Genomic DNA, 44,239 nt, shown 5'->3' on the forward strand with positions numbered 1-44,239 from the left:
ATTGGGAAGCAGGGATTTTCTCTGTTTCCCTTTTTTGTCTTAGGAATAGTTCCTATATTTGCCAATGATAATTATACACTAACGTATCAAAAAGGTATCACAACACATACTAAGAGCCGGAAAGTCCGCTGTTTATGCGGCTTCCCGGCTCTCTGTTTACTATTCAAACTCAATCGTCGCCGGCGGCTTCCCCGTGCAGTCATACAGCACACGGTTCACATGCTGGACCTCGTTTACGATCCGGTTGGAGACCCTGCCAATCACCTCCCAGGGCAGCTCTGCTGCCTCGGCGGTCATAAAGTCAATGGTGTTCACAGCCCGCAGCGCGATGGCGTAATCATACGTTCTCTCGTCGCCCATGACACCCACGGAGCGCATGTTGGTCAGTGCGGCAAAGTACTGGCCGATGCTCCGGTCCAGACCGGCCCTGGCAATCTCTTCCCGGTAAATGGCGTCTGCCTCCTGGACCATCTTCACCTTCTCCGGCGTTACCTCTCCGATGATACGGATCCCAAGTCCCGGGCCCGGGAACGGCTGACGGTACACCAGCTTTTCCGGGATCCCCAGCTCCAGGCCGGCCTTTCTCACCTCGTCCTTGAACAGATCGCGGAGGGGCTCGATGATCTCCTTGAAATCCACGTAATCCGGCAGTCCTCCCACGTTGTGGTGGGACTTGATCACAGCGGATTCACCGCCCAGGCCGCTTTCCACCACATCCGGATAAATGGTTCCCTGCACCAGGAAATCCACAGCTCCGATCTTCTTCGCCTCTTCCTCAAACACGCGGATAAACTCCTCGCCGATGATCTTTCTCTTTTTCTCCGGCTCTTCCACACCGGCCAGCTTATCGTAGAAGCGCTGCTGGGCATTTACACGGATGAAGTTCAGATCATAGGGGCCGTTGGGGCCAAATACCTCTTCCACCTCATCGCCCTCATTTTTTCGCAGCAGGCCATGGTCAACGAACACGCAGGTCAGCTGATCGCCCACGGCCTTGGCCAGCATAACGGCCGCAACGGAGGAGTCCACACCGCCGGATAATGCGCAGAGCACCTTTCCGTTTCCGACCTTCTCGCGGATCGCCCGGATGCTGTTCTCCACAAACGCGTCCATCTTCCAGGTTCCGGAGCAGCCGCAGACCTCATAAAGGAAATTGTGCAGCATCTTCGTGCCTTCCTGGGTATGAAGGACCTCCGGATGATACTGGATCGCATACAGCTTCTTCTCCGCACACTCGGCAGCCGCCACCGGACAATCGGCCGTATGGGCCACGATCCGGAAACCGGGAGCCGCCTTTTCAATATAATCGTTATGGCTCATCCAGCAGATGGTCTTTTCGGACACATCTCCATACAGCTTGCTGGTCTTGTCCACCGTCACTTCGATCTTTCCATACTCACGGACCGGAGCCTTACATACATGGCCGCCCAGCACATGCATCATCAGCTGTGCCCCGTAGCACAGGCCCAGCACCGGGATCCCCAGCTCAAATAATTCTTTGCTGCAGGATGCGGCTCCTTCCTCATAGCAGCTGTCGGGGCCTCCCGTGAGGATGATCCCCATGGGATTCATGGCCTTGATCTGTTCCAGATCTGTTTTATAAGAATAAATTTCACAGTATACGCTGCACTCGCGGACACGGCGGGCCACAAGCTGGTTATACTGGCCGCCGAAATCAATAACAATAATTTTTTCCTGATTCATCGAGAGCCTCCTGTCAACCTTTGTTGAAAAGCTGTACCTGCCGAAAAGCATGATTTCAGCAGGTACAAAAATTTTGTAATCATTATAATTGAAAGGTTTTGTCTTTGCAAGAAAAAAACTGTAAGTCCGGAAAAAACAGCAGAAACACCAGTGATCCGTTTAAAAATCCCCGATTATCCGGCAGATTTTCCGTCTGGGAATAGATCTGTTTCCAGTCTTTCCAAGCTGTCCCGGTGCGCCCTTTAACAGCTATGCCTCATAGGTTCCCTTCTTTAATAATACGCCGTCCTGCATCATCAGGCTGCCGCGGGCAATGACCGTATTCATGGAGAGATCGCCGTTGAGCACCAGCACGTCTGCGTCGCTTCCCACATGGACGGCTCCCTTTTTGGGATATACCTCCAGAGCCTTCGCCACATTTCTGGTTCCCAGGGACAGAGCCTCCTCCAGGGACATATTTTCATTCTGGACCTGATATACCACCTGACGGTACATGGTATCCACACTGGAAACACCCATTTCCGTAAGATTTCCGGCTGCGTCATAGTTGGACCAGCTTCCCTGTCCGTCGGAGCTGATGGTCACCTTGTCCATGGGAACCCCGGCCTCCTTTGCCGCCCGCAGGGATGCCGCCAGCTCTTTGATCTTTTCCTCAAACTGTCCGCAGGTGAAGTCGATGGTTCCGCCCATCTTTGCCAGCTTGAATGCGTCCTCCTGGAGCTTCTTTGCTCTTCCCACATGGGTGGGCTGGAACGTCTTTACAGGGATCGAGGTGCGCTCCAGGGCTTCAAAGACCGGACTTAAGGCCCTGTCGTCGCCGCCCATATGGAGGCATACAAAACCGGCTTTTCCGCTTAACATGCCGGCTGTCCGCACATCGCTTCCCAGGCGGATCAGCTCGTCCACGGTGATGTTCGGGGCACGGTGGTCAGAGACTGCCAGCTTAAGGCCGATGATCTCGTCTACGAACATGATATCCCTGCTGATGCTTCCTGTGATGGTCGGACCCGGATGCCCGTATGCTCCGCAGCAGCAGTAGGCAGAAATTCCCTCTTCCTTTAATGCTTTGGCCTTAGCTACCAGATTTTCAGTGCTCCGGCTGATGCCGTCGGTTCCCAGAAGTCCCACCACTGTGGTCACGCCGCCCCTGATCAGATCAGAAAGCTGCACCTGAGGAGCCTGTGTGTGGAAGCTTCCCTCACCGCCGCCGCCTGTAATATGGACATGGCGGTCAATGAATCCAGGCGCCACGATCCGTCCCGTTCCGTCGATCACCTGGCAGCCCTCATATTCCGGAAGATCCTCCCCGATCCGCTCGATCTTTTCACCGGCGATGAGCACGTCCTTTTTCCCAAGATACTCCGGTGCATACACCTCTGCCCCTTTGATTAATAGCATATCTGCTCCTCCTTGTTTTTATACCCCTCCGGGCGATTTAAGCGCATGGTCTCATAAAAATACAGAGATCAGAATGCGCCATGATACGATGGATTTCTTTCTCCATTGTATCATACTTCCTCCCGCTTTTCCAAATATTTCTTCACGTACCTTCCCGTATAGGAAACCGGGCTTTCTGCCACCTGCTCCGGCGTTCCCTTTGCGATCACCGTACCGCCCCGGTCGCCGCCCTCTGGCCCCATATCGATGATATAGTCGGCGGTCTTGATCACGTCCAGGTTGTGCTCGATGACCACCACCGTGTTTCCGCCCTCAGACAAACGGCGCAGGATCTCCACCAGCTTGTGAACATCCGCAAAATGAAGTCCCGTGGTGGGCTCGTCCAGGACATAAATGGTCTTTCCCGTTCCTCTTCTGGAAAGCTCCGTGGCCAGCTTGATCCTCTGGGCCTCGCCGCCAGAAAGCTCTGTGGACGGCTGCCCCAGTCTGATATAGGAAAGCCCCACATCGTTTAAGGTAGCGATCTTTCTGGAAATGGACGGCACGTTTTCAAAGAACTTCAATGCCTCCTCCACGGTCATGTTCAGTACATCGTAGATGCTCTTTCCCTTATATTTTACCTCCAGCGTCTCCCGGTTGTACCGTTTTCCGCCGCAGACCTCGCATGGAACGTAAACGTCCGGCAGGAAATGCATTTCGATCTTTATGATCCCGTCGCCGCTGCAGGCCTCACACCGGCCGCCCTTTACGTTAAAGCTGAACCGGCCCTTGCTGTATCCTTTGGCCTTGGCGTCGGGCGTCGCCGCAAACAGGTCCCGGATCAGATCGAACACGCCCGTATACGTTGCCGGGTTGGACCTGGGCGTCCGGCCGATGGGCGACTGGTCGATGGCGATGATCTTATCCAGCTGGTCCACGCCGTCGATTCCGTCATGGGCTCCGGCAATGGTCCTGGCCCGGTTCAGCTTCTTTGCCAGGGACTTATACAATATCTCATTGACCAGAGAGCTCTTTCCCGAGCCGGACACGCCTGTCACACAGGTCATCACTCCCAGGGGGATATCCACATCCACATTTTTCAGGTTATTCTCCCTGGCGCCCCGCACCTTCAGCCAGCCTGTGGGCTGCCGCCGCTCTGACGGCACCGGAATGGACCTCCGGCCGCTTAAGTATGCGCCTGTGATGGAATCCTCACACTTCATGATCTCCTCAGCCGTCCCGACGGCCACCACTTTTCCACCATGCTCTCCCGCTCCGGGACCGATATCCACAATACAGTCCGCAGCCATCATAGTATCCTCATCATGTTCCACCACGATCACGCTGTTTCCCAGGTCCCGCAGATGGGTCAGGGTCTTTAAGAGCTTGTCATTGTCCCTCTGGTGGAGGCCGATGCTGGGCTCGTCCAAGATATAGGCCACACCCACCAGACCAGAGCCGATCTGGGTAGCCAGACGGATCCTCTGGGCCTCGCCGCCGGAAAGGGTCCCCGTGGCCCGGGACAGGGAAAGGTAATCCAGTCCCACGTCGATGAGGAACATGATCCTGGCCCGGATCTCCTTCAGGATCTGTTCTCCGATCATCTTCTGCATCTCCGAAAGCTCCAGGCCGTCGATGAACTCCTTAAACTTCACGATGGACATATCTGTGGCGTCGAAGATATTTTTTCCGCCCACGGTCACCGCCAAGGATTCCTTTTTAAGCCTCTTTCCATGGCAGGCATTACAGGGGGTGATCCTCATGAAGGTCTCATATTCCGCCTTGCTGGCCTGAGAAAAGGTTTCCCGGTATCTGCGGTTCACATTTTCAATAAGTCCCTCAAAGGCCACGTCGTAAACACCGGTGCCGCGCTGCCCCGTATAATGGACCGCCACCTTTTTCCCCTGTGTCCCGTAAATCAGGATATCGTGGATCTCTTTAGGATAATCCTCAAAGGGAGTATCCAGGTCAAAATGGTACTCTTTGGCCAGGGCGTCCAGGATCGCCCTGGAAAAGCTTCCCTCCTTGGCGCAGGACTGCCAGCCCAGGACTGCAATGGCCCCCTCCTTGATGCTTAAGGACTTATCCGGGATCATCAGATCCTCGTCAAATTCCATTTTGTATCCCAGTCCAAAGCACTCCGGACAGGCCCCGAAGGGATTATTGAAGGAAAAGCTCCTGGGCTCCACCTCCTCGATGCTGATCCCGCAGTCGGGGCAGGAAAAGCTCTGGCTGAAATTCACCGGCTCTCCGTCAAAAACATCCAGGATCATCAGGCCTCCAGACAGCTTCATCACTGTTTCGATGGAATCGGCCAGACGTTTTTCGATCCCCTCCTTCACCACCAGACGGTCCACCACGATTTCGATGTTATGCTTGATGTTCTTCTCCAGCTGGATCTCCTCCGTCAGCTCATGAAGGTTGCCATCAATGCGGACACGGACATAGCCGCTTTTCTTCGCCTGCTCCAGGACCTTTTCGTGCCGTCCCTTCCTTCCCCGCACCATGGGAGCCAGAAGCTGGATCCGTGTGCGCTCCGGCAGCTCCATGATCTGGTCCACCATCTGGTCCACGGTCTGCTTTTTGATCTCCCGTCCGCATTTGGGACAGTGGGGGATACCGATTCTGGCATATAAAAGACGCATATAATCGTAGATCTCCGTCACTGTTCCCACCGTGGAACGCGGGTTTCTGTTGGTGGATTTCTGGTCGATGGAGATCGCCGGGGAAAGTCCCTCGATGCTCTCCACATCGGGCTTCTCCATCTGCCCCAGGAACTGGCGGGCATAGGACGAAAGGGATTCCATATACCGTCTCTGCCCCTCGGCGTAGATCGTATCAAAGGCCAGGGAGGATTTTCCCGAGCCGGAAAGGCCGGTTAAGACCACCAGCTCATTCCGCGGGATATCCACGGAAATATTCTTCAGGTTGTGCTCGTTGGCACCGCGGATCTTAATATATTGCTTTGGCATTGCCATTCTCCTATAAATCCGGGCATCTGGGATTTTGCAGGAAGGCAGAAGCCAGATGCGCCATGGTATAATGTCTGTTTTACAGACATTATACCGCACCCTTCGGCTGCGATACCCCTCCGGGAGATTTGAGCGCCTGGATTTTCGCGGTGAACGCGAAAACCAGATGCGCCATGGTATAATGTCTGTTTTACAGACATTATACCATGATTCTCTCCCGGATTCAAACATTTGTTCGCTGTTTCCAAAAAGAAAAGGTCCCGTTTCCGGGACCCTTTCTCTTCAAGAGGAAATGATCGTTAATCAGTGATTTCAATCTTGTATGTGCCGTCACTCTGTTTTGTGATCCTGTATTTCACGCCGTCGGCGTCGGTCACGGTACCGCTGGTCTTTACCTTACCCTGCTCGTTTACTACGTAATCCTTGCCGTCAACGCTTACCTTTTCGTACTTCATTCCTTCTTCTGCCCGGATCAGAACGCCTTCCTCATAAAGAGCTCCGTCCTTGACGCCGGTGTAGCCGTCGCCGCGGTTTCCAAGAGAACCTGTGGTCGTGAAGTAGAATACCTCGTTGTCATGGTCATCGTCGTTTACAACTACGCGGCCTGTCATCATTTCGCCGTTATCGGGGTTAAAGTAGAACTTTCTGCCGTCTTCCACTTCTACCATTCCGGTCACCATACGGCCCTGGGTATCGAAGCAGTAGGTCTCGCCTTTGATCTTCGCCATACCGTAGTGTCCGCCAATGACTGTGGTCTTATACTCGGTGGAGTATGCGCGGCCGTCACGGAAGTAATACCAGCTTTCCTCTGCATCGTCCGGAGAAGCCAGGTACTGCCAGCCGTCCGCCTGCTGTCCGCCGCTTCTGTAATACCGTAAGTGGGCGGTATCCGAGCTGGACAGATCGTCGCGGCCTGTGGAGGTATAGTCTGACGGGTTTACCCATCCGGTCAGCATCCGTCCCTCATGATCAAAGATATAAGCGGTGCCGCCGATGCTCTTTTCTGTCTCCCGCACCATCTTGCCGTTGGTGCCGAAATAGAACCAGTACTCACCCCAGTCATCGTTGGGATCCGGAAGCTGCTTCCAGCCGGCTGCCATTGCGCCGGAGCTGCCCAGATAATAGATATCTCCGTCCAGATCCTGCCAGCCGGTGGCCATTACAGAATTGTTGAAATAGTACCATACGTCATGGATCTGCTTCCAGCCGTTCTCATAAGCCTTTCCGTTGGCTCCGAAGTATCTCCAGCCGCCTTCATGATCCCAGTTGTCGCTCAGCTCTCTCCATTCGTTGAGCACCATTTCGCCGCTGCTGTTCACATAGTAGGTGTCGTCGATCAGGCTGTTGGTCCGCATCACGCCGTTGGAATCCATATAGTACCATTTTTCGTTGACCTTCACCCAGTCGTCCTGGACCATTTTTCCTGTGGAATCATTGTAGTAATACCAGTTTCCATTTTTCTGGGACCAGCCTGCAAAGGAAGTCATTGCCATTCCGGCTGTGAACGCCGCTGCAAGTGTCAGAACCATTAAACCTTTTCTCATATCATTTCCTCCTTTATAAAAAATCTGTCAAAATTATTCTTTCTCATCTGTTGTATGGAGTATATCATATTTCTGTATTTTTTTCATCACTTTTTCTTCACATTTTCATTACAATTCTATGAAGCATTTATGGCAAAAAAGTGGCAGAGGGACGGGGCCTGGGGATATCGGGAGCAGGGGGAGGAAGCGGGGAGGGAGGGGGCAGGATCTATTGGTGGATTGTGTGGTATTTTAGACCCAGGGCGCTTTTTCTTAGGCAGATCCTTCTTGTGTCTCCGATGGCTGTGTTGTTGTATACGCTTCTGGATGTCTTGAATTTTGTTTGTTCTCCGTGCCAGTTTCCATATAGATAGTAGTCGGTGGTGCTGCCGCTGGTGCTTATGTCTTTGTCTGTAACGGATATGGCTTCATGGGCCGATTTGTCGAAGGTCAGCAGGAAGTTCAGGGGGAATGTGGCCGTGAATGAGATAACAAGGACAGCCAGAATAACTGATAGCTTCCGGGACAGTCTCTGGGGTACCTTTGCGCCTGCTGATCTGATGATGTATGGAATGGACAGCAAAGCTGTTAGGTAAATGGTTATCCTGAGCAGGCTTCCCAGATCGTAATCAAAGCTTTTTGAGACGCTCAGGCATAAAAGCATTGCGATTACAGGGCCCAGGACCGGCATCTGGAGCGCGTTCTGCTCTCCTTTTTTTGTGGTGGTTTCTATATAGATGTATGGGTAATACCAGAGGTAGATCCCGTAGGCGGCCAGAAGTACAAAAAGAAAGATAGCGACCATGAGCTTACCGCCTGCCAGGAAGGCCGCTGCATTCAGAAATATCAGGATCCAGCCTGCTGCTTTTAAAAATTTCTTTGCGCCGGCAATGTGAAAGGGCTCGTTTCCTTCTGACAGGATCTCCATCGTTTTTGTTTCGTCTGCAATGGATCTGTAATGGTTTTTCTCCATGACATTTAATGTATTTATGTATTGGGATACGTTTTCTCCCTTTTCTGTCATTTCGCCAAGATCTACGCTGGGAATGTCGTTTTCCAGGAGCGCTTCAAACAATATTTCCAGATCGGCCAGCGCATAGTCCAGCGTGACGAGCCGGTTATACTGCCGGTCCACAAGGACCATCTGTGTCCGGCTGCCCAGAGGGACCAGGAGCAGGCATCGGATATCGCTGTATTTTACCTGTTTCGGCTGTTTGAATAAATGGAAAAAGATCAATCGGTCCTCTTCCACGAGGATCCTTTCTTTTTTATAGGCCAGAAGGAGCAGGATCCCCAGCGCCGCAAATGGTAAAAAGCAGATGGAAGCCATGATGTTTCCTGTTATGGCAAGGAAAAGGCTGACCAGTGAAAATATGGCTGTGGTGATGATGCCGATGACTTTTACAAATATGCCGCTTCTTATAACTTTCTTTTCCATTTGATCCTCCCTGGTCTGTATGTTTGATCATTTTTGTATGCTTTTTTCTGCCTAAAACAGCAGGTGGTATAATGTCGTTTCATGGACATTATACCATGGAACCATCATACAGTCATTGTTTTCTGACGTCAGGCTCCACAGAGTTTTTTTGTCACAGGCCGCTCTTTCCTATGGCATAAAAGGGACCGGGAGCTTTTTGGGGGGAGCTTCCGGTCCATAAGAAGGGGTATGTAAATGTAAGGAATCTGTCAATTATCTCCGTATAAGCGGTTGACGGCGCTGAAGATGCCGCGCAGGGAGGCGCGGGTGATGTTGGAGCTGATGCCGACGCCGTAGGTGACGCGCTTCCGGTCCTGGTCCATCATGTGGATGTAGGAGGCCGCCTGGGCTCCGGAACCGGAGGTCAGGGCGTGCTCGCTGTAATCCAGGACCTTGATGTTGATGCCCAGCTCTTCCTCCAGGCCGCGCTGGACGGCGTCGATGGGACCGTTTCCAACGCCCTCAAACTGTTTTTCCACTCCATGGTCGGTATAGGTGACCACGGCCACGGTGGTGAAATCTCCGGCAGACTCGAAATCTGTGATCTTGCACTTTTTGAAGTGGTACGGTTCCTTCCGGTCCAGATAGTTTTTCTGGAATTCCTCCATGATCTGCTCGGGAGCCACCTCTCCCTGCCGCTCGGCGATCTTCTGGATCATGTCGGCAAATTCCTTATGCATGCCGCGGGGCAGCTTGAAGCCGAAGAAGGTATCCATGACAAAGGCCACGCCGCCCTTTCCGGACTGACTGTTGATACGGACGATGGGCTCGTACTCCCGGCCGATATCCGACGGGTCGATGGGGAGATACGGCACCTGCCATACCTTGCTCTGACGCTCTAAAAGTGCATGCATGCCCTTGTTGATGGCGTCCTGGTGGGAACCGGAGAAGGCGGTGAACACCAGCTTTCCGGCATAGGGGTGACGGGGATCGATGTGCATTTTCGTACACCGCTCATACACCTCTGCGATCCGCTTTACATCGGAGATCTCCAGCTCCGGATCGATGCCCTGGGAGAACATATTGTAAGCCAGGGTCAGTATATCCACATTTCCGGTCCGCTCCCCGTTTCCGAACAGGGTGCCCTCCACCCGGTCCGCACCAGCCAGGAGCGCCAGCTCTGTGGCCGCCACTCCGGTCCCCCGGTCGTTATGGGGATGAACGCTTAAGATAATGCTTTCCCGGTTTTCCAGATGCCTGTTCATCCATTCGATCTGGTCTGCATACACGTTGGGAGTCGTCATCTCCACCGTGGATGGCAGATTCATGATCATCTTATGCTCCGGCGTCGGTCCCCAGGCTCTCTGGACCGCGTTGCAGATATCCAGGGCGAAGTCCAGCTCCGTGCCTGTAAAGCTCTCCGGTGAATACTCCAGTACCACCTCTCCGTCATGGTCCTTCATATAGTTCTTTACCATGGCGACGCCGTCTGTGGCGATCTTTTTGATCTCCTCCCGGTCCATGTGGAATACCACATCCCGCTGTAAAGTGGATGTGGAATTGTAAATGTGGACCACAGCCTTTTTGATCCCCTGAATGGCCTCGAAGGTGCGCTTCACCAGGTGCTCCCGGCACTGGGTCAGCACCTGGACCATCACGTCGTCGGGGATCAGGTTCCGGTCCACCAGCTGTCTTAAAAAGTCAAATTCGATCTGGGAGGCGGCAGGAAAGCCGATCTCGATCTCCTTAAATCCCATTTCCACCAGGAGATTGAACATTTCGATCTTTTCCTCCACCACCATGGGCTCCACCAGGGCCTGGTTTCCGTCCCTTAAGTCCACACTGCACCATGCAGGCGCCTTCTGTATCTCTTTTCCAGGCCATTCCCGCTCCGGGTAATGGACCACCGGTACTCTCTGATATCGTTCAACATTTTTCATGATCTGCTTCCTCCATTTAAGTCCTGTACTGGCGTTTTTACTTTCTGAACCATTTTAAGGCCGGAGTCGGTAAATCACGCTGTATTTCTCTACGATAAACTGTGTTACGCTCTTAGGTCTAACCCCATATCCATCAGTCCTCTGCTCAGATTTTATGTAAAACACATTATAGCATCTGATTTCTGTTATATCAACAAAAGCTCCCATATCTTTTGATTATGGGAGCTATGCCGGGACTATTTATGAAGGCCGCCGTTCTATGAAACTGCGTGGCCTTTTTTTCTGAGAGCACCGATCACCTGGTCCACGTACTTCTCGCAGATCTCTGTGGATTCGGCCTCCACCATGACACGGATCAGAGGCTCAGTTCCGCTCTGTCTCAGGAGCAGTCTTCCGTCGCTGCCCAGAGCCTTCTCCACATCAGCCGCCGCCTGCTTCACGTCCTCGTCGCCCAGGGCCGCCGCCTTGTCGGCCACCCGCACATTCTTAAGGACCTGGGGCAGGATGGTCACCTCGGAAGCCAGTCTGGACAGAGCCTCCTTCTTTTCCAGCATCACCTCCATGATCTTTAAGGAGGTCAGGATCCCGTCGCCGGTGGTGGCGTATTTGCTGAAAATAATATGGCCGGACTGCTCGCCGCCCAGGCAGTTTCCGGTCTGGGACATATTTTCATACACGTATTTGTCGCCCACAGCCGTTTTGTCGTAGCCGATGCCCTCCCGGTCCAGAGCTTTATAGAGGCCCAGGTTGGACATGACTGTGGTGACGATCTTATTATTCCTTAAATTTCCCTGCTCCTTCATATATTTTCCGCAGATATAAAGGATCCGGTCGCCGTCCACCACTTCTCCGTTTTCATCCACCGCCAGGCAGCGGTCTGCGTCGCCGTCGTAGGCAAAGCCCACGTCCAGATGGTTTTCCTTCACAAAGGCCTGAAGTCTGCCGATGTGGGTGGAGCCGCAGTCCGTATTGATATTTAAGCCGTCGGGTTCGTTATTGATCACAAAGGTATCGGCTCCCAGGGCATCGAACACGCTCTTTGCCACAGAGGAGGCGCTTCCGTTGGCGCAGTCCAGCCCCACCTTCTTCCCCTTGAAGGAACGGGTGGCAATGGAGATCAGATATCCGATGTAGCGGTTCCTTCCGGCTGCGAAATCCTGGGTGCGGCCGATCTGGTCCCTCTTTGCCATGGGAAGCTCTCCCATCTCCCCATCCAGGTATTTTTCGATCTCCAGGATCACCGACTCCTCCATTTTCTCTCCGCTGCCGTTCATGACCTTGATGCCGTTGTCATAATAGGGATTGTGGCTGGCAGAGATCATGATCCCGCAGTCAAAGTCCTCGGTCCGGATCACATGGGACACGCTGGGCGTGGTGGTCACATGCAGCAGATATGCATCTGCGCCGGAAGCCGTAAGGCCGGAAACCAGGGCGTACTCGAACATATAGCTGGACCGTCTCGTATCCTTTCCGATCACGATGCGGCACCGCTCTCCCTTGGCCTTCTGCCCGTAATACCAGCCCAGGAAACGGCCCACTTTATAGGCGTGCTCCACCGTCAGATCCACGTTGGCCTCTCCCCGGAAGCCGTCTGTTCCAAAATATTTTCCCATTTTTCTCATCCTCCTGAAAAAGGTTTCCCCCCGCCTTCCTGATCCCTGTATTATTCTATGACTCAGCTCCCGCAGATGGAAGCCGCCAGGACCTCAGCGGGCAGATCTCTGCCGCAGGTCCTGTCCATATTTTTATCCTACCAGGTGATCTCTTTGAGATAACGGCCCACTGCGTCCTTCCAGTCCGGAAGCCGCTCAAAGCCGTTTTCTGTGAGCTTCTCCTTGCTGATCCGGCTGTTCATGGGCCGCTTCGCCTTGGAGGCCGGGTACCCGCTGGTGGGAACCGGCGTCACCTTTACCTCATCCATCCCCGCCTGGCGGAAGATCTCGCAGGCAAATTCATACCAGGAGCATAAGCCCTCGTTGGTGGCATGATACCGGCCGTATTTCTCGGTCTGGATCATATCCACCAGGAGCCTGGCCAGATCATAGGTATAGGTGGGAGAGCCGATCTGGTCGTCCACCACCGTGGCCGCGCCCCGTTCCTTTCCGATGCGGAGCATGGTCTTAATGAAGTTCTTTCCGTTGACGCCGAACACCCAGGCAATGCGGACGATGAAGAATTTCTTCACCAGCTCCTCCACCGCCAGCTCTCCCTCATATTTGGTCTGGCCGTATACGTTTAAGGGATGGCGCTCGTCATCCGGCTCCCAGGGGCGGGTCCCCTGGCCGTCGAACACATAATCCGTACTGATGTACATCATCTTGATATCCAGGTCGCGGCAGACCTCTGCAATGTTCCTGGTGCCGTCTGCGTTGACCTTTCTGCATACATCCACATTATCCTCGGCCGCATCCACAGCCGTATAAGCGGCGCAGTGGATCACAGCGTCCACCTTCGCTTCTGTGATCACTCTCCGGCAGGCCCCGGCATCGGTGATGTCCATCTCCTCCAGGTCCACGCCCACGGGCTCCAGGCCGCGTTTTACCATTTCATTTACCACGTCATGGCCCAGCTGGCCCTTGACGCCTGTTACTAAGATCCTCATTATTTCTCACCCAGCCTCTTTCCATACATGTTATCGAAATAATTGCTGTACTCGCCGCTTAAGATGTGCTTCCACCAGTCCTCGTTGTCCAGATACCACTGGATGGTCTGCTGGATGCCGGTATCGAAATTGTATTTGGGCTTCCAGCCAAGCTCGGTCTCCAGCTTTGTGGGATCGATGGCATACCGGCGGTCATGGCCCGGACGGTCCGTTACAAATCTGATCAGGCTCTCCGGCTTATGAAGGGCCTTTAAGATGGTCTTTACAACCTCTAAGTTGGTGCGCTCGTTGTGGCCGCCCACATTATATACTTCTCCCACCCGGCCGTTGTGTATGATCAGATCAATAGCCTCGCAGTGGTCGGAAACATGGAGCCAGTCTCTCACATTCTCGCCTGTTCCGTATACCGGAAGGGACTCGTCGGCCAGGGCGCGGCTGATCATCAACGGAATCAGCTTCTCCGGGAAATGGTAGGGGCCGTAGTTGTTGGAGCAGCGGGAAATGGTCACCGGCAGCCCAAAGGTCCTGTGGTATGCCATGACGAACAGGTCGGCGCTGGCCTTACTGGAGGAATAGGGGCTGGAGGTGTGGAGCGGAGTCTCCTCGGTAAAGAAGAGATCCGGACGGTCCAAAGGCAGGTCTCCGTATACCTCATCGGTGGATACCTGGTGATACCGCTTGATCCCGTATTCCTTACATGCGTCTAAAAGCGTGGTGGTCCCCATCACGTTGGTGCGGACAAAGCTCTCTGGATCCACCACAGAGCGGTCCACATGGCTCTCGGCCGCAAAGTTTACGACCATATCGGGCTTTTCCTTTTCAAACAGATCGAATACGAATTTCCGGTCCGCAATGTCGCCCTTTACAAATTTATAGTTGGGCTTTCCCTCCACGGGCTTTAAGGTCTCCAGATTGCCTGCGTAGGTGAGCAGATCCAGATTGACGATGTCATACTCCGGATATTTGTTTACCATATGATGGATGAAGTTGCCGCCGATGAAACCGGCGCCGCCTGTTACGATGATCTTCATTTTTGTTTCTCCTTATTCGCTTTCTTCAAACTCCCCGGCGTTCTGGCCGGAAGATACTCCATTCCCCGGACAGGGCCGTTTTACCGGTCTGCGGGCATGGGCATTTTATCTGTCCGCATGGCCCGGCAGCTTGTCGATATACTTGCCGTCCACCACGTCCTTCAGATACTGGCCGTACTGGTTCTTCTTTAAGATCTCATAGGCCTCCATGACCTCGTCCTTGGTGATCCAGCCGTTGGTATAGGCGATCTCCTCCAGACAGGCGATCTTTCTGTGCTCATGGGTCTCCACAGTTTTTACAAAGTTGGTGGCCTCCACCAGGGATTCATGGGTTCCCGTATCCAGCCATGTGAAGCCCTGGCCTAAAAGCGTCACATCCAGCTCTCCGCTCTCCAGATAGATCCGGTTTAAGTCCGTGATCTCCAGCTCGCCTCTTGCAGAGGGCTTTAAGTTCTTCGCATACTCCACCACCCGGTTGTCGTAGAAATACAGGCCGGTGACGCAGTAGTTGGACTTGGGCTTTTCCGGTTTTTCTTCAATGGAAACAGCCTTTCCGTCCTTATCGAATTCCACGATGCCGAACCGCTCCGGATCGTCCACATAATACCCGAATACAGTGGCTCCCTTTTCCCTGGCAGCCGCCTCCCTGAGGCGCTTCTTTAAGCCCTGGCCGTGGAAGATATTGTCTCCCAGGACCATGGCCACAGAATCGTTTCCGATGAAATCTGCGCCGATGATAAAGGCCTGGGCCAGTCCGTCGGGGCTGGGCTGCACCGCATAGCTGAGGGTGATGCCGAACTGATGGCCGTCGCCTAAAAGAGCTTCAAACCTGGGCGTATCATCGGGAGTGGAGATGATCAGGATATCCCGGATCCCTGCGTTCATCAGAACGGAAAGGGGATAATAGATCATTGGTTTATCATAGATGGGTAAAAGCTGTTTGGAAGTCACCTTCGTCAGTGGATAAAGACGTGTGCCGCTGCCGCCGGCAAGAATGATACCTTTCATACCTGTTCTCCTTCATTTTCTGCTGTTTTAGTCCGTTTTTCCGGAAAAAAGCGTCCGCCGCGGAGGCTGAAATTTTCCTACGGCTGAAAAAAGGACGCACCTTCCCCGTATATATGGCGTCATTATAGCATAAAACCCGTATGATTGAAAGGCCGGATGTTACAAACCTATTGGTTTATCTTTAAGATTTCTTTAAATCCTTCTGATTTTCCGGGGATTCAGATGTTCATAGAAAAAAAGGCCCGGTTCAGTTCCAGGGCCTCCTCCATGGTATTTTTCCATCCGTAACACTTTAGATCCGTCTTCCACCCCTTAGGGGTCCACAGCACCTCCACGCCTTCCTCCCGCAGAAGAAGGCACTGGAGATCCATGGACGCAAAATGAGCGGCCCCGCTTAGGATCCCGGCAGCGTTCACCACCCGATGGGCCGGCACGTTCTCTCCTGCCAGCCCTTTTTTCAAAGCGTATCCCACCTGTCTGGAGTTCCCCGGCTTCCCGCAGAGCAGGGCGATCTGGCCGTAGGTGGCCACCCTCCCTCTGGGGATCCGGCTGCATACCAGATCGATGCGGCGATAAATATCCATATCCATTTTTAATTCTCGTTCATTTTGGCTAGCTTGGCCGCCTGGTCTGCGGCGATCAGGCTGTCGATCAGTTCCTGGAGATCGCCGTCCATGATGGAGTCGATCTTATAAAGGGTCAGCTTGATCCGGTGCTCTGTCACACGTCCCTGGGGGAAGTTGTAGGTGCGGATCTTTTCGGACCGGTCGCCTGTGCCGATCTGGCTGCGGCGTGCCTCGGCCTCCTCATTCTGGCGGCGCTCCAGCTCCATGTCATACAGCTTGGAACGCAGCAGGCGGAACGCCTTATCCTTGTTCTGAAGCTGGGATTTCTCTGTCTGGCTGTAGATCACGATCCCCGTGGGAATATGGGTCAGACGCACCGCAGAGTCCGTGGTGTTTACGCACTGGCCGCCGTTTCCGGAGGCACGCATCACGTCGATGCGGATATCCTTTTCGTCGATGACCACGTCAAACTCCTCGGCCTCCGGCATGATCGCCACAGTGGCCGTAGACGTATGGATCCGGCCGCCGGACTCAGTCTCCGGCACACGCTGTACCCGGTGTACGCCGCTTTCGTATTTCAGCTTGGAATATGCGCCCTGGCCTGTGATCATGAATTCCACTTCCTTCATGCCGCCGATGCCGCTCTCGCTGACGTTGATCAGCTCCACCTTCCAGCGCTGGCGCTCTGCGTAATGGACATACATCCGGTACAGCTCGGAAGCAAACAGGGCTGCCTCGTCTCCGCCTGCGCCTGCGCGGATCTCCACGATCACGTTCTTATCATCGTTGGGGTCCTTAGGAAGCAGAAGGATCTTAAGCTGCTGCTCCAGCTCCTCGATCCTTTTTTTCGCGTCGGAAAGCTCTTCCTTGGCCATCTCCCGCATTTCCTCGTCGCTCTCTTCCTCCAGAAGGGCCAGGCTGTCCTCCACATCCTGCTTTGCCTGCTTATATTCCTTATATGTCTCCACCAGCGGCGTCAGATCCGACTGTTCCTTCATCAGCTTCCGGAATCTTTTCTGATCCTCTGCCACGGACGGATTGTTTAACTCAAACATCAGCTCTTCGTAATGCTTAACAATGTCTTCCAAACGGTCGAACATAGGAAACCTCCTTCTTTATTTCCGGATCTGCCCCGGCCACGTTCCGCGCACTACCCGGTCCATGCCCGCCAGATCCTTTATCACCTTTGTATCCTGAAATCCATGGGACTCTAAAAGCGTCTTCACCGCCGCCCCCTGGTCATGACCCGTCTCAAAATAAACGGAACCGCCCTGGTTTAAGAAATCCCCGCACTGCTCCGCCAGGATCCTGTAAAAATAAAGGCCGTCCTCTTTCCCGTCTAAGGCTCCCAGAGGCTCATGGTCACGCACCTCCGGCTCCAGTCCCCGGATCACCTCACTGGGGATATAGGGCGGATTGGAAACGATCACATCGAACATGTCCCTTCCCGGCTCAAAGGCAGCGAACATATCGCTCTGGCGAAACTCCACCGGATACGTTCCGGCGTTTTTTTCTGCCACCTCCAGGGCCTCGGGAGAAATGTCTGCCGCTGCCACCCGGGCGTATCCGCCCAGGGCCTTTAAGCTGACGGCGATGCAGCCGGAGCCGGTGCACATATCCAGCACGGAAATATTTCTGTTTTTCTGCTCATTTAACACAGTTTCCACCAGCGTCTCTGTATCCTGCCTGGGGATCAGCACATGGGCATTGACAAAAAACTCCATGCCCATGAACTCCTGGGTGCCCAGGATATGCTGGAGGGGCACCCGGCCAGATCGGCGCTCCAGGCCGTCCTCATAGGCCTTAAGTGCCTCATCCCCCGGCGATGCCTCCTCCTTTGCATCCAGGAAATACCTGGCCCGGCTCATGGAAAATGCCTGTTCAAACAGATACCAGGCATCCAGCTCATACTCCTGGATCCCGGCCTTCTTTAAACGCTCCTGGCCCTGCTTTAACAGTTCCCCCCAGGTCATGCCGGTTTCTCCTGATCTTCAAAATACCCGGCCGGATACGTTTCCGGAAAGTTCTCCTCCAGGTATTTCTTCCAGTCGAACACTTCCTCCACAGCGGCGATGGCCACCTGGATCATGGAATCGTCCGGTTCCTTGGTGGTCAGCCCCTGCATCCACATGCCGGGGCGGCTTATGATGTCCATGATCTTTGAATTGCTGGTGCCTGCCAGCCGCAGCACCTCATAGGACACGCCCGCGATCACCGGGATCAGTACGATCCGGCTGACGATCCGGAGCCATATGGTGTCCACCCGGACCACCATAAAGAACAGGATGCTGATGACCATAACGATCAGAAGAAAGCTGGTGCCGCAGCGCTTGTGCTCCTTGGAGCTCTTCCGGACGTTTTCCACATTTAATACCAGCCCGTTCTCCAGGCAGTTAATGCATTTGTGCTCGGAGCCATGGTACATGAACGTGCGGCGAATGTCGTCCATCCTGGAAATGATCTTAATATAAGCGATAAAGATCCCAATGCGGATCGCTCCCTCTAAAACGGCCATGGCCGTTTCTGACGGGATGAACCGTCGGAAAAAGCCGGCGATCAGAAGCGGGAGCACCATAAAGATCCCAATGGCCATGAACACGGAAAAGATCATCACCGCCGTCATGACGACACTTTCCATTTTTTCTCCGAATTTATCGATCAGGAAGCTTTCAAATCTTCCCGGAGCCTCGTCCTCTTCATCGTCCTCAAAAAAGCTGGCCGACCAGGTGAGAGTCTTCATCCCCAGGATCATTGAATCCGCAAAGCTGAAAATCCCGCGTACAAACGGAAGGGAAAAGAATTTCACTTTTTCCGCCATACTCACATATGTGTCTTTCTGGATCACGATCTCCCCGTCAGGCTTTCTGACGGCGGTGGCATAGGTATCCTTGTTTTTCATCATGATCCCCTCTAAGACTGCCTGTCCCCCGATACCGGAATATTTCAATTTTAAACCTCCATGTCTGTAAGATCCCGCAGACGCGCGTCTCCGGCCCGTCTGCCTCCGGGGCCTGCCGGGAGCGTTCCCACTCCGCCTGGCCTCCGGGTAAACAAAAAGGGCTGAGTTTTCAGAAATATCCAAAAGCTCAACCCTGCTTTATCAAACCTTATTTGTCTGCTTTCACACCATACTTACGGTTGAACATCTCGATACGTCCGCGAGCGGAAGCAGCCTTCTGCTGACCGGTATAGAATGAATGGCATTTGGAACAGATTTCTACGTGAATGTCTTTCTTGGTAGAACCAGTTACAAATTCATTACCGCAGTTGCAAACGACCTTGGCCTGATAGTAATTTGGGTGGATTCCCTCTTTCATGATTTTCACCTCTTTATTTTTTGGTACATGACTGACAGTCACGTTTATTTATATACCTGTTCCCTTAGAACAGCTAAATAAGTATAGCATAGTTTATTTTTGAGTGCAAGTGTTTTTTCGCTGAAAATCGGGCGTTGATTTTCAGTGTTTTATTGCGGCATGATACTAAAAACTGATATAATGCAAATGAGAGGGGGCAAAGCATGAATAAAAAATTATCCGGGGTATTTACTGTTATTTTAATGATAAATGTATTAACCTTTAATATTTACGCCATGGAACATCTGATAGACAGGAATGACCGTGAATATTCAGAAATCTTGTCTCTGAACGATGAAATATTGGATTCCCTGAATCATGGCCTGGTCCATTCAGAAACAGGGAAAGATATTTCTGAAGATGAGCTCAAAATGGAACAGGCATTTAAAGTGTATGCTGATATAGAATTAAATCACGCAGAAAAGGTAAAGTCGTCGCTTCAGGAAGCAAAATATAAATGGCAGGTTCCTGTATATACAGATATCCATACAATCCTGGTTGATATTACAAAAGTAACTTCTATTTCTGAAGATGTTCCAAAAGATGTGAGGATAGAATTAGAAAAAAATTCAAATCAATGGCATGTTGGCGCAATCCATATCTTTGATGGCCAGACTGTAAACTATGCGGAAACCGTTAAAGATGCACTGGAGCATGCGGGATATGATCCCAGAAACTATACATATGAAATCGTTTCAGGTATCCCAGGAATAAGATATCCCACAGCGATCGTATTTAACAGCGAAGAAAAAGCTGAGTTTATAATACCTGCTGAACCGTCAGCAGCCCGTGCTTTTGAGGGTAACTGGCCCACTGCAGCTCAGAATACGGATCTGCTTTCTGCTTCAAATGAAGAGAATGACAGCAGTATGCCATTATATAATTACAGCGACGTTGCACGGGCATCCAGAAAAGCTGGCCTGTTTGGCCATGGCGGTATCGGAATCACGTATCCGAGTGGTACTTTTAATTGGAAGACAGGCGCTGCGGCCGTTGGTATTTTTACCGTTCTGGTCATCTGTTTATATTCATTTGTCAGATCTCGCAAGCCCGGGGACTGATGGAGTTGGAGACAGCTGCCTGCCGCTGCTGTCTCCAGCTAAGAGAGAAATTGAAACCGGATCCTGGCCGACGGCTCCCTACCCCTCCATCACATGAAGGTTCCGAAGCTCTCCGTCCCGGATGCGCTCCGTCAGCTCCATGGCATGGGGCTCCAGATAATCCCAGTCCCCGCCGGTCAAGCCCTGGCGCTTCAGCTCCTGTACCACAGCCCGGCAGACCATTTCGATCCTCTCCTCTGTCCGGACCGGGCCGCCAGCCAGCCGCTTCTTTGCTGGTCCGCAGGATCCCTCTGTGTCCTCTGCTTCCTTCTCCACGGATCCACGGACGCCATTTCTGTCCCCTGGTTCCGTATTCCCTGGCTCATAAACGCCAGCCGCATCCCCCGGCACGGCTGCTCCCCCTGTCAGCAGCCGCTCCAGCTCCCCAGCAGCCTCACGGAGCACCGGCAGCTCCCTGGCGGCCCGGAACGACCATTTGTAATACGGCATGTACCTTCGGTTCAGAAGAAAGATCATGGAAAGCCCCGCCGAAACAAATTCGTGGAGGGCCATGGCGGCGGCTCCGTATTCCCCCCGCCTCAGACACCGGGAATAATTATATTGCCCCGACTGGGCCATAAGGACGGCCCTGGCCGCCATTTTCTTCAGGCGCACGTCCTCCGGGTATCCGGCCTCCAGCTCCCGGCGCACGGCAGAAAACTCCCCGCATCCGTCGTAAAACACCCTTCCATTGACGGCGCAGGACAGGCTGTGCTCCGGCGTATACAGCCATTCCATCAGGGATTCCGGCGCTCCCGGCCTTCCTGTGAACCGGCGGTAAAATTCTCCGGTGAGCAAAACGCCCCGGCGTCCGCCGCCAAGGAGGCTCTGCTTTTCCCGCCTCACTCCCAGATACTCCCCCGGCAGCTTCCCATAAGCCCGGGACAGCTTAAATTCCAGCTCATGCTCCAGCCGGTCCGGGATCCAAAGACAGAAGCCGGCCTCAAAATCATGGTCCCGGGATATGGCATCATCAAAACCAAAGCAGTCGGAGCCCTCTCCGGCCACTCCCGCGGCGATCATATCCATATACTGGGGAAACTGCTCCTGGAGCATGGGCAGGCCGTATTCGCCAAAAAACCGTTCTGAAAGCTCCAGGCCCCTGATAACGTTTCCCCTGTCCTGTCCTTCCTCTATCGGCTCCATATCTGCCGCTCTTCCACTGCTCTTTCCATCTGTCATCTCCCCGGCTCCTCTCCGGCTTCCCGATAGATCCGGTCCGCCGCCTCGGTAAGTTCCTTCTTTATTCTGAAATATCCGAAATGTCCGAATGTTTCCGCGCATTTCCGGCAATTAAACGCGTAATATCCGTCTCTGGGAACCTCTCCGGAGCGAAAGATCTCCACTGCCTTTTCCAGACATCCGTCGATCTCCTCCTCCCGTCCCGCCTTCTCATACAGCACCGCCAGGTTCACCCAGGTGACCGCGATCTCCAGGAGGCTTCCCGGCCGCAGCGCCTCCATGATATCCATGGCTTTCTTATAATATGCCTCCGCCTTTCTATACTCTCCCAGGTCCTCCCAGGCCAGGGCCATGTTGTTGAACAGGCCTCCGAACCGGTAGTCTCCCGGCGGCAGGCTCCCGCCATAGGCCCTAAAGGCCTGGTCGTAATACGGCATGGCCTCTGCTGCCTTTCCAAAAGCCTTCATGGTAGTGGCGGCATTGAGACAGGTGGTGCCGCCGGTGACGGTCTGGGAAAGCCCATGATCTCCCACCAGGGCCAGCCCCTTTTCCACCGCCGCAAGGCCCTTTTCCCTCTCTCTGGAATTGCGGTAAAAGCCCATCATTTCATTCAATATAGTGATCTGGGATGTCCAGTCCCCGGCTTCCTCATACCGGGCCAGCCAGTCCTCCAGATATATGGCCGCCTCCCGTTTGGCATCCCGGTCCAGGAGCCGGTCAAAGCCCTGGATCACCTCCCGGACCGAGGGACCTCCGTCCGCGCTCCCTGTATGCACCGCCTCTGCGGCTGCTATATGTGGTCGGAAGCAGCACTCTGGCTCCTCCCAGTCTTCTTTTTCCAGTATCATCTGTCATTTCCTCTCTGTTTCATTTTTCAGGAAGCCTTCGTCCAGGCTCCGCCCTCCGGAAAAGATCCGCCACACGGCTGGCGCATACCGGACCAGGATCCGGGCCGCCGCGTAAGAGGATGCCACCACCGCCGCCGGAAGCAGGAGGAACCAGACCACAGCTAAGACCGCCATGGCCGTTCCATCCAGCACGCGTCCCAGCACCAGGGCTCCGGCCTTATTAAAAACACGCACCAGGATAAAATGGATCCCGTATAAAAACAGGCTCTGGCGCATCCACGGCCTGGTCTTTCCCATCCGTCCGCTGTCAAACAGAAGCCATATGGATATGGGAAGGAAAAAACGGAACATGACGATCCACAAAACATCTGCCCCAGGCTTCCCCATCCTCCAGAAACAGATCGCTGCCATAAGGACATTTCCGATCCCCGCCAGGATCCGCCCCTTTCCATAAGAAGCCTCTGTCAATTCCCGGCCATGGACGGCCATAAAGATCCCAAAGGAGTAATATAAGAGGGCATCCGTGTTGGGATGCATGGTATCCAGATGAAAATGGACGGCCGCCATGACAGCTGCCAGAAAGACCAGCCCCCGGGTCCGGTTCTTTATGATCCAGTAAAGGACCGGGGACAGCAGGATCAGGAACATCAGCTGATACAGATACCAGAATACCGGCGCGTACTGGTAATGAAGAACAGCCGCCAGAAGCTCCTCCCCGTTAAATGGCACCGGCGGTTTTCCAATGAGCCGGTAAACAGCCGGAATGCGGGTTGCCAGCACATAGCCCAGATAATAAAAAAGATTCCAGGCCAGATAGGGGACCGCCACGCTGCGGACCCGGCTCTTCCATTTTGCCGGAAGCTTCTCCCAGGAAAAGCTGCGGAAAAAAAGGTACGCCGACAGCATAAAAAATCCCGGCACTGCCGTCAACCCCAGGGCCGCGGACAAGAAATCCTGGATCCTGTGGACCGTCAGCCAGATCCCCTCTGTGACCGGGGCGCCGCCGGAAAACAGCTCCGCATTATAGGAGTGGGCCCAGATCACCAGGATACTGAGCAGAAACATCACCCAGGAAACGTGCTCCCGGAACGCCTTTTCCTCCATGGTCTTTCCCATTTGCATCCATCCCTCCGTATTTTCCCAGGGCCGGAAAAGCAGACTCTCCAGCCCCTCTCTTCCTCTTATTTTGCGGAATCTCAGCCGGATTGTCAAGGCAGTTTTCCTCCCTCTGTTTGTCAACCAAATTTATTACATAGTTTACATTTCTCTGTTTTTATGATATTGTAAACCATATAAAATTTTTAGTTTACTTTAGGAGGCACCCATGACTGAACCTATGACCATGATCCAGGAACTGAAAACACGGATCTTAAACGGCGGCATGATCTCCCGGGAGGAAGCCCTGGCCCTTTATGAGGCTCCCCTGGAGGAGCTCTGCTCCGCCGCCCGCCAGATCCAGCTCCATTTCTGCCAGAACCGCTTCGACCTCTGTACCATCATCAACGGGAAGAGCGGCCGCTGCCCGGAAAATTGCCGGTTCTGCGCCCAATCCGCCTATTCTTCTTCCAGCGCAGAGGAATATCCTCTGCTGGATGCTGATACCATTGTCCAGGAAGCTGGAAGGAATCACAGACAGGGTGTTCCCCGCTTTTCTATCGTGACCTCCGGCAGGCAGTTAAACGATAGGGAAGTGGACCGGATGTGCCTGGCCATCCAGAGGATCCGGAAAGAAACCGGCTGTCTGGTCTGCGCCTCCTTCGGTCTCCTGGACCAGTCTCAGTATGAAAAGCTGAAGGAAGCAGGTGTCACCCGGATCCACAACAATCTGGAGACCTCCCGGAGCAATTTCCCCAATGTGTGCACCACCCACACCTTTGACCAGAAGCTGGCCGCCATAAAAGCCGCCCAGGCCGCCGGGCTTACAGTGTGCAGCGGCGGGATCGTGGGCATGGGCGAGACCCCAGAGGACCAGGTGGACATGGCGCTTTCGCTGCGGGAGCTGGGGATCCGCTCGGTTCCCGTCAACATGCTGAACCCCATTCCCGGGACGCCCTTGGGACACCTGGCCCCGCTGACCGGAGACCAGATGCGCCGGATCGTGGCCGTATTCCGCTTCCTTCTTCCAGATGCCTTCATCCGCCTGGCTGGAGGACGTGGCCTCCTTCCCGACAAAGGGCGGAGCTGTTTCCTTTCCGGCGCCAATGCCGCCATCTCCGGCGATATGCTGACCACCTCCGGCATCTCCACGGCTGCGGATCTTCAGATGTTAAACGAACTGGGCTGCGTCCTTTAGGATCTCCAGCTGTTCAAATCCAAGATTTCCGCCCGAGATCACAAAACAGACCTTATCCTCTTTTCCCACCGGGATCCGGCCCTCTAAAACGGCGCCGATCCCGATGCAGGCCGACGGCTCCGCCAGGACCTTCCCTTCCATCAGAAGCAGTTTCATCCCCTTCAGCATAAACGGATCATCCACCGCTGCAAAGCCGTCCACATACGCCTTCACCACCGGGAAGTTTTTAAGGCCCGGCCGCTGGGACACCAGGGCATCAGCCAGGGACTTCTTCATGGGCACCAGCACCGGTTCCCCGGCCTTCAGGCTCTCCGTATACCGCGGAAGGGCCGACGGCTCCGCCCCGTATACCTTTGTATGATCCGACACGGATTTCACCGCCGCAGAAACGCCGCCGATGAGTCCGCCGCCGCTGGCCGGGACAATGACGGCAGAAAGCTCCGGGCACTGTTCCATCAGTTCCAGGCCCAGAGTCCCCTGGCCTGCCATCACATCGTAATCGTCATAGGGCGGGATCATGGTGCTGCCCCTCTCCATACAGATCTGCTCCGCCACCTCAAACCGCTCCGGTGCTTCGCAGAGCACCACCTCAGCCCCCAGCTCCATGATGGCTTTTTTCTTGGCCTCCGGAGCCGTCCGCGGCATTACGATCACTGCCCTGGCCCCCTTCATTCTGGCACCATAAGCGATGGCCCGTCCGTGGTTCCCCGAAGATGCCGCCACGATCCCCCGAGAAAGCTCCTCATCTGTCAGCGTCAGGATCCGGTTCATGGCCCCCCGGAACTTAAATGCCCCAGTCTTCTGCATACACTCTGCCTTGACATATACCTGGCAGCCCAGGTATGCATCCAGTGCCTTAAGCCTCAGAAGCGGAGTCTCATCCACAAACGGAGCGATCCGTTCCCTGGCCTCCTGGATCTGTTTTCCCGTAAATTCCATTGCCTTCTCCTCCTTTTCTTCACCGCCGTTCATTCTCAGAGCGGCCATTGTCCAGTTCCCTTTTCGCGGAGATCCGGCAGAACACTGCTCCCTCTGCCGGTCCCGGAACATCCTTTTTCTAATTATATAGCTATTATCATAGGGGTCCTGCCATTTTGTCAACCTGGCTGTGAGATTTTTTACAGTATCCGGCAGCAGTTCCTTCTGTTCCTCTGATTTTTCTATTTGACAAAACACTTTCTTATGCTAAAATGAAACACGAAATTTCATGATTTTCTCAAAAATTATATTTAGGAGGTTTCGTATGGAAAACCACACGATCATCCAGGTGGAGGACAAGGTCCCCTTCCGGCTTCTGATCCCCTTAAGCATCCAGCACATGTTCGCCATGTTCGGCGCGTCAGTGCTGGTCCCCTTCCTGTTCGGGATCAACCCGGCCGTCGTTCTTTTCATGAACGGCCTGGGCACTCTGCTTTTCATTCTGGTCACCAAGGGAAAGGCTCCGGCCTATCTGGGCTCCAGCTTCGCCTTTCTGGCTCCTGCCGGCATCGTCATTGCCAACTGGGGCTATGAATACGCCCTGGGCGGCTTCGTGGCCGTGGGGTTTGCCGGCTGTATCCTGGCGTTCATCATTTATAAAGTGGGGTATAAATGGATCGACATCGTCCTTCCTCCCGCCGCCATGGGCCCTGTGGTGGCTCTCATCGGTCTGGAGCTCTCCGGCAGCGCCGCCAGCAACGCCGGCCTTCTGGATGAAGTCATCGATCCCCGGAATGCCATCGTATTTTTCGTGACCCTGGGCTTTGCCGTATTCGGCTCCGTCCTGTTCCACGGCTTCCTCTCTGTGATCCCGATCCTGATCGCCGTGATCGCCGGATACGTGGCTGCGGCCATTACCGGGATCCTGGACTTTTCCGCTGTCATGACCGCTCCGATCTTTGCCCTGCCAAACTTTTCTGCTCCAAAGTTTGATCTCCAGGCCATCCTGATCATCCTTCCGGTGATCCTGGTCATCACCTCCGAGCACATCGGACACCAGGTGGTCACCAGCAAGATCGTAAACCGCGATCTCCTAAAGGAACCGGGACTCCACCGCAGTCTGTTCGGAGATAATTTCTCCACCATGCTGTCTGGTCTCATCGGCTCCGTTCCCACCACCACCTATGGGGAGAACATCGGCGTTATGGCCGTCACCAAGGTATACAGCGTCCAGGTCATCGCCGGCGCGGCCGTATTTTCCATCATCTGCTCCTTCATCGGAAAGCTGTCGGCCCTAATCCAGACCATCCCCGGCCCGGTCATCGGCGGGATCTCCTTCCTGCTTTATGGAATGATCGGCACCTCCGGCCTGCGGATCCTGGTGGATTCCCAGGTGGACTACGGCAAAAACCGGAACCAGGCCCTGACTGCCGTGATCTTCGTTACCGGCCTCTCCGGCATTAAGGTGAACTTTGGAAACGTCCAGCTCACCGGTATGGTGCTGGCCTGCGTCACCGGAATGATCCTTAGCCTGGTATTTTACGTGTTTGATAAGCTGAAGCTGACCAACGATCAGTAAACCGGAAGCTGTTCCTGCCGACATTGAAATTCCATCTGGGCCCGGCCCGTTTGGGCAGGATCCAGGACTTTTTTCTCCAGTACCCAAAATTTCACCAATTTTTGGGCACTGGGGATTTTTTTTGCATCTGGTACCCAAATTTTCCTGTTTTAGGGGATTTTTGCTCAAAAAATCCCGGACACTTTTTATACATAGTCCAGTTCATTCCTTCCCGTACTGCCAAATGCCAGATGATCCAGCAGGTATGACTGCATTTCCTCGCCGGAGCGGCTCCAGAAGCGTGAGCTGGAAAATCCCCTGCTGGCACACAGCGCCTCTACGCCGCCGGGACCAGATGGACCTGGATGCCTCCCTGTGCCTCCATCTCCAATTCTGCCTCTTCCTGCTTCTCATAGGGATTCCCGGCAGACAGCACTGCCGTTCTCAGCCGTTCTGTTACTGTTTCATAGGTACTCCCGTTCTTCATCTCATACACAAATACAAACGTGTCCGAGGAATACCCATGGTCCCGGCCGAACAGGGCCGCCGCGTACCGCCCATCCTCAGAGATCTCCGGCTTCCGCTCCAGGACTGCATCCCCAAAAGCCAGTGTCACCGTCCCCGGGTACGCATCCCGCAGCATATGGGCCTTGATCCGGATCTCATAAGCGCCTTCCCCCGACTGGACACAGGATACCTCTGTCACGTCAAACCAGCCTGTGCCGTCTCCATATTCCATCTGCACCGGAAGTTCATCTGAAAGCTCTGCGGAAACCGGCTCCATTTCCCGGAGAACGTATACCGGCGGCCGCTTCACATAAATGACCTCCGGCGCTCTCTCACCGGCATACTGGAACCAGTACCTGTATGTCCCGGTCTGCGCTCCCGGTTCCTGGTATCCCAGACAGATCAACGACTCTTTAAATTCCGGATCTCTGGCCGCCTCCAGATACGAGGGCGGAAGAAATTCCTTTGTTTCTGAAAACGCAGCATCCACTGAAAATCTTCCTACGGATACCTCCGGCTCTCCTTTTCCCTCCCCGGCTATCAGGAGCACCCGGAGCAGGTACACGACTAACGCGGCTGTCAAAAACCTGGTCCAGAAAGTTTCATGGTGATATTCTTTTTTCATTCAGATCCACTCCTTCCTGACTGAATTGCTTTCTTTTTCGCTTTTTCTTTATCTATCTATAATATATTTTATTTCGATTTTCTTGTAAATATATGTCTTGCTTTTTATTTAGCGGAGCATTTTTTATATCATAGGGCGAACTTTCCTGGTGATATAAAAAACGGAGATGCAGATTTCTCCGCATCTCCATTCTTCCATCCCATTCTCATGTTCTGGTTTCCAAAGGATCTCCTTTACCTGATCCATGCGCCATCTGCGCCCACTGTATATCCATCCGTAGTTGTTGTCCCAGCTGCCATGGATCCCAACGGACCGCCGCTTACGGTATTGAAGAAATACCACTTGCCGCCGATCTCATGCCATCCGGTATACATATAGCCCTGGGTTCCATCGGAATACGGATGCAGATAATACCAATGTCCGCCTTCGTTCAGCCACCCTGTCTCCATATAGCCGTCGGCGTTGAAATAGTACCAGCTGGAAACGCCGTTCCATACTAGCTCCGCCCATCTGGAAGCCGGCCACGTTCCATCATTATAACGGAACCACCAGCCAGTGTCATTCTTCACCCACTCGCCAGTCTTATTCGCTGCCTTGTCCTCCAGATACCACCGGCCGCGGCCATAGGAGGAACCAGAACTGCCGCCAGAGGATGTTTTTTCCTTTTCGTTGGTAAACGTCAGCTTAAACTCGCTTAAATGCCAGGTGCTGATCGTGATGAACTTATATCCATTTTCGTTCTCGATCGTATACTGGCCGATGCTTTCTCCTTCATGCTCCACATTGGCATACTGGTCCTCCACCAAAGACGGTACCGGAAGCCGGAACCTAAAGGAAAGCCGTCTCGCCAGCTTATCGGAAGAAAGATCCAGTTCTTCCTGGGTTCCAGAGATCACCTGGCCATTCTCGTCCAGAAGGACTTTGCTGGCGTTCACCTCGAATACCATGGTCTTGGGAAGCACCTTTACGCCTGTCACATTTCCGGCCGCATCCTTTTCCACGATCGTTTCATAGGATATGCTCTTGGGTGTCTGTGACAGAGAGATCCGGGCATGCTCGCCCTCTTCCAGCAGACCATTGCCCTTTACTGCCGCAGCCAGGTCATGAACTGCATTCTTATTGCCCACAACCGCCTGGTTTTTATCCAGATCCATCACAGACTGGTCAGCCTCCTCCACCTTCTGTGCAAACTGTTCTTCGGAAACAACACCAGAAACCTCTTCAGGAAGCTTCGGTGTCTCCACGGTCAGTTCGCTCATATCAACACTGGCGCCTCCGTCCTCTGCGCTGGCTTCCTCAGAAGCGTCAAAGACGATGACCGGATACGAGGCCAGGACCGTTCCGCTGGGAAGGGCCACGCGGACTACTGTATTTCCGCTATCTGCCGCAGACAGCCGGATCTTAGCCGCTGCTTCATCCATTTCTGCCTTTACGACCGCTCCGTCTTCCTCTTTCACTTCCACAGAGCCGCCATGTTTTAATACGTTCCTTACAAAAACTGGAAGATCAATATTAGCTTCCTTCTTATCCTTCGTATCCAGATAAACCGTTTCCGTTTCCACCTGGGGAATTGTTACAGCAATCTTTCTGGATAGTGTTGTTTCTTTTGTTTCTCCATTGGCCGCCGGATAGGAAAGAACGGCATAGATCTGGCCTTCTGCGTCCGCTGCCGGTACATCGATGGCCGCATACTCGTCCACATTTCCGGTGGGTACCATAGTCTCTGCATCAAAATCCGTATGTACAATAATTCCCAAAACTTCCGGATCCTTTCCAGTATAGTTGGAAACCTTTGTCTCTGCCTGGAAGGTCTGGCCAAGAGTCACCGTTTCCGGCACTGCCAGAGAAACCTCCGGCGCTTCTACGGTAAAGGACGTGCTGCCCTCTGCGCGGTTGTCAGAAGCCTCGTCCTCAAACCGGACCGATGCTGTGGCATTTCCTGCTCCCACAGCTTTTGCCGTCATTTTCCTCGGCTCAGAGGTCTCGATCTCAGCCACAGAGCCGTCGTCAATCGTCCATGTGTATGCTGCGTCGCTGGCTGTGGCGGTAACCATTCCAGACGTTTTCGCCGCCTTCTTTGCCGAAGCGGTAAAGGAAATGATATCGCCGATCTTTGCCGTCTCAGGAGCTGCAGTCACAAGGAAATCTCCGCCAACACTCACATGGACCGTATCTGATACGGTATATTCTTTTCCATTGATGGTTTCCGTATAGGAAGCGGTCACAGCCGCCGCACCAATGTCATTGCCAGTCAGAACCGCCCGGGTCCCGTCCTCACTGGAGGCTTCCACCGAAACCACAGATTCATTATCACTCTCCCACTGGATGGCATTGGACGGAGAAGCCATGGGAACCAGGAGTTTTACTTCTGCCCCGACCTCCTTCTCCCCATTCACTTCCAGCTTTACATTTTCCGTATCCGCTGTTACAGAAGCCGGTGCGGAGGTTACCGTCACGCCGGGAACCGGTTCCGCAAGAAGATCCGGAACAACGCCTTTATACTGAACGCCGGTCCTATTCGCCGTATAGTACGGATATTTTCCATCTTCGCTGGGCGTACCCTTCGATGCTGCCGTGATACGGATGACCGTATCCAGATTTCCGTCTTCCTTAAATCCGTAAGAAGCAAGGATGTCTTTCTGGTTTTCTGTTGAACCAGCAAACCGGCTGTAAAATTCTTTTACATGCTCCTGGATCGACTGGAATCCGCCGAAAACAGCGCGATACTTAAAGTTTTCTCCCAGATAGAGATCCGCATCTTTTACGATTCCGTAGTTGATATCGCCAAATCCCCATTGGGAAATTCCCTCCGCTTCCGTCTGGTTATACTGGGAGCCAGCAGAAATCACGCCCTTGACCTCGCCCTCAATGAAATTCATATCCAGGCTTTCGATCAGAGTACGCTGGCATCCGGCCACCTCTCCAATGGTCACGCCCGGGCCGTTTACATTCAGCGTTCCCTTGGCAAGAGTGCCGTTCGTTGCGCCAGGCATAACCGATTCCCTTACGGTCGCATTACCTTCAATATTGATGGTCAGATCATCTATGGATGTATAGCCAAAGCACCCGAAAACATTTCCAACAACAGCATTATTTTTAACGGTGACTGTTCCCGTTCCGATATGCTGTTCACTGGCCTTGGAGAACGCGCCGTTTCCGCTGGATATCGAACGGTTGGCATAAATGATATCTACACTGCCGCCCTCCACGGTGATCCGGGCATCCTCCACATCATACTTTTTTCCCGCTGCTTTCTCTCCGCTGGAAGATCCGATCAAATATGTGACAGCTCCGCTTTTCATCGTAATCTGGGTGGACGGCAGATTTCCTTCTATCCCGCCTCCGACAATGGCAGTATACTTGTCCTTATCCCTTCCTTCCACCTTGACCCAGGTATCATCATAGGCCGGATGGCTGTCCAGATGGACATAGGTGCTGCCTTCGTACTCTTCTACGGTCACTGGATTTCCATTGGCATAGTACGAGGTTATCGCAGCGTTGTCATAGGTATGGGGCACCACCGTGATTCCGGTTTCCACACGGCTCTCACCCTGGATTCCCAAGGGTTCCGCCAGCGCCGGGAAGGCCGTCATGCCCATTACCATAGAAACCGCCAGCATCGCCGACACGATCCGCTTGCACTTTCTCATATTGCATTCCTCCTTATATATTTGGGGAGCAAGAACCAGGGGAGTACGGCACTGAAGGACATAAATCTGTTTATGTCAAGAGCCATACAGCACATATGGATTTTACAGTATAAACGGCACTTATTTCAGCAGATTCGCCTGCCGCGCCCTTGAAAAAGCTATGAAAAATGGCTATAATACTTACAGGATGCAAGAAAACTCAAGAGAATCTGGTGCCTGATATAAACAGATTTATCGGATGTTTGATTTTGCATCTGCCTCCACAACGCAATCTCCCCGTCCAATGCACAAAAAAGCCTGGAAAAACGGCCTTTGTTTCCAATTTGCCGTCTCTCCAGGCTATTTTTACAATCTGCTCATCCGCTTCCCGCCAGCGGCGCATTTCGTCTTACAAAAAGATTAATGCGCCCTGGCCAGGATAGGAGAACGTATTCTTAGTGCTCCTCCACCAGCGAGAGCCGCACCAGCGCACGCCTAAGCGCCGCCTCGGCCCTGGCGATATCCGTCTCCGGACTGTGCTCCGCAAGCCGCCTCTCGGCACGGATCCTGGCCTCGTTGGCCCTGGCTCCGTCGATCTCCTCCGGCCATTCACAGACCTCCGCTAAGATGGTCATCTTCTCCGGAAGGATCTGAAGAAAGCCGGAAAGGAGCGCCGCCTTTTTCACCTGGCCGTCCTGATGGATCTTTAAAACGCCCGGCGCCGCCGCTGTGGTCAGCGGGATATGCTGGGGGTAAACTCCCAGCTCGCCGTCTGCGGTATTCAGCTCCACCATGGACACATCCCCGTGGAAGAACTCCTTATCAGGCGTGATCACCTGAAGCTTCATCGTTTCCGCCATGTTCCCACCCCCTATTTCACGCGGGCAAGAACGTCATCCATATTTCCTGCGTTCAGGAACAGGTTCTCCGGAATATCGTCATGCTTTCCTTCCAGGATCTCCTTAAAGCCCTGGATAGTCTCGGAAAGCGGCACATAACGGCCCTCCAGGCCGGTAAACTGTCCAGCAACGAAGAACGGCTGGGACAGGAATCTCTGGATCTTTCTCGCTCTGGATACGGTCAGCTTATCCTCCTCGGAAAGCTCGTCCATACCCAGCATGGCGATGATATCCTGGAGCTCCTTATATCTCTGGAGCACCTCCTGTACACCCCGGGCCACCCGGTAATGCTCCTCGCCCACGATACGCGGGTCCAGGATACGGGAGGTGGACTCTAAGGGATCCACCGCCGGATAAATACCCAGCTCCACGATGGAACGGCTTAAAACAGTCGTTGCATCCAGGTGGGTGAAGGTATTGGCCGGAGCCGGGTCCGTTAAGTCGTCGGCCGGAACGTAAACCGCCTGTACGGAGGTGATGGAGCCGCTCTTTGTGGAAGTGATCCGCTCCTGGAGCGCGCCCATCTCCGTCTGTAAGGTCGGCTGGTATCCAACGGCTGACGGCATACGGCCCAACAGCGCGGACACCTCGGAGCCTGCCTGGCTGAAACGGAAGATATTGTCAATGAATAAAAGTACGTCCTTTCCGCCTTCATCACGGAAATACTCCGCCATGGTAAGGCCTGTAAGGCCCACACGCATACGCGCTCCCGGCGGCTCGTTCATCTGTCCGAATACCATGGTGGTCTTATTGATAACGCCGGACTCCTGCATCTCATAATACAGGTCATTTCCTTCACGGGTACGCTCGCCTACTCCGGTAAATACAGAATAGCCGCCGTGCTCCGTGGCGATGTTCCGGATCAGCTCCTGGATCAGAACCGTCTTTCCAACGCCTGCACCGCCGAACAGACCGATCTTTCCGCCCTTCTGGTAGGGGCATAACAGATCCACGACCTTGATGCCGGTCTCTAAGATCTCCGTCTCCGTGGACTGGTCCTCAAAGCTGGGGGCCTTTCTGTGGATCGGAAGCTTCTTTTCTGTCTTCGGCTTCTCTTTATTGTCGATGGGCTCGCCCAGTACGTTGAAAATACGTCCCAGCGTATTCTCTCCCACAGGGACCATGATCGGTCCTCCGGTGGCCACGGCTTCCATACCGCGGACAAGGCCGTCTGTGGGACCCAGAGCGATACATCTTACCGTATCGTCACCAAGATGCTGGGCAACCTCCACCACAAGAGTGCCCCCGTCCTTCCTGGTGATCTCAATGGCGTCATTGATCTCAGGAAGTCCGCCCTGGGGAAACTTAATATCCAGAACGGCACTGATGACCTGAGTGATCTTACCAATGCTTTTCTCTGCCATCCTCTTTCTCCTTGTTTTGATTTTAATTTTACCCTTCGATCGCATTCGCTCCGGCGATGATCTCCGTCAGCTCCTGGGTAATGGAGCCCTGTCTTGCACGGTTATACTGCAGAGACAGCTTTTCGATCATCTCCTCGGCATTGTTGGTGGCCGAATCCATGGCCGTCATACGGGCCCCGTTCTCACTGGCCACCGCCTCTAAAAATGCGCCGTAGATCAGGCTGCTGACGTATTTGGGAATGATCGCGTCCAGCACCTCCGTCTCGTCGGGCTCATAGTTCATAAGAAGGAGATCCGGCTTTAGGCCCTTTCCCCCTGCATCGCCCTTGAGCTCCGCCGCCTCCGTATCCACTGGAAGGAGCTTCATGAACCGCGGGATCTGGCTCACCGTATTCTTAAACGACGTATAAGCCAGATAGATCTCGCCGATCTCCTGTTTTTCAAAAAGAGACAGCAGCTCTCTTGTGATCTCCATGGCATCGGAATACAGGGGCTCATTGATCACATCCGAATGATCCGCCGCGATCTCATAGCCCTTTCTGGCCAGCGCGTCACGTCCCTTCCGCCCCACAGCAAAGATCCTCACATCCTCCGGCTTAAGGCCGCTGCCGGTCACCAGGCGCACCACGTTGGCATTGTAGCCGCCTGCCAATCCCCGGTTGGAGGTGATGACCACCACCGCCTTTTTGGGGGATGTTCCCGGTTTTAAGTATCTGTGGCTGATCCCCTGGGATTTTAAGAGCATTTCCTGGATCGTGCTGTACATCATATTGAAATACAGCCTGGAATTCTCCGCCCGGGTCCTGGACTTCTGGAGCTTGACGGTGGCGACAAGTTTCATGGCTTTGGTGATCTGCTCCGTACTCTCGATACTGGATTTCCTGCGTTTAATGTCTCTCATGGTTGCCATGCTCTGTCACCTGCCTTATCTTGCTGCCTTGCACTCTTCAATGGCCTTTTTAAGAAGCTCTTCGGTCTCCGGCTTCATTTCCTTTGTTTCCCGGATGCTCTTCGGGATCTCCGGATATTTGGTATCGATATACTGGAACAGCTCCTTTTCGAACGCCAGCACCTGGCTGGTGGGAATGTCCAGAAGATATTTCTTCGTGGCTGCATAGATGATGATGACCTGGTATTCCACCGGCATGGGCTGGTACTGGGGCTGCTTTAATACTTCACGGATCCTCTCGCCCTGGGCAAGCTGCTCCTTGGTGCTGGCGTCCAGCTCAGATCCGAACTGGGCAAAGGAAGCTAACTCCCTGTACTGGGCCAGCTCCACACGGATGGGAGCCGCGATCTTTTTAATGGCCTTGATCTGGGCCGCGCCGCCTACACGGGACACGGAAAGACCGGCGTTGATGGCCGGACGGAAACCGGAGTTGAACATCTCCGTTTCCAGATAGATCTGGCCGTCGGTGATGGAGATCACGTTGGTGGGGATATAGGCGGAAACGTCGCCCGCCTGGGTCTCGATAATGGGAAGGGCCGTTAAAGAGCCGCCTCCCAGGTCGTCGGACAGCCTGGACGCTCTCTCTAAAAGCCTGGAATGCAGGTAGAAAACGTCGCCCGGATACGCCTCACGTCCCGGCGGTCTCTTTAAAAGCAGGGACAGGGTACGGTAAGCGGCCGCATGCTTACTGAGGTCGTCGTAGACCACCAGCACGTCCTCTCCGTTCTCCATCCACTCCTCGCCGATGGCACAGCCCGCATAAGGAGCGATATACTGTAAGGGAGCCAGGTCCGAGGCTGTGGAAACCACCAGGGTGGTGTAGTCCATGGCGCCGAATTCCTCCAGGGTCTTTACGATGGAAGCCACTGTGGAGGCCTTCTGGCCGATGGCCACATAGATACAGCGGACGCCGGTGCCCTTCTGATTGATGATGGTATCGATGGCGATGGCCGTCTTACCGGTCTGACGGTCGCCGATGATCAGCTCTCGCTGGCCCCGGCCGATGGGGATCATGGCATCGATGGCCTTGATTCCGGTCTGCAGCGGGGTATCCACGGACTTTCTCTCAATTACGCCGTGGGCAACACGCTCGATCTTACGGAACCGGTCCGTATGGATCGGGCCCTTGCCGTCGATGGGCTGTCCCAGGGCATTCACAACACGTCCGGACATGGCATCGCCCACCGGAACCTCCACCACGCGTCCCGTGGTCTTTACTGTGTCGCCCTCGCTGATGCTGGAAGTATCGCCCAGGAGAACTGCACCCACGTTGTCCTCCTCCAGGTTCAGAACCATGCCGTAGATCTCTCCCGGGAACTCCAGGAGCTCTCCCTGCATGGCGTTTTCAAGACCATGGATCCGTGCGATGCCGTCTGCCACCTGAATGACCGTTCCCACGTCAGAAACTTCCAGTTTTGTCGAATATCTTTCAATCTGCTCTTTAATGACCGAGCTGATCTCTTCTGGTCTTAAATTCATTTGAGGTCTGCACCTTCTTTCTATTTGCGGTCTGCAGCCTGCCGTCTCTGCGGCCTGCCGCGTGCATCCTAAGCCAGCTGTAATTTCATAAGATCCCTGCGGATCTCCTCCAGCCTAGTTTTGATGCTGCTGTCCACTACCCGGTCGCCAATGCGGATCACCAGTCCTCCTAAGAGGTACGGATCCACCGAGTATCCGATCTCCAGGCTCACAAAGCCTGTGGTCTCCAGAAGTCTGTCCTCCACACGCTTTTTCTGGTCCCCGGACAGCGGAAGAGCGCTGGTGACCTGCACCACGCCGATTTTTTTATACGCCTTTACCCGGTCTGTAAAATAATCACAGATGGGGATCATGTCGTTCTGACGGCCTTTTTCAATGACAGTCACAAGGAACCCCAGCAGACCATCCGAAAGCTTTCCGGAGAAAATGGCTTCCACCACCTTCTTCTTTTCTTCCTTTATGATCTGCGGATGGTTCAGAAACTGCGCCAGATCCGGATTTTCCAGGAAAATGGTCCGCAGGGCACCGATCTCCTCGTACCACTGGGACAGAACGTTCTTTTCCATGGCCTCTTCAAACAGCGCGTCTCCGTAAACCTTTGACACTAGCTTTGCCATGTGCTCTCACCCATTTCCTTTAATGTCTCCTGGATCAGGGAATCCTGGATCTTCACATCCATGGACGCTGCCACAGCTTTTCCGGCCATCAGGGATGCAATGGATACGATCTCCGTCTTCACATCCTCCAGAGCCTTCTTCTTCTCCAGGTCGATCTCCCGGCTGGCCCGGTCCAGGATCCGGCCGGCTTCCGCTCTGGCCTCCTCCAGGATCTCAGCCTCCTGCTTCTTTGCCTTCTTTCTGGCCTCGTCCATGATGGCTTCCGCCTCTTTATTGATGGACCGGAGCTTTTCTTCGTACTCAGCCTGGAGCGCCAGGGCGCTTTCCCTGCTGGACTTTGCCATCTCCAGGTCGCCGGCGATCTTCTTTCTCCTCTTCTCCAGGTAGTCCCGGGCCGGGTTGAATAAAAGATAGGACATCGCAAAGAACAGGATAAAGATATTGATTCCCGTGATCACCACATCGTTGATCCATTGAGGGTCAAAATTGATTAACCGTTCCACGGTTTTGTCTCGCCTCCTTTTCTGCTATGTTCATTGGGAAGCCTTAAAAATCAACCGAAAGGCTTAACGAACATAAGGATAATGGCGACTACCAGACCGTAAAGACCTGTGGTCTCGGCAACGGCCTGACCTAAAAGCATCGTGGAAGTAACGTCAGACTTGGCGCCCGGATTACGTCCCACAGCAGACGCGCCGAAACCGGCGGCAATACCCTGGCCGACACCAGGTCCGATACCGGCGATCATTGCCAGTCCAGCACCGATGGCGGAGCATCCATAAATAAAATCCTGTCCAGAAATATTCATAAATAAAACCTCCTGAATAAAAATTTTTTGATTACAGTTTGTCGTTTACGTATACCATGGTCAGCATACAGAATACATATGTCTGGATACAGCCTGAAAACAGGTCGCAGTATACATGCAGTGCCGCCGGTATACCGATCTTAACGAAAATCGGCATCATTCCGTACCACAGGCCCAGAATGATCACACCAGAAAGCATGTTCGCGAACAGACGGAGTGAGATGGAGATCGGATTTGCGAATTCACCGATCAGGTTGATCGGGAACAGCACCGGAAGCGGTTTAAACAAACCGGTGAAGTGACCGACTCCATGGTTTTTGATCCCCTGGTACTGAACGATCGCGAAGGTGACCAGTCCCAGTAAGAACGTCACGCCAAAGTCCGCCGTAACGGTCCGCAGGCCAAAAAGCCCGCTTAAGTTACAGAACAGAATGAACAGGAAGATCGTACCAATATAATTGGCAAACCGTCTGGCCGATGGTCCCAGGATCCCCTGGGTCATCTTTTCCAGCATCTCCACTCCCAGCTCCAGGATGTTCTGGAATGTGCCAGGAACCTCTGTGGCGTGCTTCATGGCTCTGTTGGCGGCAAAGGCCAGGATCAGGAGTACAATGGTGATAATCGTCATCCCCACAGTTGTCGTCGTGATCCACAGTTCCTGTCCGAACAGATGGTATTTCATGATACCATGTATCATAAAATCCGCTTCACTGCCACCACCCATTCTTTCGCCCTCCTTTCTTTTTATGATACGCTGTCTTTCTCGTCAGGCCGGCCGGATCCGGTCCTCCGGTCTGCGATCCTGCGCACTACCGGGTAAAGATAAGCCCCTGTCTTTAATCCCAGTATTCCCACCACCAGGGATAAAAGATTGATATCCGTAAATTTCCAGACCAGAGCGATCCCTCCAAATACGGCCAGGCTCCTTAAGAGAGCATGGGTCACCATCTTTTTTCTGGCATAGTTTTCATCGGCTGAGGCCGCGCACAGCTCCGTTGAATAAGCCATACTGAGAAGCCACAGCTCAGCCGCCGCCATCCCCGTAAGGATACCTAAGAAGACCGGAGCGCTCCGAAACCAGATCAGGCAAATTAAAAAAAGCACCAGGTTATGGAGAACGATACCTACGGACATGAGGATGACCTGTTTTTTTGTCTCGTCACTCATCATAACAGTCACCATCCCTTCCGTTTATTCCGGCCGGCGCCGTCTCCGGTCCCGTACCGTTTTTTCCAGTTCTCTTCCCGTGCTTTCTCTTCCTTCTCTTTCTCCTCCTGCTCCCGTTCAATGGTCCTCCGGGCCATTTTATAGGCGTTTAAGCCGCCGGCCAGGATCCCCAGGATCAGAAGGGGAAGCGTAAGGCTGGTGCCAAACTGCCGGTCCGCCCACACGCCGGCCGCCACACATAAAAACACGGCGGTCAGCACATTGAGTCCCAGCTGGCTGATCAGCACCAGATTTTCAAATCCGCTTTTCTTACGCACCAGAGCCACTCCTTCTTCATTTTTGCGCATGAGAGTATTATACTCGATTTTTGCGCCTTTGTCCATTTCTAAGCGGCGCTTTTGCTGAAATTCTTCACTCTGTCCCGGTTCTTACGCATTCTCAACAAAGCGCAATGAAATGTTAAGTTTCTTTATTTTCCTTTTATAGTTTTTCCATACTTACGTCACAATTATCCGGTATACTAAAGCCATAAAACAAAAACAAGAGCCCGGAGGCGAAGAAACGCGCGTTCCAGCTTCCGGGGTCGTCTAACAACACTTCCCGTCTCCACATGAGGCAGGGATTTACATACAGCTTACATAGTAACTCTTACATCCCCCTTTTTAGTATTTGTGAAAAGAGCCCCGGTTATGCCGGAGCTCTTTTTATATGTCTCTTTTCTTTTACCTCATCAGCGCTTTGATATCCCTCTCGCTGCCCATGACCATCAGAGTCTCTCCCTCTGTGAACACGTGCTCCGGCCCCGGCATGGGGAACAGGTTCCTTCCATGGCGGATGGCCAGGATATTGATATTGTGGCGGGTCCGCACCTGGCGCTCCAGGATGCTGTGGCCGGCCCAGCCGTGAGGCAACTCGATCTCATAGATCCCGTATTCCGGCGTCAGCTCCACATAATCAAAGATTCCCCGGGCTGTTCCGTAGCGGACAGCCAGCCGCTCCGCCACCTCCCGCTCCGCGTAGACCACATGATCGGCCCCATTCCTTAAAAGGAGCTTTTTATAAATATCCCGGGTAGCCCGGGCCACCACATACTTCGCCCCCAGATCCTTTAAATGCACGGTGATCTCCAGGGCCGTCTGAAAGCTTTCTCCAATTCCTACCACGCAGACATCGTAATTCCCCACCCCCAGAGACCGCAGGAAATCCTCGTTGGTGGCATCTCCGATCTGGATATTCTGTATCACCGGGGCCATTTCATCCGCCCTGGCCTCATCCTTTTCCACCGCCATCACATCATTTCCCTGCTCCTGGAATTTAATTGCCATATGACGGCCAAACCGTCCAAGTCCAATGATCAGAACAGATATCATAATTTCCTCCTCTTATTAACAATGCTGTATCAGCCCACCTGGATCTTTTCCAGGGGCTTTTTCGATGCCACCGGAGGCCGGTCCGAGGCGAAGGCCAAAAGCATGGTCAGGGAACCGGCTCTTCCAAAGATCATCAGAAAGGCCAGCACCAGCTTGGACACCATGGACACCTCCGGCGTGATCCCCAGAGTCACGCCCACCGTGGCAATGGCCGATGTGGTCTCAAACATGGCCGTCAGCACCGGGATCCCCTCGGCCGCAGATAGCACCAGCGTAGACAGAATGATCAGGATCAGATACATCATAAAGATACAGGAGGCCGTCCGGGTGATCCCGTCCTCCAGCCGCCTCTTAAAGCATTCCACATTTTTCTTCTGACGGAATGTGGAAAAAATGCTCAAAACCAGCACGGCCGCCGTAGTGGTCTTCATTCCTCCGGCTGTGGATCCAGTGGAGCCGCCCACCACCATCAAGCAGATCATAAGGAAAATACTCCCTTCCCTGAGAGCCGCCAGGTCCACCGTATTAAACCCGGCCGTCCGGACCGTCACCGACTGGAACAGGGACGCCAGGATCCTGTCTCCCAGGCTCATGCCCTCATAGGCCTCCCCGGTAAGCTCCAGAAGGAACAGTCCCAGTGCTCCGCCGGCCAGAAGAACTGCCGTCATAAACACCACGATCTTTGAATGGAGCCTCAGGTTTTTAAACCGGAACCTGGAATCCAGAAGATCCAGCCACACGAAAAATCCAAGGCCGCCAATGACGATGAGTGCCATGATCACCAAATTCAGATACCAGTTTCCTGCTTCTGCCGTCAGCGAAGAAAATGGTGTTTCTGCACCCATCAGGTCAAATCCTGCGTTGCAGAAGGCGGACACCGAATGGAATACCGAATAATAAAGGCCCTTAAAAAGCCCCAGCCGGGGGCAGAAATAAAGAGCCAGGGCCGCCGCCCCCAGGCCCTCGATCAGAAGCGTCCCCTTCAGGATGAACCTGGTCATACGGACGATGCCGCCTACCTGGGGCGCTGCCACCGCCTCCCGCATAAGGATGCGGGAGGACAGGCCGATCTTCTGGCCCGAAAAGGTATGGGCGGACAAAAGGATCGTCATAAAGCCCAGTCCCCCCACCTGGATCAGCAGGAGCAGGACGATCTGGCCGAACAGGGACCAGTGGGTATACGTATCAAAGCGCACCAGACCCGTCACACAAGCCGCCGAGACTGCCGTAAAAAACGAGTCCGTCACCGGCGTCACGATCCCCTCTCTGGAGGAGACCGGCAGCATCAGAAGGACCGTTCCTATTAAAATCACCGTAAGATATCCCGCCAGAAGCATCCGCGTCGGCGAGCGTCTGATGGATCTCAGATCCAGTTTTCGTTCCAGTTTTCGTTCCAATTTTCAAAACCTCTGTCTTTCTTCTTCCGGCGGCATTGCTTTAATTGGTCAGCAGGTCCAGCACCAGGGCCGCACACTTATTTAACTCTTCCACCTTCAAAGTCTCCTCTGTGGTATGTACCTTTGTCATGCCCGTGGAAAGCACCACTGGCTTGATCCCATGGAGAGCCATCACATTGGCGTCGCTTCCACCGCCGCCCTTTTCTGTGGAGGCCGGGATCCCCAGCCGCCCGCAGGCTGCAAACACCCGCTTCACCAGCTCGTCATCATTATCCACACGGAAGCTCACATAATTTGTGGAAAGGTCGATATCCAGGGATGCGCCCAGCTCCTGGCAGGCCTCCTCCAGGCATTGCTTCATATGGGCAGCCTGGGCGTTTAGTTTATCCAGGTCCCGGCTCCTGACCTCGGCGACCAGCACCGCCTTTTCCGGAACGATGTTGGTGGCGTACTCAGATCTTAAGGTTCCGATATTGCAGGTGGTCTCCTCGTCGATCCTTAAAAGATTCATTTTCGCGATCCCCTTTGCAGCCGCCTGGATGGCGCTGATCCCGGCTTCCGGAGCCAGGCCCGCATGGGAGGACCGTCCGGTGATCGTGGCATTTATCTTGATCTGGCCAGGTCCGCAGGTCAGGACCTTTCCCGTATCTCCGCCCGCATCGAAAACCATGGCCTCTTTCCCCTTAAGCATGGAATAATCCATATTTTTCGCGCCGTTCATTCCGCCCTCTTCTCCGATGGTAAAGAGGATGTCTGCGCTTCTGTGGGGCAGATCCTTTTCCTTAATAACAGCCAGGGCCTCCATAATGGCCGCAATGCCGGATTTATCATCGCCTGCCAGGATGGTGGAGCCGTCGGTGCCGATAATGCCGTCTTTGATCACAGGCCTGATCCCGTTTCCGGGAGCCACCGTATCCATATGGGCGCAGAAGATCGTGGGATCTCCCGGGATCGTGCCCTCTAAAAATGCATGGACATTGAAGCCGTTGGAGCCAAAGGCCTCTCCTGCCCGGTCGGTCTGGACCTCAAAGCCCAGAGCCTTCAGATCCTGTACCAGCCGCTCTCCCATGGCCTTCTCATTCTTTGTTTCACTGTCGATCTGGACGTACTCTAAAAATGTGTCCAGAAGTCTCTTTTCGTTTATCATATAATACCCCTCCTGTAAATTATATATTACGCGTTCCCGGTCCCGGCGGTCAGAAGCCCCTCCACCGCAGCCGAGGCCTTCTCCACATCATACGCAGCCTCTTTTGGGAGCCCCTGCTTCTTATACCAGTCCTTTAATTCCTGATATGTGGTAGAACAGGACCCATATCCCAGATACAGCTCCGGGATCTGGTAATTATCTGCAAAGACCACCAGAGGAGTTACCGTTATCTTCTCCATCCCCTGGTCTTTTAACGCATTCTTTATGAGCTCCGCAGCCGCATTGAGCTCAAACAGCGGATTCTTAAACTCTTCCTTTCGTTTCGGGTCTTCCCGCCTCCACATTTCACCGTCGGGCTTTCCGTAGATCTTTGTCCCCCACCCGTAGGCTCGCACCAGGCGGATCCCGCCCCGGTCCAGAACGATCCCGTCCAGGCTCTGGCCGCCGTCCTCTGTCTTCAGTGTCACATTTTTATAGACCCTGGAGGGCTTCTTTCCCAGCTTCCCCAGCCGTTTCATTACTTTATTTACGGCTGTTTCATGGTTCCTCCGGCAGTTCATGCATTTTGCCGCCACGACAAATACCGCGATCCCCGCCAAAAGGAACAGAAAGAACGACAGATAATCCGCTGCCGTGTGCAGCTTCCAGAGCTGAAAATTTCCCCCGAAGAACATACCGCAATCCCCCTATTTTCAAAATTTCCCCTTTATTTTATCATGGTTTCATACCAAACGCAAGTTTGTAACAAATGCCGTTTGTGTCAAGTAATCGTTGGCAACTTACCCACTTCATTTTTTCCTTATGATATTTTTTCTGTTTTTGGGTATGCCAAATAGACCCTATGGGTTTTCTTTGTTTAACAACAGAACGCTCTCTTAAACGCCTT

At 53.6% G+C, this 44,239-nt stretch carries 38 protein-coding genes; 3 read left to right on the forward strand and 35 right to left on the reverse strand.

The features are described from left to right. Window positions 1-159: 159 nt before the first annotated feature. The 15 genes from guaA to rpmE form a co-directional block, all read right to left on the reverse strand. Window positions 160-1,704, reverse strand: a complete 1,545-nt coding sequence (guaA, locus tag OCV69_RS12335; protein ID WP_158359425.1) for a glutamine-hydrolyzing GMP synthase — start codon at window positions 1,702-1,704, stop codon at window positions 160-162. Window positions 1,705-1,953: 249 nt separating this feature from the next. After that, entirely contained in the window at window positions 1,954-3,102 is a 1,149-nt protein-coding gene (gene iadA, locus OCV69_RS12340; RefSeq protein ID WP_158359423.1) for a beta-aspartyl-peptidase, read from the reverse strand. A 110-nt stretch (window positions 3,103-3,212) separates the two neighbouring features. Continuing rightward, window positions 3,213-6,053, reverse strand: coding sequence for an excinuclease ABC subunit UvrA (gene uvrA, locus OCV69_RS12345; protein WP_158359421.1), 2,841 nt, complete (start codon window positions 6,051-6,053; stop codon window positions 3,213-3,215). A gap of 299 nt (window positions 6,054-6,352) precedes the next feature. After that, complete coding sequence (locus OCV69_RS12350; protein WP_158359419.1) at window positions 6,353-7,597, reverse strand: PspC-like choline-binding domain-containing protein; 1,245 nt, start codon at window positions 7,595-7,597, stop codon at window positions 6,353-6,355. A 208-nt stretch (window positions 7,598-7,805) separates the two neighbouring features. Continuing rightward, on the reverse strand, window positions 7,806-9,014 hold the full coding sequence (locus OCV69_RS12355; protein WP_262563126.1) for a hypothetical protein: 1,209 nt from the start codon (window positions 9,012-9,014) through the stop codon (window positions 7,806-7,808). 248 nt (window positions 9,015-9,262) lie between these two features. Further along, on the reverse strand, window positions 9,263-10,933 hold the full coding sequence (gene leuA, locus OCV69_RS12360) for a 2-isopropylmalate synthase (RefSeq protein ID WP_022272858.1): 1,671 nt from the start codon (window positions 10,931-10,933) through the stop codon (window positions 9,263-9,265). A gap of 257 nt (window positions 10,934-11,190) precedes the next feature. Beyond that, window positions 11,191-12,546, reverse strand: coding sequence for a phosphoglucosamine mutase (gene glmM, locus OCV69_RS12365; RefSeq protein ID WP_158359417.1), 1,356 nt, complete (start codon window positions 12,544-12,546; stop codon window positions 11,191-11,193). A gap of 137 nt (window positions 12,547-12,683) precedes the next feature. Then, a complete protein-coding gene (gene rfbD / locus OCV69_RS12370) occupies window positions 12,684-13,535 on the reverse strand; it encodes a dTDP-4-dehydrorhamnose reductase (protein ID WP_158359415.1) in 852 nt (283 codons plus the stop codon). After that, window positions 13,535-14,566, reverse strand: coding sequence for a dTDP-glucose 4,6-dehydratase (rfbB, locus tag OCV69_RS12375; RefSeq protein WP_158359413.1), 1,032 nt, complete (start codon window positions 14,564-14,566; stop codon window positions 13,535-13,537). The genes rfbD and rfbB overlap by 1 nt, the downstream gene beginning before the upstream one ends. A 105-nt stretch (window positions 14,567-14,671) precedes the next feature. Beyond that, window positions 14,672-15,574, reverse strand: coding sequence for a glucose-1-phosphate thymidylyltransferase RfbA (gene rfbA / locus OCV69_RS12380; protein WP_158359412.1), 903 nt, complete (start codon window positions 15,572-15,574; stop codon window positions 14,672-14,674). A 218-nt stretch (window positions 15,575-15,792) separates the two neighbouring features. Beyond that, the gene (locus OCV69_RS12385) at window positions 15,793-16,158 is read right to left on the reverse strand and encodes an MGMT family protein (RefSeq protein WP_158359435.1); all 366 of its coding nucleotides are present in this window, start codon (window positions 16,156-16,158) and stop codon (window positions 15,793-15,795) included. Window positions 16,159-16,166: 8 nt separating this feature from the next. Continuing rightward, window positions 16,167-17,240, reverse strand: a complete 1,074-nt coding sequence (gene prfA / locus OCV69_RS12390; RefSeq protein ID WP_022272864.1) for a peptide chain release factor 1 — start codon at window positions 17,238-17,240, stop codon at window positions 16,167-16,169. Between the two features lie 15 nt (window positions 17,241-17,255). Further along, window positions 17,256-18,113, reverse strand: a complete 858-nt coding sequence (gene prmC, locus OCV69_RS12395) for a peptide chain release factor N(5)-glutamine methyltransferase (RefSeq protein ID WP_158359410.1) — start codon at window positions 18,111-18,113, stop codon at window positions 17,256-17,258. Then, the gene (locus OCV69_RS12400) at window positions 18,110-19,087 is read right to left on the reverse strand and encodes a DUF1385 domain-containing protein (RefSeq protein ID WP_158359408.1); all 978 of its coding nucleotides are present in this window, start codon (window positions 19,085-19,087) and stop codon (window positions 18,110-18,112) included. Before OCV69_RS12400 ends, prmC begins: the two co-directional genes overlap by 4 nt. Before the next feature lie 160 nt (window positions 19,088-19,247). Beyond that, window positions 19,248-19,457, reverse strand: coding sequence for a 50S ribosomal protein L31 (rpmE, locus tag OCV69_RS12405; RefSeq protein WP_022272867.1), 210 nt, complete (start codon window positions 19,455-19,457; stop codon window positions 19,248-19,250). Window positions 19,458-19,660: 203 nt separating this feature from the next. Here rpmE and OCV69_RS12410 point away from each other — a divergent pair, with 203 nt between their 5' ends. Continuing rightward, entirely contained in the window at window positions 19,661-20,557 is an 897-nt protein-coding gene (locus OCV69_RS12410; RefSeq protein WP_158359406.1) for a hypothetical protein, read from the forward strand. Between the two features lie 78 nt (window positions 20,558-20,635). On the opposite strand, the gene OCV69_RS12415 is transcribed toward OCV69_RS12410, so the two are convergent. From OCV69_RS12415 to OCV69_RS12425, 3 genes are read right to left on the reverse strand one after another with little or no spacing between them, the layout of a single operon-like run. Beyond that, window positions 20,636-21,778 (reverse strand): DUF4037 domain-containing protein, encoded by a 1,143-nt coding sequence (locus OCV69_RS12415; RefSeq protein ID WP_262563127.1) that lies wholly within the window; start codon window positions 21,776-21,778, stop codon window positions 20,636-20,638. Continuing rightward, a complete protein-coding gene (locus OCV69_RS12420; RefSeq protein WP_158359405.1) occupies window positions 21,775-22,626 on the reverse strand; it encodes a tetratricopeptide repeat protein in 852 nt (283 codons plus the stop codon). The genes OCV69_RS12415 and OCV69_RS12420 overlap by 4 nt, the downstream gene beginning before the upstream one ends. Before the next feature lie 3 nt (window positions 22,627-22,629). Continuing rightward, window positions 22,630-23,748 (reverse strand): acyltransferase family protein, encoded by a 1,119-nt coding sequence (locus tag OCV69_RS12425; RefSeq protein ID WP_158359403.1) that lies wholly within the window; start codon window positions 23,746-23,748, stop codon window positions 22,630-22,632. A 214-nt stretch (window positions 23,749-23,962) separates the two neighbouring features. Between OCV69_RS12425 and bioB the strand changes: the two genes are divergently transcribed. Beyond that, window positions 23,963-24,919, forward strand: a complete 957-nt coding sequence (gene bioB / locus OCV69_RS12430; RefSeq protein WP_158359432.1) for a biotin synthase BioB — start codon at window positions 23,963-23,965, stop codon at window positions 24,917-24,919. On the opposite strand, the gene OCV69_RS12435 is transcribed toward bioB, so the two are convergent. After that, the gene (locus OCV69_RS12435) at window positions 24,893-25,906 is read right to left on the reverse strand and encodes a threonine ammonia-lyase (protein ID WP_262563128.1); all 1,014 of its coding nucleotides are present in this window, start codon (window positions 25,904-25,906) and stop codon (window positions 24,893-24,895) included. The two genes, bioB and OCV69_RS12435, sit on opposite strands and share 27 nt — an antisense overlap. A gap of 256 nt (window positions 25,907-26,162) precedes the next feature. Between OCV69_RS12435 and uraA the strand changes: the two genes are divergently transcribed. Further along, complete coding sequence (gene uraA, locus OCV69_RS12440; RefSeq protein WP_158359401.1) at window positions 26,163-27,416, forward strand: uracil permease; 1,254 nt, start codon at window positions 26,163-26,165, stop codon at window positions 27,414-27,416. Window positions 27,417-27,732: 316 nt separating this feature from the next. Here uraA and OCV69_RS12445 read toward each other — a convergent pair whose 3' ends face one another. The 16 genes from OCV69_RS12445 to OCV69_RS12520 all read right to left on the reverse strand — a co-directional run bounded on the left by OCV69_RS12445 (window position 27,733) and on the right by OCV69_RS12520 (window position 44,027). Continuing rightward, the gene (locus OCV69_RS12445) at window positions 27,733-28,527 is read right to left on the reverse strand and encodes a hypothetical protein (protein ID WP_158359399.1); all 795 of its coding nucleotides are present in this window, start codon (window positions 28,525-28,527) and stop codon (window positions 27,733-27,735) included. A gap of 233 nt (window positions 28,528-28,760) precedes the next feature. Continuing rightward, the gene (locus tag OCV69_RS12450) at window positions 28,761-32,177 is read right to left on the reverse strand and encodes an N-acetylmuramoyl-L-alanine amidase family protein (RefSeq protein WP_158359398.1); all 3,417 of its coding nucleotides are present in this window, start codon (window positions 32,175-32,177) and stop codon (window positions 28,761-28,763) included. A gap of 434 nt (window positions 32,178-32,611) precedes the next feature. Then, a complete protein-coding gene (gene atpC, locus OCV69_RS12455) occupies window positions 32,612-33,016 on the reverse strand; it encodes an ATP synthase F1 subunit epsilon (RefSeq protein ID WP_022272878.1) in 405 nt (134 codons plus the stop codon). 11 nt (window positions 33,017-33,027) lie between these two features. Continuing rightward, window positions 33,028-34,419, reverse strand: coding sequence for a F0F1 ATP synthase subunit beta (gene atpD, locus OCV69_RS12460; RefSeq protein WP_158359396.1), 1,392 nt, complete (start codon window positions 34,417-34,419; stop codon window positions 33,028-33,030). A 28-nt stretch (window positions 34,420-34,447) separates the two neighbouring features. Then, on the reverse strand, window positions 34,448-35,329 hold the full coding sequence (gene atpG / locus OCV69_RS12465; RefSeq protein ID WP_158359394.1) for an ATP synthase F1 subunit gamma: 882 nt from the start codon (window positions 35,327-35,329) through the stop codon (window positions 34,448-34,450). 15 nt (window positions 35,330-35,344) lie between these two features. Continuing rightward, window positions 35,345-36,847 (reverse strand): F0F1 ATP synthase subunit alpha, encoded by a 1,503-nt coding sequence (gene atpA, locus OCV69_RS12470; RefSeq protein ID WP_022272881.1) that lies wholly within the window; start codon window positions 36,845-36,847, stop codon window positions 35,345-35,347. A 68-nt stretch (window positions 36,848-36,915) separates the two neighbouring features. Beyond that, complete coding sequence (gene atpH / locus OCV69_RS12475; protein ID WP_158359392.1) at window positions 36,916-37,464, reverse strand: ATP synthase F1 subunit delta; 549 nt, start codon at window positions 37,462-37,464, stop codon at window positions 36,916-36,918. Next, a complete protein-coding gene (atpF, locus tag OCV69_RS12480; protein WP_158359390.1) occupies window positions 37,452-37,967 on the reverse strand; it encodes a F0F1 ATP synthase subunit B in 516 nt (171 codons plus the stop codon). The genes atpH and atpF overlap by 13 nt, the downstream gene beginning before the upstream one ends. 50 nt (window positions 37,968-38,017) lie before the next feature. Then, entirely contained in the window at window positions 38,018-38,272 is a 255-nt protein-coding gene (gene atpE / locus OCV69_RS12485; RefSeq protein ID WP_022272884.1) for an ATP synthase F0 subunit C, read from the reverse strand. Between the two features lie 31 nt (window positions 38,273-38,303). Beyond that, window positions 38,304-38,996, reverse strand: coding sequence for a F0F1 ATP synthase subunit A (gene atpB / locus OCV69_RS12490; protein ID WP_022272885.1), 693 nt, complete (start codon window positions 38,994-38,996; stop codon window positions 38,304-38,306). Window positions 38,997-39,016: 20 nt separating this feature from the next. Next, window positions 39,017-39,442, reverse strand: a complete 426-nt coding sequence (locus tag OCV69_RS12495) for an ATP synthase subunit I (protein ID WP_158359388.1) — start codon at window positions 39,440-39,442, stop codon at window positions 39,017-39,019. Between the two features lie 5 nt (window positions 39,443-39,447). Then, window positions 39,448-39,756: an AtpZ/AtpI family protein gene (locus tag OCV69_RS12500; RefSeq protein ID WP_215654789.1), complete on the reverse strand. Its 309-nt coding sequence runs from the start codon at window positions 39,754-39,756 to the stop codon at window positions 39,448-39,450. A gap of 405 nt (window positions 39,757-40,161) precedes the next feature. Next, window positions 40,162-40,809, reverse strand: a complete 648-nt coding sequence (locus OCV69_RS12505) for a potassium channel family protein (RefSeq protein ID WP_158359386.1) — start codon at window positions 40,807-40,809, stop codon at window positions 40,162-40,164. A gap of 29 nt (window positions 40,810-40,838) precedes the next feature. Beyond that, window positions 40,839-42,206 carry a TrkH family potassium uptake protein gene (locus OCV69_RS12510; RefSeq protein WP_252207782.1) on the reverse strand — a complete coding sequence of 456 codons (1,368 nt, stop codon included), beginning with the start codon at window positions 42,204-42,206 and terminating at the stop codon, window positions 40,839-40,841. 40 nt (window positions 42,207-42,246) lie between these two features. Continuing rightward, a complete protein-coding gene (locus OCV69_RS12515; RefSeq protein ID WP_158359384.1) occupies window positions 42,247-43,353 on the reverse strand; it encodes a M20/M25/M40 family metallo-hydrolase in 1,107 nt (368 codons plus the stop codon). 26 nt (window positions 43,354-43,379) lie between these two features. Further along, the gene (locus tag OCV69_RS12520) at window positions 43,380-44,027 is read right to left on the reverse strand and encodes a nuclease-related domain-containing protein (protein ID WP_158359382.1); all 648 of its coding nucleotides are present in this window, start codon (window positions 44,025-44,027) and stop codon (window positions 43,380-43,382) included. Window positions 44,028-44,239: the final 212 nt, after the last annotated feature.

The organism is Alitiscatomonas aceti (assembly GCF_025567195.1).
GTDB lineage: Bacteria > Bacillota > Clostridia > Lachnospirales > Lachnospiraceae > Alitiscatomonas > Alitiscatomonas aceti.

Excerpts from the sequence above, each read along its gene's own strand:
- atpA (WP_022272881.1), bottom strand. The coding sequence starts at position 36,847 with ATGAATTTAAGACCAGAAGAGATCAGCTCGGTCATTAAAGAGCAGATT.
- prmC (WP_158359410.1), bottom strand. The coding sequence starts at position 18,113 with ATGACCTGGGGGGAACTGTTAAAGCAGGGCCAGGAGCGTTTAAAGAAG.
- OCV69_RS12445 (WP_158359399.1), bottom strand. The coding sequence starts at position 28,527 with ATGAAAAAAGAATATCACCATGAAACTTTCTGGACCAGGTTTTTGACA.
- leuA (WP_022272858.1), bottom strand. The coding sequence starts at position 10,933 with ATGAAAAATGTTGAACGATATCAGAGAGTACCGGTGGTCCATTACCCG.
- OCV69_RS12495 (WP_158359388.1), bottom strand. The coding sequence starts at position 39,442 with ATGATGAGTGACGAGACAAAAAAACAGGTCATCCTCATGTCCGTAGGT.
- rfbD (WP_158359415.1), bottom strand. The coding sequence starts at position 13,535 with ATGAGGATCTTAGTAACAGGCGTCAAGGGCCAGCTGGGCCATGACGTG.
- uraA (WP_158359401.1), top strand. The coding sequence starts at position 26,163 with ATGGAAAACCACACGATCATCCAGGTGGAGGACAAGGTCCCCTTCCGG.
- atpD (WP_158359396.1), bottom strand. The coding sequence starts at position 34,419 with ATGGCAGAGAAAAGCATTGGTAAGATCACTCAGGTCATCAGTGCCGTT.
- OCV69_RS12425 (WP_158359403.1), bottom strand. The coding sequence starts at position 23,748 with ATGCAAATGGGAAAGACCATGGAGGAAAAGGCGTTCCGGGAGCACGTT.
- OCV69_RS12450 (WP_158359398.1), bottom strand. The coding sequence starts at position 32,177 with ATGAGAAAGTGCAAGCGGATCGTGTCGGCGATGCTGGCGGTTTCTATG.
- OCV69_RS12385 (WP_158359435.1), bottom strand. The coding sequence starts at position 16,158 with ATGGATATTTATCGCCGCATCGATCTGGTATGCAGCCGGATCCCCAGA.
- atpB (WP_022272885.1), bottom strand. The coding sequence starts at position 38,996 with ATGGGTGGTGGCAGTGAAGCGGATTTTATGATACATGGTATCATGAAA.
- rfbA (WP_158359412.1), bottom strand. The coding sequence starts at position 15,574 with ATGAAAGGTATCATTCTTGCCGGCGGCAGCGGCACACGTCTTTATCCA.
- OCV69_RS12415 (WP_262563127.1), bottom strand. The coding sequence starts at position 21,778 with ATGACAGATGGAAAGAGCAGTGGAAGAGCGGCAGATATGGAGCCGATA.
- OCV69_RS12410 (WP_158359406.1), top strand. The coding sequence starts at position 19,661 with ATGAATAAAAAATTATCCGGGGTATTTACTGTTATTTTAATGATAAAT.
- atpG (WP_158359394.1), bottom strand. The coding sequence starts at position 35,329 with ATGGCAACCATGAGAGACATTAAACGCAGGAAATCCAGTATCGAGAGT.
- glmM (WP_158359417.1), bottom strand. The coding sequence starts at position 12,546 with ATGGGAAAATATTTTGGAACAGACGGCTTCCGGGGAGAGGCCAACGTG.
- OCV69_RS12505 (WP_158359386.1), bottom strand. The coding sequence starts at position 40,809 with ATGATATCTGTTCTGATCATTGGACTTGGACGGTTTGGCCGTCATATG.
- OCV69_RS12520 (WP_158359382.1), bottom strand. The coding sequence starts at position 44,027 with ATGTTCTTCGGGGGAAATTTTCAGCTCTGGAAGCTGCACACGGCAGCG.
- guaA (WP_158359425.1), bottom strand. The coding sequence starts at position 1,704 with ATGAATCAGGAAAAAATTATTGTTATTGATTTCGGCGGCCAGTATAAC.
- OCV69_RS12355 (WP_262563126.1), bottom strand. The coding sequence starts at position 9,014 with ATGGAAAAGAAAGTTATAAGAAGCGGCATATTTGTAAAAGTCATCGGC.
- atpC (WP_022272878.1), bottom strand. The coding sequence starts at position 33,016 with ATGGCGGAAACGATGAAGCTTCAGGTGATCACGCCTGATAAGGAGTTC.
- rfbB (WP_158359413.1), bottom strand. The coding sequence starts at position 14,566 with ATGAAGATCATCGTAACAGGCGGCGCCGGTTTCATCGGCGGCAACTTC.
- rpmE (WP_022272867.1), bottom strand. The coding sequence starts at position 19,457 with ATGAAAGAGGGAATCCACCCAAATTACTATCAGGCCAAGGTCGTTTGC.
- atpE (WP_022272884.1), bottom strand. The coding sequence starts at position 38,272 with ATGAATATTTCTGGACAGGATTTTATTTATGGATGCTCCGCCATCGGT.
- iadA (WP_158359423.1), bottom strand. The coding sequence starts at position 3,102 with ATGCTATTAATCAAAGGGGCAGAGGTGTATGCACCGGAGTATCTTGGG.
- uvrA (WP_158359421.1), bottom strand. The coding sequence starts at position 6,053 with ATGCCAAAGCAATATATTAAGATCCGCGGTGCCAACGAGCACAACCTG.
- atpH (WP_158359392.1), bottom strand. The coding sequence starts at position 37,464 with ATGGCAAAGCTAGTGTCAAAGGTTTACGGAGACGCGCTGTTTGAAGAG.
- prfA (WP_022272864.1), bottom strand. The coding sequence starts at position 17,240 with ATGTTCGACCGTTTGGAAGACATTGTTAAGCATTACGAAGAGCTGATG.
- OCV69_RS12435 (WP_262563128.1), bottom strand. The coding sequence starts at position 25,906 with ATGGCCGCTCTGAGAATGAACGGCGGTGAAGAAAAGGAGGAGAAGGCA.
- OCV69_RS12515 (WP_158359384.1), bottom strand. The coding sequence starts at position 43,353 with ATGATAAACGAAAAGAGACTTCTGGACACATTTTTAGAGTACGTCCAG.
- OCV69_RS12350 (WP_158359419.1), bottom strand. The coding sequence starts at position 7,597 with ATGAGAAAAGGTTTAATGGTTCTGACACTTGCAGCGGCGTTCACAGCC.
- bioB (WP_158359432.1), top strand. The coding sequence starts at position 23,963 with ATGACCATGATCCAGGAACTGAAAACACGGATCTTAAACGGCGGCATG.
- OCV69_RS12420 (WP_158359405.1), bottom strand. The coding sequence starts at position 22,626 with ATGATACTGGAAAAAGAAGACTGGGAGGAGCCAGAGTGCTGCTTCCGA.